The sequence below is a fragment of the Buchnera aphidicola (Kurisakia onigurumii) genome (assembly GCF_039394605.1).
In the GTDB taxonomy this organism is placed as follows: Bacteria; Pseudomonadota; Gammaproteobacteria; order Enterobacterales; family Enterobacteriaceae; genus Buchnera_I; species Buchnera_I aphidicola_B.
Genome location: NZ_CP135033.1, coordinates 461,371 through 509,028, shown reverse-complemented (window position 1 = coordinate 509,028; position 47,658 = coordinate 461,371). Strand labels below are relative to the sequence as shown.

Here is a 47,658-nt window from a genome sequence, read left to right as displayed (position 1 = left end):
GAATAATCCTTTACAAAATTAAAAAAATGCATGAAGTAAAAATATTTAATTTTACATTTTTTCAATGTAAATTATTATTTATTTTTTTTGTTTTTATATATATTTTTTATTTCAATACTTTTTAATATTTTTTTAAAAATATTAATAAAATAAGTTTGTTCTGAAAATAAATAAAATAATGTGTTTATTTACATTTTTTTTAAAAAATTATAATATTAATTATTATTATTTTTTATCTTATTATAAAATATAAATTTTTTATAAAAAATCATTTTTTAATTACAAATAAAAAAAATAATAATAATAGTAAAAAAATAAACAATAAAAAATATTTTTTATTTATTTATGATAAATATATATTTTGTTAAAAAAATTATATTATAATTATTTTAAAATTACAAAAATATTCAAAAAAATTAAAAAATATAATTTTAATAAAATAAAAAAATGAAAAAAATGAAAAAAAAAAAAAAATGTATAATGGTTTTTATCATATTATTTTTTATAATTATAATAATATTTTTTAATAAAAATTATGAAAATACCATAAGTACACAAAATATAATTTTTTATAATAAAATTTATTGTATAAAAAATAATATTTCTTTTAAAAAATTAAAAAATGATGAAAATATTTTTTTTAATAAATTAAAAAAAACATATTTAAAAAAAAAAAATGATAATATCAATACATTTTTTTCTTATTTAAAATTATGTAATTATTACATTGCACATAAAAAATTAAAAAAATCAATTATATTGTTAAAAAATCAGTTAATATATGTTAAAGATAATTTTTTAAAGAATTTATTACTCATTAAGATATCGGAAATACAAATTGAAAATAAAGAATTAAATAATTCTTTAAATACATTAGAAAAAATTTCTGATCAAAATTTTCAAAAATATATTTATAATATAAAAGGAGATATTTTTTTAATTTTAGGTAAACAGGAGAAAGCCATTAAATTTTGGAAAATGAGTTTACAGTTAGAAAAAGAAAAATTGAGTCAAGATATATTAAAAATTAAAATCGCATATTTTTAGTAATTTATTAAAAATTTTATAAAAAATAAATTATAATATTCTCATTATTAATAAATAATATTATTTAATTTTATAAATTTAACGAATAAAAATCAAGAGTATTAATATGAAATTAATTATTTCTTTAATTGGAAGTTCTAATGTAGGTAAATCTACATTGTTTAATAGGATTTTAAACAATAATATTGCTATAGTATCAAATATTAAAAATACTACTAGAGATAGAAATTATGGTACTTGTGTCATTTCCAATCATAAAATTAAATTAATCGATACTCCAGGAATAATATTACAAAATAAAAAATGTAATGTTATTAATAATAAAATATATGAACAAACAAAATTAGCAATTGCAGAATCTGATATTGTATTTTTTATAGTTAATGCAAAAAATAAATTAACTTTTCAAGATATAAAAATTGCGAAAAAATTACGAAAAAGCAGTAAAGAAATATTTTTAATAGTAAATCAAGTAGATAAAGTTGATATAAATTCTATTTCATCTTATTTTTTTAGTTTAGGATTCAATCAAACTCATTTTATTTCTGCCAAGAAAGGTATTGGAATTAAAATTTTGTTAAATATTTGTTTAAAACAAATTCATAAAAATATTGATATAAAAAATAAAAAAAATAAAGAAAATATAGATAATGTAAAAAAAGAAGAAATAACAAAAAATAAAATAACAATTGGAGTTATTGGAAAACCAAATGTTGGTAAATCTACATTTATTAATAAGATTATTAACGAGAATAGACTAATTACTTCTAATATTCCTGAAACAACACGAGATAGTATTCATGTATTATTTCAGTACAAAAAAAAATATTATAGTATTTTTGATACAGCAGGAATTAGAAAAAAAAAAATAAATATGAATAGTATAGAAAAAGTATCTGTACAAAAAACGATTCAAACAGTAAAAAAATGTGAATTAATTTTATTGATTTTTAATTCACAAGAAGAAATATCTAAACAAGATTTAACTATTTTAAGAAAAATAGAAGAATTAGAAAAATCAATTATTATTATAATAAATAAATGGGATTTAGTAGACAAAAAAAACAAAAAAAAAATTCGAAATAATATTATTTCTAAAATTAAATTCATTAAATTTTTTGATATACATTTTATATCCTGTTTAAAAAATTTAAATATTAATAAAATATTTCAATCTATAGAAAAAACTTATCATTCTTTGCAATTAAAATTTAATTCTTCTTTTTTAACAAATATTTTGCATAAAATTATTAAAAAACATAAACCACCTATTCAAAAAGGACAAAGAAGTAAATTAAAATTTGCACATCCTGAAAAAAATAAAAATATATTTAAAAATTCTCAAATAATTGTCATACATGGAAATAAATTAAATTATATTGATAATACATATAAAAAATATTTATTAAATTCTTTTAAAGAATTATTAAATTTAACTGGTGTTCATTTAAAAATAATTTTTCGAGAAACAAAAAATCCTTATGTTAAATAAATAAAAAAATTATTTATTTGAATCAGAATAGTTAATTGAATAATAAGGTATTTCTACTTCAATATTTTCATTACCTACTTTTGCTTGACAAGTTAATCTACTATTTTCTTGTAAGTTCCATGCTTTATCCAATGCATCTTCTTCTTTTTCTTGACATACAGAAATAGTATTAGATCCTTTAATGATATAACAATGACAAGTAGTACATGCACAAGATTTTTCACAAGCGTGTTCAATATATATATTGTTTCTTAATGCTGCATCCAAAATAGATTCTCCTGGAAACGATTGAATTCTTTTTTTTAATATTTTTTTTTTTTTATGTATGATAAATAAAATGTAAACCATATTTTATTATTCCTAAAATTTAATTTTTTATTTTTTTGTTTTTTGAATTAATAACGTATTAAATATTTTTTTTTACAAATATTTGAAAAGTATTAATAAATTTTATATATTTTAACAAAAATATTGATTTTTCCCAATTTTTTTTTTTAATATTTTTTTCTATTTTATTAAACAAAGAATTTTCTAACTTATTGATTTTGTCTAAAAAATTTTTTAGCATGGTATGATTGTTTTTTTTTTTATAGTATTCAAATTTTTCGTATAAATTAAATTGAAATTTTATTATTTCATTATCGCATTTGTTTTTTTTATTATACAAATTGTAATTTATATTTAATGACAATAAATGTTCAATTCTTTTTAATGGATTAATTAATGTTTTATACCCTTTATTAATTTCTATTGATTTTTTTATATATTTTTCATGATTTTTTGTATTTATATGAAAATCAGGATGATATTTTTTCTGAAGTGTATAAAATTTTTGTTTGATTTTTTTTTTTTTTAAATTAAATATTTCGGGTAAATTAAATAAAATAAAGTAATTCATATAGTAATTATTCCAATTAACATATATATTTTTTTTAATTGTATATGATGTGTTAAAATATCAAATTTAACACATCTCTTGCATTTTTTAAAAATAAAAATATTACTTAGATAAATTATTTTTTTTTTTATAATCTTTAATAGCTTCTTTAATAGCATCTTCAGCTAATATTGAACAATGAATTTTTACAGGAGGTAAAGATAATTCTTTAACTATTTCTGTATTTTTTATTTTTAGCGCTTGATTTAAAGATTTTCCTTTAACCCATTCTGTCATTAAGGAACTAGATGCAATAGCAGATCCACAACCGTAAGTTTTAAAACAAGCATCTTCTATTACACCTGTTTTATTAACTTTTATCTGTAATTTCATTACATCTCCACAAGAAGGTGCTCCAACTAAACTAGTACCGATTGTTTGATCAGATTCAGAATTTTGAAACGTACCTACATTTTTAGGATTTTCATAATGTTCTAATACTTTTTTACTGTACGACATGTTATTTTCCTTGTTAATTTTTTATTAATAAAATAATTAAATTATTTATTTTTGATTCCAATTAACAGAATTTAAATCTATTCCTTGTTGATACATTTCCCATAATGGGGAAATATTTCTTAATTTTTTTATTGATTTATGGAGTAATTGGATTGCGTAACGAATTTCTTTTTTTTGAGTAAAACGACCAATAGAAAATCTAATAGAACTATGAGCTAAATCATCTTTGATTCCTAAAGCATGTAATACATAAGAAGGTTCTAAACTAGCTGAGGTACAAGCTGATCCAGAAGATACAGCAAGATCTTTTAATGCCATAATTAAAGATTCTCCTTCTATATAATTAAAACTAATATTTATAATATTTGGTACACATAAATCAAAAGGGCTATTTAAATAAATTTCTTCTATATCTTTTAATTTTTTCCAGAAATATTTTCTTAAAGATATTATTTTTTTATTTTCATTATCCATTTCTTTTTTACATATTTCAAATGCTTTACTCATTCCCATTATTTGATGTACTGCTAATGTTCCTGATCTAAAACCTCTTTCATGCCCTCCTCCATGTATTTGTGGAACTAAACGTATTCTAGGTTTTCTTTTTATATATAAACCTCCTATTCCTTTTGGTCCGTAAATTTTATGTGAAGAAAAGGAAAGTAAATCGATGTGTACTTTTCGTAGATCAAGTTTAATTTTACCTATACTTTGAGTAGCATCAACATGAAAAAATATTTTTTTATTTTTACATATTTTACTAATTGAATTGATGTTTTGAATGATTCCAATTTCATTATTTACATGCATAATAGAAATTAAAATTGTATCGGAACAAATTTTTTTTTCTATTTCTTTTAAATCAATTAATCCATTTTTTAATGGTTTTAAATATGTTATCCTAAAACCTAAACTTTCAAGATATCGACAACTATCTAGAACTGATTTATGTTCTATTAATGTTGTAATAATATGTTTTCCTCTATTTTTATAAAATAAAGCACATCCTTTTATTGCTAGATTATTTGATTCTGTTGCTCCTGAAGTAAATGTAATTTCTCGATAATCCGCATGAAAAAAATCCGCTATTTTTTGTCTTGCATTTTCTACACATTCTTCTGCAATCCAACCAAATTTATGCGAACGAGAAGATGCATTTCCGAATTTATTATTTTTGATTTTTAAATATTTTAACATTTCTTTAACTACGATAGGGTCTGTTGGGGTAGTTGCAGCATAATCCAAATAAATTGGTAGTTTCATTTTTTATTCCATTTAAGAGTATTAAATAAAAGAAAAGAAATAATTAATAAAAAATATTAACAATTTTGATTTTTTGAAAAAATTATTTTTCTTATAAACATTTTAAATATATTTTACTAAATTAAAAAACTAATGTAGTATATTAAAAATAAAAAAATACATGTATTTAAAATTATACATTACTTTTTATTTTTTAAAATTTTATAATTTTAAAAAAATAAAATTTATTAACTCTAAAAAATATAAAATCAAAAATAGGGATGTAGTTCAATTGGTAGAGCATCGGTCTCCAAAACCGAAAGTTGTGGGTTCAAGTCCCTCCATCCCTGAAAATCTTATTAATTCAATAAAATTCTTTATTTTTAAAATCCTAATTATTAAAAATATTTAAATAATAAAATTAAAATTTTTTTATTTGTAACAATCAACCTTTCTGTTATTTTTTCTTAAAATATTTATTAAAAGATATTTTTATAATTTTAAAAAAATATATTGTATAGGATAAATTATACATGCCTAAATTTCGATCTAAAATTACTACAGAAGGAAGAAATATGGCAGGAGCTCGTGCATTATGGAGAGCTACAGGGATGATAGAAAAAGATTTTAAAAAACCAATTATTGCGGTTGTAAATTCTTTTTCAGAATTTGTTCCAGGTCATATACATTTGAATGAAATAGGTAGAATTGTTTGTAAAAAGATAAAAGAATTTGGAGGAGTAGCAAAAGAATTTAATACAATAGCTATTGATGATGGAATTGCAATGGGTCATTCTGGAATGTTGTATTCTCTTCCTTCTCGAGATTTGATTGCAGATTCAGTAGAATATATGGTTAATGCACATTGTGCTGATGCCATGATTTGTATATCTAATTGTGATAAGATAACTCCAGGAATGTTTATGGCTGCATTACGAATAAATATTCCAACTATTTTTGTTTCCGGAGGTCCAATGGAAGCAGGAAAAATATTTTCGGATGAAAAAAATAATAAAATTATTAAATTAGATTTAGTGGATGCGATTTCTAATAGTGCGAATAAAAATATCAGTGATAAATTTGTAAAAAAAATCGAATTATCTTCTTGTCCTACTTGTGGTTCTTGTTCTGGAATGTTTACAGCAAATTCTATGAATTGTTTAATGGAAGCTATAGGTTTAGCTTTACCAGGTAATGGAACAATATTAGCAACGCATAAAATTCGAAAAAAATTAATTGTTGAATCTAGTAAAAAAATTGTTGAACTAACTAAACAATTTTATGAACAGAACGATTATTCAGTTCTTCCAAGATCAATTGCTAATATTCAATCTTTTAAAAACGCTATGTGTGTAGATATAGCAATGGGTGGATCTACAAATACTATTTTACATTTATTAGCTGCTGCACAAGAAGGAAATATTGATTTTAAAATGAGTGATATAGATATTTTATCCAGAAAAATACCGAATATTTGTAAATTATCTCCTAGTACTAATTTATATCATATAGAAGATTTTCATAGAGCAGGAGGTGTTATAGGAATCTTGAATGAATTAAACAAAAAAAAATTAATATTTACTAATGTAAAAAATGTTTTACATAATACTTTATTACAGACTTTACAAGAATATGATATAACTGTAACAGATGATAAAAATATTAAAAAAATGTATCTTGCTGCTCCTAAAGGAGAAAGAACAGTTAAAGCTTTTTCTCAATCTTGTGAATGGAAAAGCTTAGATCTTGATCGGATTAAAGGATGTATTAGATCTTGTAAAAACGCTTATAGTTCTGATGGAGGATTAGCAATTTTATACGGTAATTTAGCTAAAAATGGTTGTGTAGTAAAAACTGCAGGTGTAGATAAAGATATTCTTTTTTTTAGCGGCACTGCAAAGGTATATGAAAGTCAAGAAGAAGCAGTAAAATCAATTTTAAATAAAAAAATTATTTCTGGAGATATTATTGTAATTAGATATGAAGGACCAAAAGGAGGTCCTGGAATGCAAGAAATGTTATATCCTACTACTTATTTAAAATCTGTAGGTTTAGATAAACAATGTGCTCTGATTACAGACGGTCGTTTTTCTGGAGGTACTGCCGGATTATCTATTGGACATATTTCGCCTGAAGCTTCTAGTCGAGGATTAATTGCATTGGTACAAAACGGCGATAATATAATTATTGATATTCCTAATAGAAAAATTACTTTAAATATAAACGAAGAAGAAATAAAAATAAGAATGAAAAATGAAATAAATAAAGGTGTTAATGCTTATAAACCTATTAAAAGAAATAGAAAAGTATCTTATGCTTTAAAAAATTATGCTTTTTTTGCTACTAGTGCTGATAAAGGAGCTGTAAGAGATATAAATAAAGTTGATCTAGTTTTGTAATTTTTAGTACTAATATTTGGTAAAATAAATTTTTTATTTGATAAAAAAATTTTTAATACATATTAAATTTATAAATTAATAAAAAAAATAAAAATATTTTTTAAAAAATGTTTTTGTTAAAAAAATAAATTTAGTTTTTATACGCTTGTAAATTTTAATTTATCCAAAGGTTTAATAGATGAATAATTATTTTAATAAATTAAATTTTAGACAAAAATTAATTCAATTAAGAAAATGTCGATTTATGAAAAAAAGAGAATTTAAAGAATCTAAAAATTTTCTTATCAATAAGAATATTGTAATTATTGGTTGTGGTTCTCAAGGACTAAATCAAGGATTAAATATGAGAGATTCAGGTTTAAATGTAACTTTTGCATTACGAAGATCTTCAATTGCAAAAAAAAATTTATCTTGGAATAATGCTATTAAAAATAATTTTCTTATTGGAACATATAAAGAAGTTATTCCAACAGCGGATTTAGTAATAAATTTAACTCCAGATAAACAGCACTCCAAAGTAATACAAGAAATTATTCCTTTCATGAAAAAAAAATCGGTTTTAGGATATTCTCATGGTTTTAATATTATTGAAATGGGTCAAAAAATTCGAAGTGATATTACAGTTATTATGGTAGCTCCAAAATGCCCAGGAACTGAAGTTCGTGAAGAATATAAAAAAGGATTTGGAGTTCCTACATTAATAGCAGTACATGAAAAAAATGATCCATATTCAATAGGATTATCGGTAGCAAAATCATGGGCTCATTCCATTGGAAGTGATAAAGCAGGAGTACTAGAATCTTCTTTTTCAGCAGAAGTTAAATCTGATTTGATGGGAGAGCAAACTATTTTATGTGGAATGTTACAATCTGCTTCTTTATTATATTATAAAAAATTGATTCAAAATGGAAGAAATTCAAAATATTCTGTAAATATTATTCAAAAAGGATGGGAAATATTAACAGAATCTTTAAAAAAAGGAGGTATAACTTTAATGATGGATAGATTTCATAATGCATCTAAAATAAAAATATGTTCTTTATCTGTACAATTGAAAAAAATTTTGAGACCTCTTTTTGAATATCATATGGATGAAATTTTATCAGGTGAATTTTCTAAAAAAATGATTCAAGATTGGAATAACAATGATCAGAAATTAATTTTTTGGAGAAAAAAAACTAAAAATTCTTTATTTGAGAAAGCTATATATTCTAAAATAGATATTAATGAAGAAGAATATTTTAAAAATGGTATAGTGATGGCAGCAATATTAAAATCAGGAATTGAACTTGCTTTTGAAATAATGACAGAATCAGGAATTTTAGAGGAATCTGCGTATTATGAATCATTACATGAATTACCATTAATTGCCAATACAATAGCAAGAAAAAGATTATATGAAATGAATATTGTAATATCTGATACTGCGGAATATGGAAACTATATTTTTACAGAAAAAGCTATTCCATTATTGAAACCATTTTTTCAAAATTTAAATTTAGATGAATTACAAAAAATTTCTGATTGTGATTATTCTAACATAGATAATAGTACTTTAAAAAATATAAATGAAAATATTAGAAATCATCCTATTGAAATTGTTGGAAAGAAATTACGTTCTTATATGAAGAAGACAAAAAATAATTAACTTTTTTTAACAATTTTTTTATAAAATTTTAAAAATATTGTATATTCATGTAGAAAAATATACAATATTATTTATTTTGTGCAATATATATTACTATTTTTAAATATTTTTCAAAAAAAATTATTATGATGAATAATTTAAATGTACAGCAAAAAAATGTAATAAAAACTATACATCGACCTTGTTTAGTATTAGCTGGAGCTGGATCAGGAAAAACAAAAGTTATTACTGAAAAAATATATTATTTAATAAATAAATGTAACTATAATCCTAGTAAAATTTTAGCTATTACTTTTACTAATAAAGCAGCAAAAGAAATGCAAGATCGTATATGTAATGATTTTATCGTAAATCATTCTATGTCTAAAGTTTTAGTAACTACTTTTCATGCACTTGGTTTAAAAATAATACAATCAGGAATAAATCTTATTGAAAAAAAATCTAATTTTTCTATTATAAATGAAAATGATAAAAAAAAAATTTTAAAAAATATTACAAGATCTGTTTTATTTCAAGATTCTAATTTAATTAATAAACTAATTTTTTTTATATCTAGTTTAAAAAATAACTTATTAGATTATAAAAATGCTTATTTATCGAGAAAATATAATCATCAGAAAGATTTTTTATATTGTTATTCACTGTATGAAAAATATTTAAATAAAATACATTCTTTAGATTTTGATGATTTAGTTTTTTTTACTGTTTTATTATTGAAAAAAAATTTTAATTTTCGAATGTATTGGAAAAATAAAATAAGTTATTTATTAGTAGATGAATATCAGGATACTAATCGTAATCAGTACAAATTAATTACAATGTTGACTCAAAAAAACAATTTTACTTTAGTCGGTGATGATGATCAATCAATTTATTCTTGGAGAGGTTCAGATCCTAAAAATATACATTTAATAAAAAAAGATTTTCCTAAAATAAAAATAATATTTTTAGAAGAAAATTATCGATCTTCTAAGAGAATTTTAAATATTGCAAATACTTTGATTTCTAATAATATGCATTTTTTTAAAAAAAAAATGTTTTCTAATATACATAGTAATTTTTGTGCAAAAATATTTATAGCAGAAAATGAGACTGATGAAGTATTAACAGTAATTAATGAGATTAATTCGCATAAAATAGCGAGTAAAAGTTATTATGGAGAATATGCAATTTTATACAGGAATAATTATCAATCTAAAATATTTGAAAAAATTTTTGTTGAAAAAAAAATACCTTATGTAATTTATGGAAATACTTCTATTTTTAATTTTTATGAAATAAAAATATTAACGTATTATATTAGATTTATTGCAAATTTTTATGATGATGTTGCATTTTTAAAAATTGTCAATGTACCTTCAAGATTAATAGGAAAAACAACTTTATTAAAATTGAAAAATTTTGCTAAAGAAAATAATTGCAGTTTATATAATGCTAGTACGAATGTAAATTTTAAAAAAATTTTGAGTGTAAAAATTTTTGATCGTTTATCTAGATTTTGTACTTGGATAAAAAAAATTTCTACTTATGATGTACATAAAATATTAAAAAAAATTATATTAGAAATAAATTATAAAAATTGGATACAAAAAAATTGTGATAATAAATTTAAATTTGATACAATTTGGAAAAATGTAATATTTTTTGAAAAAATATTTTATGATATATGTAAAAAAGAGATACAAAAAAATAGAAAATGTAATTTATCACATATATTATCAAATATTTTAATTCATGTATCAAATGATTCACTTTCTATTAGTATAGATGAAATAAAAAATAGAGTTACATTAATGACTTTACATGCTTCGAAAGGTTTAGAATTTAATTTTGTTTTTATAGTAGGTATGGAAGAAAATATTCTTCCACATTATATTAGTATACAAAACAATAATATTGAAGAGGAGAGAAGATTAGCATACGTAGGAATTACTAGAGCAAAAAAACAATTATTTTTAACTTATTCTAAAAATCGTACTATTTTTGGACACAATCAATGTTCTTTACCTAGCAGGTTTATTAATGAATTACCAAAAAAAGATATTGTTTTTATTAAAAAAAATGAATACATTAAAAATAATTGTTTTATAAAAAATAAAAAAAATATTAACAAAATAAAAAAACTATTAAATTAGAAAGTATTTAATATTCAAATTTATGAATTAATTTTTGTAAGGAAAAAAAATGAATACAAATATTTATAAGATATCGGATAAAAATTTTTCTGAAAAAATCACAGAAGAAAAAAAGTTAGTATTAGTTGATTTTTGGGCAGATTGGTGCAATCCATGTAAGGTACTAATGCCTATATTAGAAGAAATATCTATAAAATATAAAGAAAAAGTAATATTTTATAAAATTAATATTGATGAAAATCCCAATACGGCACCTAAATATTCTATTAGAGGAATACCTACTTTATTATTATTCCATAAGTCTAATTTAATAGCTACTAAAGTTGGATCAATATCTATTTTTGAGTTAGAAGAGTTTTTAAATCTTCATATAAAAGAACTGTCTATATAATATAAAATATTTTTAATATGTTAAAAATAATAGATTTTATACAATAAATAATATATTATTGTCACATCAATATAAAATTTTTTATTCAAAATAAATATATTATTTTTACATATATTTTTAAATTAACAAAATATTAAAAATTTAAAAAAATTTTTTTATATTTTACTGCATTTAATCGCATTTCAAAAAAAATATTTCAAGTTAAACATGAACCCCACCATTATGAATCTTACCGAGCTTAAAAATACACCAGTTTCTGAACTTATAATTCTTGGCGAACAAATGGGATTGGAAAATTTAGCGCGTATGCGTAAACAAGACATTATTTTTGCAATTTTAAAGCAACATTCTAAAAGCGGAGAAGATATTTTTGGAAATGGAGTTTTAGAAATTTTACAAGATGGATTTGGATTTCTTCGATCAGCAGATAGTTCTTATTTAGCTGGACCTGACGATATTTATGTGTCTCCTAGTCAAATAAGAAGATTTAATTTACGAACAGGAGATACTATATCAGGAAAAATACGTCCTCCAAAAGAAGGGGAGCGATATTTTGCACTTTTAAAAGTTAATAAAGTTAATTATGATAAACCAGAAAATGCTAGAAGCAAAATTCTGTTTGAAAATTTAACTCCATTGCATGCTAATTCAAGACTTAGAATGGAAAGAGGTAATGGATCTACAGAAGATTTAACAGCAAGAGTATTAGATTTAGCTTCTCCTATTGGAAGAGGTCAAAGAGGTTTAATAGTAGCACCTCCTAAAGCAGGAAAAACTATTTTATTACAAAATATTGCTCAAAGTATTGCATACAATCATCCTGACTGTGTTTTAATGGTTCTTTTGATTGATGAAAGACCTGAAGAAGTTACAGAAATGCAAAGATTGGTAAAAGGAGAAGTAGTAGCATCTACATTTGATGAACCTGCTTCTAGACATGTGCAAGTAGCTGAAATGGTTATAGAAAAAGCTAAAAGATTAGTAGAACATAAAAAAGATGTAATAATATTATTAGATTCTATTACTCGATTGGCTAGAGCATATAATACTGTTGTACCTGCTTCAGGAAAAGTACTGACAGGAGGTGTAGATGCAAATGCATTACATCGACCGAAAAGATTTTTTGGAGCTGCGAGAAATGTAGAAGAAGGTGGTAGTTTAACTATTATTGCTACTGCTTTAATTGATACAGGTTCTAAAATGGATGAAGTTATATATGAAGAATTTAAAGGTACTGGAAATATGGAATTACCATTGTCTAGAAAAATTGCAGAAAAAAGAGTTTTTCCAGCAATTGATTATAATAGATCAGGTACAAGAAAAGAAGAATTATTAACTATTCCGGAAGAATTACAAAAAATGTGGATTTTGAGAAAAATTATACATCCTATGACCGAAATAGATGCAATGGAATTTTTAATTAATAAATTAGCTATGACAAAAACAAATGATGAATTTTTTGATATGATGAAAAGAGCCTAATTATTTTTAAAATTTAATTTTTTTAAATATTATAAATATATATTTGATTATTAAAAATTTTATCGTATAATGTAAATAATTATTTAAAAAAAAACAATTTTTTAAATTTTTTAATTACAAAATAATTTTTTTAATTTATAAAAATTTAATAAAATTATATTATAAAAAATAAAAAATGAATCACTAATACGCGCTTGTAGCTCAGTCTGGATAGAGCGATACCCTTCGAAGGTATATGTCTCAGGTTCGAATCCTGACAAGCGCAAAATATTTTTAATTTTGTAATTTTTATTTTTTTAATAATTATATTTTGATATGTACAGATATAATATTATATAATGGTGGTTATAGCTCAGTTGGTAGAGCTCTGGATTGTGATTCCAGTGGTCATGGGTTCAAATCCCATTAACCACCCAAAATTTTTATTAAAACGGCGAATAGCGCAGCTTGGTAGCGCAACTGGTTTGGGACCAGTAGGTCAGAGGTTCAAATCCTCTTTCGCCGAAAAAAGTATAGTATTTTTTTATAAATAAATTCATTATTTGAATATTTCAAAAAATATATTTTTTTCCATCCCAATTTTTTGGCTTTTTCCTTCATGTTTAAACCAATACAAAAAATTTTGCAATTTAATAACCAACTAATTTTATTTTTTTTATAAAATAAATTATATAAATGTATTAGTATATTATTACTAGTAACAATTAATGTATCAATTTTTGAAAAATCTATTTTTTTATTTTTTATTTTTGTATAAGAGTGAAAAACTTGTTGATAGCATTCTAATATACTTACATCACATCCATATTTTTCCAATTTTTTTTGTAATAATGTATTTCCATTATTTCCTTTTAATATCAGTATTTTTTTTTTTTAATATTTTTTTTTAATATTAATATTTTTAATAATTCTTCACTATTTTCTTTTTTTTTAGGATATTTTACTGGATAAGGAACATATTTTTTTAATATTAAGGATGAATGATAACCAATAGTATAAAAATATAATTTTTTAGGAAATTTAATTTTTTTTTCTTGTAATATACTTAATGTATATTTTATAGCTTGTTTAGAAACAAAAATAATTATACTTTTTTGTGGTAAATTTTTTATTATTTTTGGCAAAATATTTATTTCTTTTCCTTTTTTAAATGAAATAATTGGAAAAATATGACTTTTGATACCTTTTTTCAAAAATTTTTTCATTAAAATTTTTGCATCTAAAATAGGTCGAACAATTAAAATATTCATTGTGATTTTTTTTTTGTTTTTAAAAAATTGTCAACTATTTTTTTTGCGCCTTTATTAAGAATTTCTTTTGCTAAATGTTTCCCAATTTTTTTTGCTTCAAAAAAATTTCCTATTTTTTCTCCTTTTATAATATTTTCTCCGTTAGGAGATCCTATTAATCCTCGAAGAAACAATTTATTTTTTTTTAAAATAGCAAAACTTCCTATTGGAAATTGGCAACTAGAACCTATTTTTTTACAAAATGATCTTTCTGCTAATGTACGTAAATAACTTTTTTTATGATTTATTTTTTTTATTAAAAAATTTATTTTATTGTCATCTAATTTAGATTGAATGCCTATTGATCCTTGTCCACAAGATGGTAATAATATTGTAGGACTAATTATTTCATTAATTCGACATTTTAATTTTAATCTTTTTAATCCTGCTACAGCTAAAATGATTGCATCATATTTTCCTTGATCTAATTTTTTTAATCTAGTTTCTATATTACCTCGTATAGGTGTAATTAATAAATCAGGTCTTAAAAATAATAATTGACATTTTCTTCTTGCGCTGGATGTTCCAATAACTGATCCTTGTGGTAATTCCTGCAATGTTTGATATTTATTTGATACAAATGCATCTAAAGGATTTTCTCGCTTACAGATTCCTGATAAGATTAGTTTGGGATGCATTTGTATAGGCATATCTTTAGTGGAATGAATTGCAATATCTGCTTTATTTTGTAGTAAAGCTATTTCTAATTCTTCTACAAATAATCTTTTAGTGTCAATATAATTTTTTTTGAATTTTTTAAAAATTATATCTCCTTTGGTTTGAATCGGAATTAACTGAATTTTTAATTTAGGATTAATACAATATAATTTTTTTTGTACATATTTAGTTTGTGCTAAAGCTAAAGGGCTTTTTCTAGTAATTATTTTTAACATTGTATAAAATATTTTAAAGTTGATTATATATTTTTAATAAAAAATTAATTTTTTAAAAATATTATATTGTGATGATATCTTCTTGTAGTTCTTTTTTAAATATTTTTTTTAATAAAACCCAAATATTTATATTATTTCTAATACAAATCCATTTTTTTTTTTTTAATGCAAAATGATAACCTTGTTTTGTTGTTGCCATCCATATTTGTTGTAAATATTCTTGTTTATTAATAATAATTTTTTTCTCATTAATAAAGATTGTGAAAATATTTTGGTTCATTTCATAATCTAGATTTTTATTTCCTGAATAATCATCTATTATTTTTTCTATTTTTAATGTTATTTCTAAAAATAATTTATTAAAATTATTTTTTTTTATTACACATGTATTGTTCATATTTAATAACTTAATTTTTAATGTAAAATTTTTTAAATAGTATTAGATGAAATATTTTTTAAATTTTAATAAAATATGTAATATAACAAAATATAATATAACACAGGTATAGATAAATAGTATATGAAATATGTTTTATAATGATTTTAATATTAACAATTAATAAGAGATAAAAGATGATTATTAGTAAAAAAACATCTTTGAAAAATAATAAAAAAAAAATATATTTTTCTAAGATGCATGGAACAGGAAATGATTTTGTTGTTATTAACAATATTAAAAATAATAATTTTTTTTCTAATGTAACAATTAAAAATCTTTCTAATAGAAATACAGGAATTGGATTTGATCAATTTTTATTATTGGAAAACTCAAAAATAAAAAATATAGATTTTTTCTATCGTATATTTAATTCAAATGGTAAAGAAGTATATCAATGTGGAAACGGAGTGAGATGTATCGCAAAATTTATTTTTATAGAAAATGTTAGCAGTAAGAAAAAAATTTGTGTTAGTACAAAAAAATCTATTATGTTTTTAGAGTTTTTTGATAAAAATAACATAAAAGTTAATATGGGAATTCCTATTTTTAAAAATGAATTAATACCTTTTCAAATTAATCAAGATAAAAAAAAGTATTTTATTCAATTTAATAACAAAAAAATTCATTTTTATGTTGTATCTATGGGAAATCCTCATTGTGTTATTTTAGTAAAAGATATAAATAGAATTAAAATAGATATTATTGGTAAATTTTTTAACGAAAATATTTATTTTCCAAAAGGAGTAAATGTTAATTTTGTAGAAATAATTGACCGAAATAATATAAAATTACGAGTATATGAAAGAGGTGTAGGAGAAACTTTATCTTGTGGTAGTGGTGCATGTGCTTCTGTAGCAATAGGAATTTTAAATAATTTTTTAAATAAAACAGTAAGAGTGAGTTTAAAAGGAGGAGATTTAAATATATTATGGAATGGTGAACCCTATTCCTTATATATGATTGGTCCAGCTAGTATGGTATATAAAGGATTTTTTTATTTATAAAATTATTTAATTATTATAATAATAATGTTTAATTTTTTCATAAAAAAATAAATAAAAAATTTATTATAATTATTTGGAAGGAATATATTTTGATTCAATTACGAAGAACAAAAGAATATACAGAGAAAAAAGAAAATATTCAGAATAATCAAAAAATTCTTAAATTTTTTTTTACAAAAGTAAAAAATAGTAAATTTATTAATAAAAATACAAAAGAATTTAATAAAGTAATTTTTTCTTTATTCCTAGCAGGGTTTTCTACTTTTTCAATATTATATTGTGTACAACCAATATTGCCTATTTTTTCACAAAAATTTCATTTAAATACAGTAGAAAGTGGATTATCTCTGTCTGTTGCTACTTTTATGATGGCGATTGGTATGTTATTCAGTGGTTTTTTATCTGATTATTTTGGTAGAAAGATTGTTATGTCAGTGTCTTTGATTATTTCTTCGTTATTGACGATATTATGTTTTCAAATGGATAGTTGGATGGAAATCATTTTAATGCGATCTTTGATAGGATTAACTTTAAGTGGTGTAGTTGGGGTTGCTATGTCCTATCTTAGCGAAGAAATTCATCCTAAGGTTCTAGGTTTTACTATGGGTTTGTATATTAGTGGAAACACAATAGGTGGTTTATTTGGACGTGTTTTATCTGGTTTTACAGCTCATTATTTTTCTTGGGAAATTGCTTTTTTTATAGTTGGAATAGTTTCATTTTTTTCTTCGATCACATTTATTTATTTATTACCTAATTCTAAAAATTTTTTTTCTAGTCCAATTAACCAAAATAGATTTTTTAATAATATATTTACACAGTGTCGAGATAGTGTATTGTCAGTTTTGTTTATCATCGGATTTACTATTATGGGTAGTTTTATTACTTTATTTAATTATATTACTTATAGATTAATGACATATCCTTTTCATTTAAATCAGATGACAATAGCTTCAATTTCTTTAATATATTTAACTGGTGTATATACTTCTCCAAAAGCAGGAACTTTAATTAGTAAATATGGAAGAAAAAATATTTTAATTATATCTTTATTATCTATGATTTTTGGAGTATTAATCACGCAATTAAATTTTACTATTTTTATAGTTATAGGATTAATTATTTTTTCTTCAGGATTTTTTGCTGCTCATTCTGTTTCAAGTAGTTGGATTGGTGTTGCAGCTAATAAATCTAGAGGTCAAGCAGCTTCTTTATATTTATTTTTTTATTATTTAGGATCTAGTGTATGTAGTACTTTAGGTGGTTTATTTTGGTATTTAGGTCATTGGTTAGGAATTTCGATATTTATTATTTTTTTATTAATATTAGGAATAAAGTTGATATCGCGTCTTAAAAATACGTACTGATAATATTTTATTATAAAAAAATTTTATTTTTTTAAAATAGGTTGATATATATCAAATCTATGTTTTTTACTAAATATACTATTTTTAGTTTTAATATTTCCTATATAAGATCCGTTTAATGGTCTTTTTACTACTATTTTTTTACAATTAATATTTCTTGCAATAAATATTAATTTATTTGAATCTTGATCTTTATTTTTTATGATTTTATTTAAGAATTGCATATCTTTTTTTGGATTAGATTTTCTTTTTTTTATACAATACATCGGATCTATATAAATTACTTCAGGTTTGACTGTAAAAGATATGTTAGAAATATTGAAGCTAGATTCAAAAAAAAATTTTATTCTTGATTTAACCCATTTTCCAATTTTAGGGTTTTTATATGCTCTATGTAATGCATTATTTAACAGAATAAAAATTATTGGATTTCTTTCTAACATCAGAACATGACAACCTGAAGCAGCTAATATAAAAGAATCTCTACCTAAACCTGCAGTCATGTCTAATACATTAGGATAAGGATTGTTTTTTATTTTTATAGCTTGAATGAGAGATTCTTTTTTTCTATTGTTTATTCTATAAGAAATTTTTTTATTAGTAAAATCAATATAGAAATTTCCCAGTTTTGGATTTTGAGTATCGTATAATTTTATTTTTTTTTTATTTAAAATTAATTTAATATTAGAATTTATATTTATATTAATTCCTAGTTTTATTAAATAATTATAAAATCTACTATTTTCTTTTATATTTTGTATTGATATTTCCATGTTTTAATTTTTTTATTTTTTTTAGAATTATAATATTTTTAAATTATTTTAACATAAATTTTTTGTGTATTTTGTTAAAAAATATAATTTAAAAAAAAATATAAAAATTTCAATAAAAAACTTGACTAATAAAAAAAGTTGAATAAAAATACAAATAAAAGAAATAACGAATTAAGGATTCAATATGATTTCATTAGAAAAATTACAAAAAAATAATACTTCATATTATACAGATAAAGAACAAGATTATATTTTTAATATTCAAAAATCAGAATATCTAATTCCGGATTCTGAAATAAAAAAAAACAAAAAAATTATTACAGAAAAAAGTACTGTCATTACTATTATTCCAGAAGATAAACCTTTTATATATAGAGCTATAAGAAATAATAAATTTGACACTGTAGAAAAAATTGACAAAGATTTTTTAATTAAAAAAAATAAAAAATGTAAAAAGAAAAATGCAATAAATCATGAAACATCTCCTTTACAAGAATATGTATTAATTAATCAGATATCTCATAATTCTAAAAAAAATAAACGTATTCATAAATTTTATTCAAATAATAAATGTATACACCATAAAAAAAATAATCTTCATATAAAACATAATAAAAAAAATTCATTTAATAGTAAATATACAAATAATCAATTAAATATTAAAAAAAATTCTATTAATTCAAAATATAATGACTTTTCAATACAAGAAAAAAAATATGAATCTAATGACAATCATTGGAATTTACCAATTGTATTTAATGAATTTAGAAAAGATAAAAAAATTAATTATACGAATAATTTAAAAAAATTTATCAATATGTTAGAGAAAAGAATTATTTTGTCTTTAAAAATTGATAAATTAAAAAAAAAAATAAAAAATGAATCTATATACAAAGATGAAAAATCAAACTTTTTAACATCTATTTCTATTTCATGTTGTAATTTATTAAATAAAATAATTAGTACTAATCATGAAGAAAATAGTAAAAAAATATATCCTATATTAAAATTATTAAAATCATCTTTAGTTCCTATTAATATTTTGCAAGAAATAAAAAATTCTTTTGATTCAATATATAAAGAAGATAAAAAAAATAAATTTTATTTGTTTGATCAAGTTGATTCAGTAAAAAATAATAAATTTTATTATAAAAAACATAAAAGATTAGATCTGAGAAGAGAATTTATAAAAAATATAAATAAAAACATTAAAAAGTATAATTTTCAAAAAAATAAATCAAATCAATTAAATAAAAAAATTTATTGGAAGTGTTTAGATACTATTAATTCTAGTTCTGAATTTTTTGATTTTCAAAAAATATATCAAAAATCTTTTAAGAAATTAAAAAAAACAAAAGCATTTAAGCATGAATTTTTAAATAATTTTAATAATTCATATTATAGCATTAACGGAAAAGATTTAACTTCTGATTCTATACCTAAATTTGTAAAAGAATTCAAAAATACTGTTAAAGATCCAGAATTACAACAATTAATTTCTTTATATGCTAATGAAGATGTATTAAATCCAGCATATTTAAAATTATTACAAGATAATCAGAAATTATTAAAATATACTCCTACTACTCCTAATTTTCATTATAAAATAAAAATTTTAGATCCTAACACTATTAAAATAATTGCAGTAAATACAGGTTTATTAGAAAAAAATCCTTCAAGTTTAGATAAAAATGATTCTAATACTAAAATGTTTTGTATAAAAAGTGTATTAACAGTTTCAAAAACAGGTACACCAAATTTTCATTATTCTTATGCTATGAACCAATAAAATTTTTTTATTATATTTAATAAAATTTAAAAACTATTCAATATACATATATTTTAAAAAATAAAAATATAAAACATAAAAACTATAAAGATTTAATCTTTATAGTTTTTATTTCTTAAATAAAAAATAAATTTAAAAAATATAATTAATTTTTTTATATAAAAATATTTTTTTAAAAACTTTTATAAATTGAAAATGAAAATTTTTTTACATAAATCCAAAATAATTAATAAAATTCGATTGTTTTTTCATGAAAAAAATATTCTTGAAGTAGATACTCCTAGTTTATCTAGAAATACAGTTACAGATTCCAATTTATTTCCATTTAAAACATTTTTTAAATTAGAAAATGATACTGATAAAAAATTACCTTTATGGTTAGTTACAAGTCCAGAATATCATATGAAACGATTACTTTCTAAAGGTATAGGACCCATATATCAAATTTGTCATAGTTTTAGGAATTCGGAATATGGAAAAAATCATAATCATGAATTTTTAATGTTAGAGTGGTATTTACCTTTTTATGATATGTTTGAACTTATGTATGAAGTTAACATTTTTTTACAAGAAATACTTAATTGTCGTAAAGCAGAAATTATTTCGTATAAAAAAATATTTATAAAATATCTTAATATAAATCCATTTGATCCTGATTTAAAACGTATTATAAAAGTTTCTAAAAAATTAGGTATACATTCTTCTATTCTAAAAGAAAAAGATTTTAAATCTATTTTTGATTCTTTATTTTTTTTAGGTATTGAACCGTATATTGGAAAATCTAATCCTATAATGGTTTATCATTTTCCATATTGGCACTCTTCTTTGGCTAAATTAAATTTTAATGATTTTCGGCTTTCTGATAGATTTGAAGTATATTTTAAAGGTTTAGAATTGGGTAATGGTTTTTGTGAACTAATAGATTATTATGAACAAAAAGAAAGATTTAAACAGGATATTATAGATAGGAAGAAAAAAAAATTATCTACAGTAAAAATTGATTATCGATTTTTAAACGTTTTAAAAAATAAATTACCTCCTTGTTCTGGTATTGCAATAGGGTTAGATAGATTAATTATGATAATTTTAGGTTTAAAAAATATAAGAGATGTAATTTATTTTAATTTTAATAATTGTTGATTAAATATTTAATATATATTTTATGAAAATATATTACCAATAATGTTCAATTGTAATATTCCCTGGTTCTCTACGTAGATTTTTTTTTAAAAAATATTTTTCTACTAATATTTTATTAGTTTGTTTAACCATATTAGGATTTCCACATAGCATTATATGAGTATTGTCTTTATTAATAAATACTCCTATTTTTTTTTCTATTATTTTTTCTTGTAATAAAAATGGAATTCTGCCATACAAAGTATTAATTTTTTTTTCTCTACTTAAAATTATTTGAATATATAATTTTCCTTTATATTTTTTTTTTAGTTTATTTAGTAATTTAAGATAATTTAAATCTTTATAATATCGAACTGCATATATTAAAATTATTTTTTTAAATTTTTTATTAATATTTTTTTTATATTGTAATATAGATAAATATGGTCCAATAGCAGTACCTGTAGCAATCATCCAAATATTTTCACATGTTGGAATTTCTTCGATTGTGAAAAAACCAAAAGAATTTTTGTATATTTGTAATATATCATTTTTTTTTAGTTGATATAATTTAGTAGTTAATTTTCCATTTGGTATCAAAACAATATAAAATTCAATATTTTTATTATTAGGAGGGTTAACATATGAATATGCTCTTTGTATGGTTTCCTTAGAATCATCATATTTCATAACGATTCTGTTAAATTGACCAGGAATAAAATTATTTATAGAAGATTTTAATCTTATACTAAATAATTTTTCGCTCCATTTTTTTATTTTTGTTATTTTAGCATTAATTAATTTATTCATATTCAGTAACCTGTTTTTAAATTTTTTATACAACAAGTTTCCTGTCTCAGATTCATTCTGAGAAGGATACCTATTGTTTAAATAGAATAATATAGAGCATATTATAAAATAAATCTACTGAGATCTTCATTAGATACTAATTTATCTAGATGTTGTGATACATAATTGGAATTAATTTTTATAGTTTCACCATTTTTTTCATTAGCATGAAAAGATATATCTTCCATTAAATATTCTAAAACAGTATATAATCTACGAGCACCTATATTTTCCATAGATTCATTTACTTGCCAAGCAGCTTTTGCAATTTTTCTTATTCCTTTTTTTGTAAAATTAATTATTACTCCTTCTGTATGCATTAAAGCTGTATATTGTAAAGTTAAAGATGATTTAGGTTCTGTTAAAATTTTTTCAAAGTCATTTACAGTTAAAGCTTTTAATTCTACTCTGACAGGTAGTCTACCTTGTAGTTCTGGTATTAAATCAGAAGGTTTGGATATTTGAAAAGCACCAGAAGCAATAAATAAAATATGATCAGTTTTAACTATTCCATGTTTAGTAGATACTGTACATCCTTCTACTAAAGGAAGCAAATCTCTTTGAACACCTTCTCTAGAAATGTCAGAACCTGAATTATTATGACCACTTCTTTTACATATTTTATCTATTTCGTCAATAAAAACAATTCCATTTTGTTCTACTTGATGTATCGCTTCTCTTTTTATTTCTTCGAAATTAATCATTTTAGCAGATTCTTCTTCTATTAATAATTTCATTGCATCTTTTATTTTTAATTTTCTTGTATTTTTCTTTGTACCTCCTAAATTTTGAAATAAGGATTGTAATTGATTAGTTAATTCTTCCATACCAGGTGGAGCCATTATTTCTACACCTAAAGGAGAACTAGACACATTAATTTTGATTTCTTTATCGTCTAATTTTCCTTCTCGTAATTTTTTTCTAAATACTTCAATTGTTGTCTTTGGTCTTTCATTTTTTTGTTCTGTTTTTTTCCAATCTTTGTTTAGAGAAGGTACTAATAAGTCTAAAATTTTATCTTCAGCTATTTCAGAAGCACGTTTTTTATTATTTTTAATTTTTTTTATTTTAATTATTTTTACAGCTATATCTGTTAAATCTCTAATTATAGAATCTACTTCTTTTCCTACATAACCTACTTCAGTAAATTTTGTAGCTTCTATTTTTATAAAAGGTGCTTTTGCTAATTTTGCTAATCTTTTGGCTATTTCAGTTTTTCCTACACCTGTTGGTCCAATCATTAATATATTTTTGGGTATAACTTCGCAACGTAATTCTTTATTTAATTGCATACGACGCCATCTATTTCTTAAAGCAATAGCAACAGCTTTTTTTGCTTTTTTTTGACCAATAATAAATTTGTTTAGTTCTTTAACTATTTCACGAGGAGACATATCATACATCTGAATAACCCTTACTTTTTTGAATGTATTTCTGTAATAGTGAAATTATGATTTGTATATATGCAAATATCTGCAGCTATATTTAATGATTTAGTGACAATTTCTTTTGCATTAAGATTGGTATTGTCTAATAATGCATAAGCAGATGATTGTGCATAAGAACCTCCTGAACCTATAGCTATTACATCTCTTTCTGGTTGAATGACATCACCTGTTCCTGTTATAATAAGTGAATTTTCACAATCAGCTACTGCTAATAAAGCTTCTAGTTTTCTTAATATTTTATCGCTTCTCCAGTCTTTAGCAAGTTCTATAGCAGACCGTTTTAATTGACCTTGATACATATCTAATTTTTTTTCAAATAGTTCAAATAAAGTAAAAGCATCTGCTGTTCCTCCAGCAAATCCTACTATTACTTGATTTTTATATAATGATCTTATTTTTTTTACATTACTTTTTATGATTGTATTTCCTAAAGTAGCTTGTCCATCTCCACCAATTACAACTTTATTTTTTAATCTAACACTGAGTATTGTTGTCACAATGTTGTCTCTTTTTTTATTTTTTTTTTTTAAATTGTCAAAAAAAAAAAAAATATATTTTAATGAGTTTATTGTATTTAATATTTTTAAATATTTATATTTTTGTATAATTATTTTTAATTAGAAAAATATTCTAAATAATTTTTTTTTTTGAGATAGGAATGTTATATAAAATATATTATTTAAAATGTACATGTATAAATAATATTGGTACTATAATTAGTATAGTATAGATTTTATTTTTTATTTATTCAAAATTATATTTTGAAATATATATTTTAAATTATAAAAAATATTAAAATATATTTATGTAATACTAAATTATAAATAATAATAACATATTAGGAAAAATTTATGAAAAAAAATATTCATCCTGAGTATAACAAAATTATTGCTATATGCTCTTGTGGAAATAAATTGAATTTGTTTTCTACAATAAAAAAAAATATTTCATTAGATGTGTGTTCTAATTGTCATCCTTTTTATACAGGAAAACAAAGAACAACAGATATTGGAGGAAGAATTGAAAAATTTAATAAAAAATTTAAACATATTTTAACAAAATAAATTTTTTATATATATTTTTATGAGATATTATTTTTTATATTTTTAATCATTGTATTTTTTAAAATAATTTTGTTATAGCGGGAAACGAGATTTGAACTCGTGACCCCAACCTTGGCAAGGTTGTACTCTACCAACTGAGCTATTCCCGCAAAAAATTTTTTATAAAAAAACTATATTAACATAAAATAAATCATATTCAAGATATATACTAATAAAAGTTTATTTATTTCATATTTTTAAAGAAATTTTTTTTATAAAACATTAATTCTTTGATAGATAAATAAATATCATCTATAGCTGAATGAGAAATATTTTTCTTTATTTTTTTTATAATTTCTTTTTTTTCTGGATACCAACGTAGTATTAATTCTTTTAATGTACTAACATCAATATTTCTATAGTGAAAATGAGATTCTAGTTTTGGCATATATTTTAATAAAAATCTTCTATCTTGACTTATTGTATTCCCACACATAGGAGATTCATTTTTTATTGTCCATTTTTTTAAAAAATTAATAGTTTTTTTTTCAGCTATTTTTTCATTATATTTGCTTTCTTTAATTTTTTTTATTAATCCATTTTTAGTATGAGTAAAAAAATTCCATGAGTCCATTGATTCAATAACATATTTTTTTTGAAAAATTGGAATTACAGGTCCTTGCGCAATAATTTTTAAATCAATATTTGTTATTACAGTAGCAATTTCTATAATAAAATTTTTTTCTGGTTTTAACCCTGTCATTTCTAAATCAATCCATATTAGATTTTTATTAATTTTTTTATTTTTTTTCATTTTTTATATATATATAGTTGATATAACTTTTTTTTAAAATTATAATTTCAATTAATACAAAATATGTTTTTTAAAAAAATAATTTTTTATATTAAATTTTAATATTTATTGTTAAATTTATAAAAATAAAAATTATATAAAATATTTATTTAATTATTAAATTACGAGATTAAATATGAAATATATAGATCCTATTAGTACTCATTCTTGGAAAAATTTGTGTATTCATTTTAAAGATATGAAAAATGTTCATATAAAAGATTTATTTTTTCAAGATTCTGAAAGATGTAAAAAATTTTTAATTAATTTCAATAATATAATTTATTTAGATTATTCTAAAAATAGAATTACAGATACTACATTGCAATATTTATTTCAATTAGCTAAAGAATTATTTTTAAAAACAGAAATTAAAAATATGTTTAGTGGAAAAAAAATAAATAAAACTGAAAATCAATCTGTTTTACATATTGCATTAAGAAATAGAAATAATAGTCCTATTTATGTAAATAATAAAAATGTTATGCATGATATTAATATAGTTTTATCGAAAATGAAAAATTTTTCTGAATCTGTTATTAATGGAAATTTAAGAGGATTTTCTAAAAAAAAAATTACTGATGTTGTTAATATTGGAATTGGAGGATCCGATTTAGGTCCTTATATGGTTACTGAGTCTTTAAAACTATATAAAAATCATTTAAAGGTACATTTTGTTTCGAATTTAGATGGAAAGCATTTGTTAGATGTATTAAAAATTGTCAATCCCGATACTACTATTTTTTTAATAGTATCGAAAACTTTTAATACAGAAGAAACTATTTTAAATTATTTAAATGCAAAAGAATGGTTTCTAAAAAAAAATAAAATAAAAAATAAAGAATTGTTAAATTTTCATTTTTTTGCTGTATCAGAAAATACAAAAAAAGTGAATTCATTAGGAATACCTAATGAAAATATTTTTAAATTTTGGAAGTGGGTAGGAGGTCGGTATTCTTTATGGTCTGCAGCAGGTTTATCTATTGCTTTATCTATAGGTTTTGATAATTTTTTAAAATTATTAGATGGTGCTCATGATATGGATAATCATTTTTTACATACTAAAATTGAGAAAAATATTCCTATAATATTAGCATTAATTAGTTTTTGGTATTCGAATTTTTTTTTATCAGAAACTGAATGTATACTTCCTTATGATCAAAATTTACATCGATTTCCAGCGTATTTACAACAAGCAAATATGGAATCAAATGGAAAATCAATAAATCGTTTAGGAAGAAAAATTAGTTGTCAATCTAGCCCTATTATTTGGGGAGAACCAGGAACTAATGGGCAGCATGCTTTTTATCAGTTATTACATCAAGGTACAAAATTAATTCCATGTGATTTTATTATTCCTATATTTGATGATAAATCTCCTTATAATAATCATGTTAGATTAGTATCACATTTCATTGCTCAAACACAAGCTTTGGCGTTTGGAAATTCTTCCAAAGAAGTTTATCAAGAATTGCATGATCTTGGTTATAATAAAAAAGAAATTAATTTTATTCTTCCTTTTAAGTTATTTTCAGGAAATAATCCTACTAATTCTATTGTTCTTAAAAAAATAACTCCTAGTATTTTAGGTTCTTTAATATGTTTATATGAACATAAAATTTTTGTACAAGGAATATTATCAAATATTTTTAGTTTTGATCAATGGGGTGTAGAATTAGGAAAAAATTTATCAAAAAAAATTTATGCTAATTTAAATAATAATAAAAAAATTAAAGAATATGATTCTTCTACTAATTATTTAGTTAATTTATATAAAAAAAATATTTATAATAATTAATTGTACTGAATATATGAAATATTTAATTAAAAAATTTTTTTTAATGTTGTATATTTTTTTTATATAAATAATAAACTATATATTTATATATGATATAGAATTTGTTCTTTGAAAGAAAATTTTTATATTAAATTAAAAAAAATAAAAAGTTATTTTTTATAGTGTAATTAAATAGTATATTATTTTTTTTAAAATTATATTTAATATTTTAAAATATATCAATAATTACGATTTTAATTTTTTATAAATATAACATTTTTTACAAAATACGTTATTGTAATAAAAATTTATTATTTTTATTTGTATTTTAATTAAATAAATATATTGTAGTATTAATATGAAATTTAAAATTATATTTCATATTTATTAAATTCTTATATTATTTATTTAGTAATTTAAATATAAATAATATTTTTTATATTCAATAATTTTTATATATCAACATTAATCAAAAATATATATGCAAAATAAAAATAAACCATTTGTTATATTTTTAATTGGTCCTACAGCTGCAGGAAAAACAGATTTTTTATTTAGTATTTATAAATATTTATCTATAGACGTTATTAGTGTAGATTCAGCATTAATATATAAAAATATGGATATTGGAACAGCAAAACCAACTCATCATCAATTAGAAATTATTCCACATAAATTAATTAATATAAAAGATCCTTCAGAAAATTATTCTATTTTTGAATTTAAAAAAGATGTCATGATAGAAATTAATTCAATTATTAAGTCTGGAAGAATTCCTTTTTTAGTTGGAGGAACAATGTTGTATTATCATATTTTAATATATGGTTTGCATTTTTTACCTTCTAAAAGTGAATCTTTTCGTAAAAAAATTTATAACTTTATTAAAAAAAATAACAGAAGTAATATTATTCATTCTTTTTTAAAAAAAGTAGATCCTATTTCTGCGGATAATATTCATGTTAATGATCATATTAGATTAGTAAGATGTTTAGAAATATATTTTTTAACAGGAAATCCAGCAAGTATTTTAAAGAAAAAAAAGTGTATTTTTCCTTATCGAATTATTCAATTCGGTTTAGTAACAATGAATCGAGAATTATCTTACAGAAATATAACAAATCGATTTGAACAAATGTTAAAATTAGGTTTTGAAGAAGAAGTATTTAAATTGTTTCAAAGAAAAGATTTAGGAATACATCTTCCTTCTATTCGTTCTGTAGGATATTTTCAAATGTGGAAATATTTAAATGGTGAAATAAATTATTTTGAAATGAAAAATCAAGCAATTTATGCTACATGCCATTTGTTTAAAAAACAAATGACTTGGTTACGAAATTGGAAAAATATTAATTTTTTATCTTCTGAAAACAAAAATTTATCTGTTAAGACTATTTTAACTATTTTATATAAATTAAATAAAAATTTGAATTAATATTTTTATCATATTTTTAAATAGTAAATATTTTAAATTTTTACTATTAAAATTATATTCATGTAACAAAAATTATATAATAAAAATATTTTTTTAATAAAATATTTGTTATATTTTTAAAATTAAATCAAAAATTATTCTTTTTTTTAGATAAAAAAATATATTTTATGAATGAATTAGATGATAAATTATATTTATAAAATTTTTATATTTATGAATTTAAATATAAAATTTATAAGAAATATTTACAAAATAATAATATATGTGGTTTTAACATAAATTAAAAATTTAATATGTATTACAGAACATAACAATAATTTATTATTTTTAATTTTTTTATTTTTATTTTGATAAAATTATAAAATAATTACTTTTAGAACGTTATATATTTTGTAAAAATATATATATTTAATGTATTAATTTAATTTTTTTTTGAATAATATATTCAATATAAACTATTTTTTTTAAAAATTATTTTTAATTGAATATTGTAATATTATTACATATTTATTATTAATATAAATCTTTAATAGAAGAGACTGTAAAAAAAATGATTAATAATATAGCAATAGTGGGAATGCAGTGGGGAGATGAAGGAAAAGGAAAAATAGTTGATTTATTGTCTAAGAAATCTAATTATATAGTTAGATATCAAGGAGGAAATAATGCTGGTCATACTATTGTAATTGATAAAAAAAAAACAATTTTACATTTAATTCCATCAGGTATTTTACATGATAAAACAATATGTATTATTGGAGATGGTGTAGTAGTATCTCCAGAGTTTTTAATAGAAGAAATAAAAAATATTAATAAAAGTAATATATCAATAAAAAATAGACTTTTTTTGTCTCATAATTGTACAATTATATTGCCTTATCATATATTTATTGATCGTGCTAGAGAAAAATTTCAGGGAAAAAGTTCTATTGGAACAACAGAAAAGGGAATTGGTCCTGCATATGAAGATCAAGTAGCTAGAAGAGGTTTACGCATTGGAGATTTAAAATATCCAAATTATTTTTCTAAAAAATTAAAAGAAATTTCTATTTATTATAACAGTCAACTAATCAATTTATATAATCAAGAAGCAATTGATTATAATTTTATTTTGGAAAATATATTAAAATATAAAAAACAAATTTTAGAAATTACTGCTGATACATCTTCAATTTTAATAAATGCAAAAAAGAAAAATAAAAAAATTATTTTTGAAGGAGCTCAAGGATCATTGTTAGATATTCATCATGGAACATATCCTTATGTCACTTCTTCTAATACGACTGTTAGTGGTATATTTTCTGGTACTGGATTAGGTCCTTTTAAATTAGATTATGTTCTAGGAATAACAAAAGCGTATTCTACGAGAGTAGGATCTGGTCCTTTTCCCACTGAATTATTTAATGATATTGGAAATCATTTTTTTAAAAAAGGAAATGAAATTGGTTCTACTACGGGAAGAAGGAGAAGAACCGGATGGATGGATTTAGTATTATTATCTCAATCAATTCAGATTAATTCAGTTAATGGATTATGTTTAACAAAAATAGATATATTAGATGAGTTAGAAGAGATAAAAGTTTGTATTGGATATCAAAGTATAGATAATAAAAAAATTACTAATATTCCTTGTTCTATATGTGCTTGGGAAAAATTAGTACCTATATATAAAACGTTATCTGGATGGAAAAGTAGCACTTTGGGAATAAATAAATTTCAACATTTACCCGAAGAAGCAAAAAATTTTGTTTATTTTATTGAAAAATTTACAAAAATTTCTATAGATATTATTTCCACTGGACCAGATCGAAATCATACAATAATTTTACGAAATATATTTTAATATTTTTTATACATGAATTTAATTATGAAAAAAGTAAAAATTTTAAAAAATTTATTATATTAATAAAAATTAAATATATTTTATTATTTGGAATTTTCTTATGAATCACAGTTCAGACAAGTTTTTAAAAATATATAAAGGTTGTAATATAAATTCATTAATCAGAAAAAATATTTTATTATGGTTTTTTGAAAAAAATATTCCTATAACTAAAAAAAAACTATCTGACTTAATTGGAATTAAAGGAATACGACAAAATAATAAATTTAATTTACAATTAAAAAAAATGATTTTAAAAAAAGAATTAAGAATATCAAAAAAATTATATTTTTTTAATTTTAATTTTAACTCTTTTATTATAGGACAAGTAATAGGAAATTCTAATAGATATGGGTTTTTAAAAAAAAAAAATAGTGAAGATTTGTTTTGGATATCAGAAAAGGAAATGAATTTTTGTATTCATAAAGATATTGTTTTATCTTATATTATAAAAAAAAAAAAGAAAAAAGAAGTGAAGTTATTATTTTAAAAGTATTAAATTTTAATTCTGATTCTATTATTAGTACTTACTATTGTGATAAAAAAATACCATATGTTATTCCAATAGAATCTAATTTATGTTTTACAATTTTTATAAAAGATATAAAAAATTTTATTTGTCACCATAAAAATATTGTTTTAGTAAAATTATATCGAAATAAATTTACTAATGTAAAAAAAATTAAAGGCAAAATAATTCGTTTATTAGGTAATACAATGAATTCTAAAGTAGTTCATGATATTACTTTACTTCGGAATTCTATTCCTTATAAATGGAATAAAAAAATATATAAGCAAGTTAATGGAATAAAAAAAAAAAAAAATATTTTTCATAAAAAAAATAGGTATGATTTTAGACATATTCCTTTTGTTACCATCGATGATAAAGACGCATATGATTTTGATGATGCAGTTTATTGTGAAAAAAATTCTGATAACAGTTGGTTTATATTCGTTGCAATATCAGATGTAAGTCATTTTGTTAAAACTGGAACTCCTATAGATATAGAAGCTAAAAAAAGAGGTATGTCTTTATATTTACCATTACAAGTTATATCTATGCTTCCTGATAAGTTATCCACTGATATTTGTTCTCTTAAACCTAATACTGATAGGTTTGCATTGGTCTGTAAAATTCATTTATCTAAATCTGGTGATTTATTAAATTATAAATATTTTAAAAGTATAATATGTTCTAAAGAACGATTAACTTATTCTCAAATTTTAAAAATTTGGAATAAAAATAAAAAATTAAATTTTATATCTAAAAATTTTTTTTATTCTAAAAAAAATTTTTTTGACTTATATTTAGTTTTAAAAAAATCAAGTTTATTAAAGAATAAAATTCCCTTTGAAAATCATGATTCTAAGATAATTACAAATAAAAATTTAAATGTTATAAACATTATAAATAAAAATAGAAATATAATACATGAATTTATAGAATTATGTATGATTTTAACAAATTATACAGCATCTGATTTATTGTTAAAAAACAAAGAAATAGGAATTTTTAGGGTTCATAATCATCCAAAAAAAGATCGTATTATAGAAATAAATTTTATTTTAAAAAAATTAAATCTTCCTTTATTGAATACAGTTAGTATAAATTCTTCTGAATATGTATTTTTATTGAAAAATATTGCTAAAAAATATAATTATAATTTTATACAAAATATATTACTACGTTCTATGAAAAAAGCTGTATATAATCCAATTAATAAAGGTCATTTTGGATTATCATTAAAAAAATATACACATTTTACATCTCCTATCAGAAGATATTCAGATTTATTCATACATAGAATAATAAAAGATATTATTAAAAAAAATGAAAATAATTATAATTATTATGATATAAAAAAAATGTGTGATCATTTATCTTCTGTTGAAAAAAATATTGATTATACAGAAAGATGGATATCTGATTGGATGAAAAAAAGTTTTTTGAAGAATTATATAGGATGCATTTTTTTTGGATTTATTTCTAATATAAATAAATATAGTTATTATATCAAACTAAATTATTTTTTTATTGAAGGAATAATTCGTACTTCGAAAAAAAATCAAACATTTTTTTGTGATATAAATAATAAAAAAATATTTTTTAAAAAAGGATCTGTATATTTTTTAGGAGATTATATAACTGTTAAAATAAAATCAATAAATTTACAAGATAACGAAATAGAATTATCTATGGTATAATTTTTTAAAATTTTAAAAATATAAAAATTACTATTTTATATTTTTGATGATAATATGAAAATATTTTATATTTTTTTATAAAAAAGTTTATTTTATTTAAATTTTTAATAATTATTTAAATTAATTTTTCAAAAAAGGTTTGTATTATGAAACATTACGAAATTGTATTAATTATTCATCCAGATTATAGTGAAAAATTGGTTGAATTAAAAAAAGAAATCACTGATTTTATTATTTTAAAACAAGGAAAGATTCATCGAGTAGAAGATTGGGGTAGAAGACAATTAGCTTATCCTATTAAAAAAATATACAAAGCTTATTATATTTTAATGAATATTGAAATTCTTACTTCAGAAATCAATTATTTAGAAAACAAATTTCGTTTTAATGATATGATAATTAGAAATTTAATTCTTACAACAAAAAATGCTGTAACAGATATATCTCCTATTTTAAAATCTATAGATGATTCTAAAAATAGTAATGTTGAATTAAAAAAATAAAATTTTTTATATTTTAGTATTTTTACTATATCAAATATATTTATATTAAATTTAAAATATTAATTAATTTAATAAGGATAAAAATTGCAATGATTCGATATTTTAGAAGAAGAAAATTTTGTAGATTTACTACAGAAAAAATAAAAGAAATAGATTACAAAGATATAAATATTTTAAAAAATTATATCACTGAGAGTGGAAAAATTGTTCCAAGTCGTATTACTGGAACTAAATCTAGATATCAGCGTCAGTTGGCAAAAGCGATTAAAATATCTCGTTATTTATCTTTGTTACCATATACAGATCAACATAAATAATTTTTTAATAAAAATATATGTAAAAAGGGTATTTTGTATGAAAATTATTCTTATTTCAACAGTACAAAAAATAGGAAGTAAAGGAGATTGTGTAAATGTTAAATCTGGATATGCTCGAAATTTTTTAATTCCTAAAGGAAAAGCTATTTTAGCTACAAAAGAAAATATAAATTTTTTTCATGAAAAGCAAAAAATACATGAAAAAAAATTGAACAAAAAAATATCATTATCCAAAGAAAAAATTAATCAAATAAAAAAAATACAACCAATTATAATTTATGCTAAATCAGGAGAAGAGGGAAAATTATTTGGTTCTATAGGTATTCGAGACATTTATAAATCTGTTTTAAAATTAGGTATTCAGGTAGAAAAAAATAATTTTAAATTAAGAAAAGGTAAGCTAAGAACTATTGGTGAACACAATATTATATTTCAACCTCATACCGATCTATTTTGTAATGTAATTATAAAAATAGTTGCAGAAAAATCTTAATTATTTATTTATTCATAATAAAATAGTTATTATTATTTTTTTTATTATTTAATAATAAACTTATTTTTAATAAATATACTATACAATTTTATATAGGTAGAATAGAATGTAAGCTCTTAAAATTTTTTGCGTAATTATATATTAATTATATAAATAAAAGAGTTATTTTATAATGATAGAAGAATTATTAAATATATCAAAACAAGCTGGACAATCTATATTAAAAATATATAAAAAACATTTATTTTTTAACAATAAAATAACTATAAAAAATAAAATAGATAATTCTCCTGTTACTAATGCTGATATATTATCACACAACATTATTTATAATAATCTTGTGAAATTGTATCCAGATATTCCTGTAATATCAGAAGAATCTAATATGAATAGTTTATTAAATGTTAAAAAAAAAAATTTGTATTGGTTAGTTGATCCTTTGGATGGTACGAAAGAATTTATTAACAAAAATAATGAATTTACTGTTAATATTAGTTTAATAAAAAATGGTAATCCTATAATTGGTGTAATTTATGTTCCATTTTTTAATGTTTTCTATTATTCATATAAAAATGAATCATGGATAATTAATTCAAATAATTGTAGAAAAAAAATTTTTGTAAAAAAAAAAAAAATTGCAACAGTATTAACTAGCAGAACACACACTGACAAAAAAATAAATAAATACTTAGAATCTATACCATATGATAAAATTATTAAAATTGGTTCATCTTTAAAATTTTGTCATTTAGCTGAAGGAAAAGCACAATTATATCCTCGATTTGGAAATATCCATACTTGGGATATTGCCGCAGGTCATTCTATATTATTAGGCGCAAAAGGATATTTACATTCTTTGTCTGATGATAAAAAATCAATTAATTATTCTCTAACAGGGAATAAATCTGATTTTTTAATTAAAACAGGATTTATTGCAAGTTCCTTTTAATGATACTAATAATTAAAATATTAATTTAAATTATGAAAAAAAAAATAGATGTAAAAATAATAGATCCTAGAATAGGAAAAGAGTTTCCTTTTTTGAAATATGAAACTACAGGATCTTCTGCTTTGGATTTAAGAGCATGTTGTAAAAAAATGGAAATATTGAAATATAAAGAAACTATATTAATACCGACAGGAGTATCTATTTATATTTCTGATCCTTTGATCACTGGAATGGTATTTCCTAGATCAGGTTTAAGTCATAAATATGGAATTATATTATCAAATTCAATTGGATTGATTGATTCTGATTATCAAGGAGAATTAATGCTGTCTATTTATAACAGAAATAAAAATTTTTCTTTTTTTATTAAACCAGGAATGAGAATAGCTCAAATATCTTTTTTTAATATTATTAGACCAGTTTTTAATATTGTGTCGGATTTTAAAGATTCTAATAGTGAGAGAGGAATTTGTGGTTTTGGCCATACTGGATATTTATAAATTTTTATATTTAATATAATTTTTTGAATATTTTAATATTTAAAAAAAAATAAAAAATTTATTTTGGCCCTTGCTGGATTTGAACCAGCGACCTAGCGATTATGAGTCGCGTGCTCTAACCACTGAGCTAAAGGGCCGAATTAAAATAATTATAAATCAATTTTAATATATTATCTACATAAAAATTAATTTTTTTAATTTTTTTAAAAATTATTAAAAAAAATATTTTTTTTTTGACAAATATAATAATACGTAGTAACATTAAATATATTCCTCTGTAGTTCAGTTGGTAGAACGGCGGACTGTTAATCCGTATGTCACTGGTTCGATCCCAGTCGGAGGAGATAAAAATTTTTAAACATATATTTTATGTATATATAATATTAATGAATAAAATTATAAATAAAAAAAAATATTTTTTGTTTTATGATTATGAAACATTTGGAACAAATTTTAATTTAGATAAACCCAGTCAATTTTCTTGTGTTAGAACTGATCAAAATTTTAATATTATAAAAAAATATAATACCTATTATTGTTTCCCTCCAAATGATTATTTACCTAATATAGATGCAATATTATTAAATAAAATAACACCTCAAATAACTTTTAAAAAAGGTATCAATGAATTTTATTTTTCTAAAAAAATATATTCTATATTTAATAAAAAAAATACTTGTATATTAGGATTTAATAATATTCAATTTGATGATGAGTTTACTAGAAATATTTTTTATAGAAATTTACTTGATCCTTATTCTTGGAGTTACAGAAATAATAACTCTAAGTGGGATGTATTGAATTTAGTTCGGGCTTGTTTTGTTTTAAGACCTGAGGGTATTGTTTGGCCTATAGATAAATTTGGTTTTGTTAGTTTAAAATTAGAAAATTTAGCACATTGTAATAAAATAAATGATTTTATTGCCCATGATTCACTATCTGATGTTTTTGCTACTATTAAAATAGCTAATTTAATTAGTTTAAAACAACCAAAATTATTTAATTTTTTTTTTAAAAATAGATTAAAAAATAACATAATAAATTTTATAAATTATTATAAAAATTTTCCAATATTGTATATTTCTAGTTTTTTTGGAAAAAAAAATAATTATTTTAGTGTTATTAAAATAATTTTTCAGCATCCTAATGAATCAAATATATGGATCGCTTTTGATTTGAGTTATGATATAAAAAATTTTTTATCAAAAATAAAAAAAATAAATTTTGAACAAGATGATATAAAAACACTGTTATCTTACGGTTTAGTTTTATTATACATTAATAAATGTCCTATTTTATCACCTATAAATGTATTAAGAAAACAAGATTTAATACGATTAAATATAAATATTGACTTATATTTATATTATAATTCTTGTTTAAATAATTACTTATTTTTTTTAAAAAATATTTTAAAAAATTATTTTTCTGATTATATTTTTAAAAAAAAAAATATAAATAGTCATGTTGATTCACAAATTTACGAAAATTTTTTTAATTTTTCTGATTTAAAAAAAGCAAAAATAATTCATACGCTTAATCCAAAATATTTTTCATCAATAAAACCTAAATTTTTAGATTCTCGTATGGAAAAATTATTTTTTAACATACGGGCAAGAAATTTTTTTAATACTCTGACTTTACAAGAAAAAAATATATGGATTGATAATTTAAAATGTATTTTTAATAAAAAATATATACTTAATTATTATAAAAAATATTTATTATTAAAAAAAAAAAATTTATTGAATAAAAAAAATATGAAAATATTACATTTTATTTATTTATACTTTTGTAAAACAATTAAATATACATTAAATTTTTAGTTATTTATTTTTTTTAAAAAAAAATATTTTCATTTTTTTTATTATTTTTTTTTGATCTTCTTCTAATAACATATTTAATTTTAATTCATTAATAAGTTTTGTTTGAATTAATATCCATTTTTTCCATGCTTTTTCAGATATTTCATTATAAATTTTTTTTCCTAATTTTCCTGGATAAATTTTTAATTTTTGACCTTCTAGTTCTTTTTTAAAAAAAGAACAAAAAATTATTCTTTTTTTCATTTTTTATTTTTCTCTAATATATTTATTTATATTTAATAATATTTTTTTAATTGGACTTGGAACAGCTATTTTATCATTTTTTAATAAGTTAAACCAAATATAATTGTTTGATAATTTATTTAAATTATAGATATTTTTTTTTTTACATAAAACAATTATAGGTATAATTAGCATGTTGAAATTACTTAATTTATGTATAATTTTTTTTAATTTTTTTATTTTTTTTATTTGTATTTTTTTTTCAATTAACCATTTTTTAATATTTTTGATGGATAAAAATGAAGGAAAACAAAATAATTGATTCCAGATTTTATTTTTTTTTCTTTTTTCTAAAAATACGTAGTTTTTATTTTGTAAAATAATCATAAAATATTTTTTTAATACAATATTTTTTTTATAATTATTTGATTTTTTTATATAAATAATTTTTTTTTTATAACTTATGCAAAAATTTTTTAATGGACAAATAATACATTTTGGATTTATTGGAGTACAAATTAATGATCCAATATCCATTATACCTTGGTTAAATTTATTTGTTTGTTGTATAGGTGTTATTTTTTCAATTACTTTCCATAAATATTTTTTATAATTATTATTTGTATTAATATTTTTAATATAGTAAAATCTTTTTAAAACTCTTTCAATATTAGAATCTAATATTGAGACAAATGAATTAATTGAAAAAGATAAAATAGCACCCGCTGTTGTTTTACCAATTCCTGGTAGTTTAATTAAATCTTTTATTGTATTAGGTAATTTTCCTGAATGTTTTTTTTTAATTATTTTTACTGATTTATATATATTATGAGCTCTTGAGTAATATCCTAAACCAGACCAGTAATATAATATTTGATTTAAATTAGATTTTTCTAGTTTTTTAAAAGATGGAAATTTTTTAATAAATTTATTATAAAATGGTATTACTGTAGAAACTTTTGTTCTTTGTAGCATAATTTCTGATATCCATATTTTATATATTTTATTTGTTTTTTTCCAAGGTAATTCTTTTCTTCCATAAAAATGGAACCAATTAATTATTAATTGAGCTATAGGAGTTTGTATAATCATAATTTTTATTATTATTTAAAATTTTTTAATAATATTATATGTTTTATTTAGAATTTATTCATAATAAATAAATTAATTTAAGGTCATATGAATAAAAATATAGAAATATTTACAAAAAAATATAATAAAAAAGGAACTTTTATCAGAGAAATTCGTAGTTTTGTATTACGACGAAAAAAAAATAATAAATTTTATATAGAATTATTTAAAATTTATTGGTATTTTTGCGGAATAGATTTTTTATATAAAAATATTTTTTTTCAATCTTATTTTAAAAATACGAATCCTGTAATATTAGATATTGGATTTGGATACGGTAACTCTTTGTTAAAAACAGCTATAAAAAATTCTAAAAAAAATTATTTAGGAGTAGAAGTATATTTTCCAGGAATTTTTTATTCTGTACAGAAAATATTTTTTTTAAAATTAAAAAATATAAAAATTATATATCGTGATGTTACTGAAGTTATAAAATATATGATTCCAAACAATACAATATATAAAATACAAATTTTTTTTCCTGATCCTTGGAAAAAGAGAAAACATAATAAAAGAAGGTTATTACAATATTCTTTTTTAAAAAAATTATCTAAAAAAGTTCAATCAGGAGGATTTTTACATATTACCACTGACGATGAATCTTATTCAACATTTATATTGAAAAATTCAAAAAATATTTCTTGTTTATATGATGTTTCTAAAAATGAATTTATAAAAAATAAAATAATTGATCGACCAATTACTAAATTTGAAAAAAAAAGTATTTCTCAAGGTAGAAAAATATTTGATTTGTTATTTATTAAGAAATAAAAATTAATTTAACAAAAAATTTCTAATAATGAATTTAAGAATAATTCTCCTTTTTTAGTAATTTTCCAATATTTATTATCTTCTGTTAAATAACCTTTTTGAATACATTTAAATATATTTTCTTGTATAAATTTTTTATTTATACCTGTAAAATTATACAAATCTTTTTTTAACAAAGGTCTTTTTAATCTCAATTTATTCATAAAAAATTCTAATATTATTTCTTTTGTATCTAAAACGTATTTTTTTTGTAAAAAATTATCATTAATATAATCTCGAATATGTTTGTGTTTTATAGTTCTAATTATTGAATTATTGATTTTATCAGTAATTTTTCCATGCGCTCCACACCCTATTCCTATATAATCTCCAAAATTCCAATAATTTACATTGTGTTTACATTGATATTTTTTTTTACAATACGAAGATATTTCATATTGTATATATCCATTTTTTTTTAGTATTTTATTTCCTTGTCTTATTATTTTTAATTTATTTTTTTCTGAAAGAATATTTAATTTTTTATAGTAAAAAGGAGTATTTGGTTCAATAGTTAATTCATACCAAGAAATATGTGTTGGTTGGAAACTAATAGCTTTTTTTAGGTCTAATATTGCTTCTTCTATTGATTGGTCAGGTAAACTATGCATAATGTCAATATTAAAATTATATATTTTTTTTTTGTTTTTAAATGTATTTAATAATTGAATAATATCTTTTTCCAAATAATTTCTATTTAATTTTTTAATATAATTGTTATTAAATGTTTGTATTCCCAAAGAAATTCTATTGATTCCAATTTTTTGGTATTGTAATATTTTTTTTTTTTCTTTTTCAGAAGGATAAGATTCTATTGTAATTTCAATTTTATAATTAATTAATAATATTGTTTTAATTTTTTTAATTAATTTTTTTAAATTATTTATTGTAAATAAACTAGGAGTGCCTCCTCCTATAAAAATACTATGTATTTTTCTATTTTTAATTAAAGGTAATTCTTGTTTTAAATCTTGTATGAGTAAATCAATATATTTTTTTTCTTCTATTTTTGTTTTAATTGTATAAGAATTAAAATCACAAAAAGGACATTTTTTAGTACACCATGGTATATGTATGTATAAACTAATAGGAATCATATATTTTAATATATCGTAATCATAAGTAATATTTATTGATTTTTAGTATTATTTAAATTTATATTTATAATTTTTTTATAGAAAAAAACCAACTTTCTAATATAATTATTGCAGATAATGCATCAATTTTTTTTTTTTTTAAGTTTTTTTTACCACCTTGATCAAATAAAATAGACTTGGCTTCTTTTGTAGAAAGTTCTTCGTTATGTAATTGTACAGGTATTTTAAACTTTTTATTTATATCGTATGCAAATTTTTTTACTTTTTTATTAATTTTTTTTAATTTTTTATTTTTTTCTATAGGTAATCCTACGATAATTATATCGGGATTCCATTCTTGTAAAAATTTTTTTATAATTATCCAATTAGGAATTCCGTTTTTACAGTATATTGATTTTGAAGTATTAGAAGTACACGTTATATTTTGTCCTACTGCAACACCTATATTTTTTATTCCAAAATCAAAAGCAACAATAATCATTTTTTTTATTTTCTTCTTTTTTTAATTATATATATTTTTTTTTCAATCATATTAATTATTTTTTTTGTAATAGGTATTTTCGTTTCTTTTTCTATTTCAATTATACATGTAGGACTAGTAATATTTATTTCTGTTAAAAAATTTCCGATTATATCTATACCTACGAATAATAAACCTCTTTTTTTTAGTGTTTTAGAGATTTGTTCAACAATATATAAATCATTTTTAGTAATTGGTTGTACTTTTCCTATTCCTCCTGAAGCTAAATTTCCTCTTACTTCTCCTTTTAGAGGTATTCTTGCCAAACAATAAGAAATTGGTTTTCCATTAATTATCAGAATTCGTTTATCTCCATGTTTTATATCTGAAATATAATTTTGTGCTATACAATATCTATTTTCTTTTTTTGTCATTGTTTCAATTATTACGGATATATTTGGATCTCCTTTGGATATTTTAAATATGGAATGTCCTCCCATAGCATCTAAAGGTTTTACTATAATTTCATTATTTTCTTCAATAAATTTTTTTATTTCTTTTTTATTTTTAGAAATTAATGTATTTGGAATTATATTTTTAAAATTACAAGTAAATATTTTTTCATTACAGTTTCTTAAACTTTTAGGTTTATTTATGATTAATACTCCTGTTTTTTCTACAAATTCTAATATGTAAGTACAATAAATAAATTCCATATCAAAAGGAGGATCTTTTCTCATTAAAATTACATCTAAATCAGATAAATTAATTATTTTTTCTTCAATAAAATTAAACCATTTCTTTAAATTATAATTTACTTGGAGTATTTTAGATATTCCATATGCTTTTTTATTTTTCCAAAATATATCTTTTACTTCCATATAAAAAATTTTAAAACCTCTCTTTTGAGATTCTATTAACATTGCAAAAGTTGAATCTTTTTGAACATTGATAGAACTAATTGGATCCATTATTACACCAAGTTTTATATTCATATTTTTATTTTTTCCAGAATTATACATTTAATGATATAAACATTTTATTGTAAATATTTTAAATTATTATTGCAATTTTTTATTTGTAAGATTTTTTTAACGTATTATTTTTGTTATAATATGGGTCTGCATAATTATCAAATCTAGACCAATGTCCATTAAAAGTTAATTTTACTGTTCCTACAGGTCCATTTCTTTGTTTTCCAATTATTATTTCAGCAATTCCTTTGAGATCAGTATCTTCATGATACACTTCGTCGCGATAAATAAACATGATTAGATCTGCATCTTGTTCTAATGAACCAGATTCTCGTAGATCAGAATTTACTGGTCTTTTATCAGATCTTTGTTCTAAAGATCTATTTAATTGAGATAATGCTATAATTGGAACTTGAAGTTCTTTTGATAATGCTTTTAATGTTCTAGAAATTTCAGCAATCTCTAATGCTCTATTTTCAGAAAATGAAGGAACTCTCATTAATTGTAAATAATCAATCATGATTACACTTAACCCTTTATTTTCACGATAAATTCTTCTTGCTCTAGATCGTACTTCGCTAGGTGTTAAAGCAGATGAATCATCTATATAAATGTTCTTTTTTTTTATTAAAATATTAATTGTACTTGAGATACGAGACCAATCTTCGTCATTTAAATTACCTGTTCGTATATTTGCTTGGTTGACTCTTGAAAGAGAAGCTAACATACGCATCATGATTTGTTCAGCGGGCATTTCTAAACTAAATATTAATACAGGTTTTTCATATATCATAGATATATTTTCACATAAATTCATAGCAAAAGTAGTTTTTCCCATAGAAGGTCTAGCTGCTATAATAATCAATTCTGAAGGTTGTAATCCTGACGTTTTTTTATTTAGATCTTGATATCCAGTATTTATTCCAGTAATTCCATTTAATGGAGTATCAAACAGTTTTTCAATTCTAGTAACTGTACTTTCAAGTATTTGAATAATATTTTTAGGTCCAGAATTGTTTCTAAATCTTTTTTCAGCTATTTTAAAAACACTAGATTCAGCATAATCTAATAATTCTTCACTTTTTCTACCTTTAGTGTCATAACCTGATTCTGCAATTTTGTTTGCTACAGATATCATTTCTCTAACTATTGACCTTTCTCTAACAATATCTGCATAAGCAGATATATTAGCTGTACTAGGAGTATTTTTAGATAATTCTGCTAAATAAGAAAAAAAACCTACATTTTTTAATTGTCCTTTTTGTTCTAAAGATTCTGCTAAGGTAATTAAATCAATAGGTTGACCTATTTCTAATAAATATTGCATTTCTTTAAATATAATTTGATGTGGTTTGCTAAAAAAATCTTCATAAACAATTCGTTCGGAAATGGAATCCCATTTATCGTTATCTAACATTAACCCACCTAATACTGATTGCTCCGCTTCTAATGAATGAGGAGGGATTTGCAATCGATGAGTTTGGCGATCATATATTTTATTTATTTTTTTTTTATTTTCCATTTTGATTATGATGTACCAAAATTTAGATATAAATGTATTTATATTATTTTAAAAAAAATAATAAGATATGTTTTTACAAAAAATTAATTACAGTATTTAAAATTTTATTTAATTTTTTTTTTTCAATTTTATTTTTTTGAATGCATTTATTTATTTTTTGTTTCCAAATAGAAGATTTATTAGTTTTATATAATAATCCTGCTAGTGGTCTAAGAATTTTCCTTATAGGGAAATTATTTGATAATTGTTCATTAATATATTCATTGATAAGAGTAGTGATATTATTTTTTTTTTTTTTGTTTTTTTTTATAAATAATATTGTCAATGTTATTTAATAGTAATGGATTTTTATAAATCATCCTTCCGATCATGACTCCATCTACTTTTTTTAAATGTTGAATAGATTTTTTTATAGAATTGATTTCTCCATTAATGATTATTGTTGTATTAGGAAAATCTTTTTTTATTTTATAAACATAATCATATTTTAAAGGTGGTATAGTACGGTTATTTTTTGGAGAAAATCCATTTAATATAGCTATTCTTGCATGAATAAAAAAAATTTTACAAGATGTTTTTTCTGTAATTTCATAAATAAAATTTTTTAAGAATGCATATTCATTATTGTTTTCTATTCCTATTCTTGTTTTGATACTTATTTTTATAGATACGGAATCTTCTATGGATTTTATCAAATCTAGTACTGTATTAATATTTTTCATTAAGTATATTCCGAAATTTCCTTTTTCAGAAGATTTAGAAGGACATCCTATATTTAAATTGATTTCTTTATAATTTTTATCATATATTATTTTAGAACATTTTGATAAATCTAACGAATTGTTTCCAGCTAATTGCACAATTACAGGATCATGATTTTCTTTATTATATGGAAGTATATAATGATGTTTATTAATCAATTGATTAAAAAGAATCATCTCTGTAAATAAAACTGATTTTTTAGTAAATTTTCTATATAAAACACGACAAGATTCATCAGTATATCTTAACATAGGAGCTACACAGAATTGATATTGTTTTTTTTTTTTATCCATTATTTTTATTCTTAATTATATTAAATATGATATTTTTTACTATATAAAATTTTATTTTATTTGTTAATTATTTTATTTTTTATGATTTTGTCATATTAGTATAATGTAAAGAATTTAAAGCTCAAATAAAAAAAATATTAAAAATATATTTTATTTATTAAAAACATTTAAATATCTTAAAATGTATATTTTAATTAAGTTAAAAATATCATTATTAATATGATAATATATATAAAATAAAAAATATTTATTAGAGGTAATTTACAATGGCGAGCAGAGGAGTTAATAAAGCTATTTTGATAGGACATTTAGGACAAGATCCTGAAGTACGATATATGCCTAATGGAGGTGCTGTAGCAAATATTAACTTAGCAACTTCAGATGTTTGGAGAGATAAAAATACTGGAGAGATGAAAGAAAAAACAGAATGGCATAGAATTGTATTATTTGGAAAATTAGCTGAAATTGCTGGAGAATATTTAAAAAAAGGATCACAAGTATATATCGAGGGATCTATTCAAACAAGAAAATGGCAAGATCAAAATGGAACAGAACGATATACTACGGAAATTATTGTAAATATTGGAGGTACGATGCAAATGTTGGGTACTCGTAATTCTAATTCTTCTAATTATTCTTCTTCTATACCAGTAAATAAAAAAGATAACAAAAATATAATATCTGATAGAAATTATAAAAAAAATATTATTAATAATAATGATTTAAAAAAAATTGATAAATATAAAAAAGATTCTATTCAATCTTCTGATAATAATACTTCAATAAATTTTGATGATGATATTCCTTTTTAAATATTAATTGTAAAAAAATAAAAAAATTATTTTTGTAAAGCCCCATTTTTTAGGGTTTTACAATTTTTTTATATACAGATAATAATTAAAATATTATTTAATATTTTTTATAAAAATTAAAATATGAGAACATATTTCTTCATAATTAAATAATATTAATGTATGTGCTGCTTTTTGTATATTAACACAATTAATATTTTTATTTTCTTTTAATATAAAATATGTTTTATTTGGTATAATAGAATCATATTCTCCTAATATATATAAAATAGGTATGGAAGTATAATAATTAAATTTTCTGAAATCTTCTTCTAAAATTATTTTTAATCCTATTTTTATCGATTTATTTTTCGGTTGACTATGATTTAATAATTTTTTTTTTAAAAAATTATTTTTTTTATATAACATTTGAATTTCTAAAAAATTTTTTATTGTTTTAAAATAATTATTTTTCATGTTTTTATAAATATTATAAAAAATTTTTTTTGAATTACCTGGCCAAGATATTTTTTTGATAAAACATGGAGAAGAAGCAATATTAATTATTCCCAATATTTTTTTAGGAAATTTATTTGCTATTTTATTTACTATTAATCCTCCTAAAGACCAGCCTATCCAAATTGAATTATTTGGACAATTGTATTTTAGAATTCTAATAATATCTTCAATATTATTGACTGTAATATTTAAATTGATTCCATATCCTGGCAAATCTATTAAATATATTTTAAAATATTTATATAAATTTTGAATAATATATATCCATACATTTGAATCAAAAGCCCATCCATGAATTAATATTAAATTGATTTTTCCATTTCCTATTATTTTTAAACGAAATTTTTTCATTTTTATTTTAAAAAAAATATTTGTTTTTGTACGGTACATATTTATTTAATAAATGATATAATCAATATATTCTTAAATAATATTATACATAAAATTTATGTATTTATATAACAATTATTTTTATTGAAAAAAATGCCTATATTTATATCTGAAAATGCAAAAATTTATTTTAAAAATTTATTAAAAAAAGAAAAGAAAAATACTAATTTGCGTATTTTTATTATCAATCCTGGAACTATTAAAGCAGAATGTGGAGTTTCGTATTGTCATTCTAGTGAAATTGAAAAAAATGATATTACAATTAATTATGGAGATTTTCTTTGTTATGTTAATAAGTATGAATTAAAATATTTTAAAAAATCAAAAATTGATATTTCTAAAAAAAATTCTTTAAATTATAAATTAATTTTACATGCTCCTTATGCTAAAAAAAGTTTAGAAAATAAATTTTTTTCAAATATAGAAAAAAAAGTTGATAATTATTTTACAAAAAAAATAAATCCTAATTTGTCTGCCCATGGAGGTCAAATAAAACTAATTAAAATTAATGAAAAAGGTTATGCTTTAGTAGAATTTAGTGGAGGATGTAATGGTTGTTCTATGATTTCAGTAACTTTAAAGGAAGGTATTGAAAAAAATTTTTTAAAAAAATTTTCAGATTTAAAAGGAATTAAAGATATTACCAATCATAAAATAGGATCACATTCTTTTTTTAAATAATTAATAATGCAATATGAATATATT

At 20.4% G+C, this 47,658-nt stretch carries 47 protein-coding genes and 7 tRNA genes; 31 read left to right on the top strand and 23 right to left on the bottom strand.

The features are described from left to right. Positions 1-456: 456 nt before the first annotated feature. The gene (locus RJU59_RS02410) at positions 457-1,047 is read left to right on the top strand and encodes a tetratricopeptide repeat protein (RefSeq protein ID WP_343155150.1); all 591 of its coding nucleotides are present in this window, start codon (positions 457-459) and stop codon (positions 1,045-1,047) included. 106 nt (positions 1,048-1,153) lie between these two features. Then, the gene (gene der, locus RJU59_RS02405; protein ID WP_343155149.1) at positions 1,154-2,539 is read left to right on the top strand and encodes a ribosome biogenesis GTPase Der; all 1,386 of its coding nucleotides are present in this window, start codon (positions 1,154-1,156) and stop codon (positions 2,537-2,539) included. A gap of 9 nt (positions 2,540-2,548) precedes the next feature. Here der and RJU59_RS02400 read toward each other — a convergent pair whose 3' ends face one another. The 4 genes from RJU59_RS02400 to RJU59_RS02385 form a co-directional block, all read right to left on the bottom strand. Further along, positions 2,549-2,887 (bottom strand): 2Fe-2S iron-sulfur cluster-binding protein, encoded by a 339-nt coding sequence (locus RJU59_RS02400; protein ID WP_343128605.1) that lies wholly within the window; start codon positions 2,885-2,887, stop codon positions 2,549-2,551. A 58-nt stretch (positions 2,888-2,945) separates the two neighbouring features. After that, positions 2,946-3,437 carry a Fe-S protein assembly co-chaperone HscB gene (gene hscB, locus RJU59_RS02395; RefSeq protein ID WP_343155148.1) on the bottom strand — a complete coding sequence of 164 codons (492 nt, stop codon included), beginning with the start codon at positions 3,435-3,437 and terminating at the stop codon, positions 2,946-2,948. Between the two features lie 102 nt (positions 3,438-3,539). Next, positions 3,540-3,935, bottom strand: a complete 396-nt coding sequence (gene iscU, locus RJU59_RS02390) for a Fe-S cluster assembly scaffold IscU (RefSeq protein WP_343128603.1) — start codon at positions 3,933-3,935, stop codon at positions 3,540-3,542. A 45-nt stretch (positions 3,936-3,980) separates the two neighbouring features. Next, complete coding sequence (locus RJU59_RS02385) at positions 3,981-5,198, bottom strand: IscS subfamily cysteine desulfurase (RefSeq protein WP_343155147.1); 1,218 nt, start codon at positions 5,196-5,198, stop codon at positions 3,981-3,983. 256 nt (positions 5,199-5,454) lie between these two features. Here RJU59_RS02385 and RJU59_RS02380 point away from each other — a divergent pair. From RJU59_RS02380 to RJU59_RS02340, 9 genes are all read left to right on the top strand, one after another. Next, positions 5,455-5,527 (top strand) — tRNA-Trp (locus RJU59_RS02380). A gap of 183 nt (positions 5,528-5,710) precedes the next feature. Beyond that, positions 5,711-7,576, top strand: a complete 1,866-nt coding sequence (ilvD, locus tag RJU59_RS02375) for a dihydroxy-acid dehydratase (RefSeq protein ID WP_343155146.1) — start codon at positions 5,711-5,713, stop codon at positions 7,574-7,576. A gap of 178 nt (positions 7,577-7,754) precedes the next feature. Next, positions 7,755-9,224: a ketol-acid reductoisomerase gene (ilvC, locus tag RJU59_RS02370; RefSeq protein WP_343155145.1), complete on the top strand. Its 1,470-nt coding sequence runs from the start codon at positions 7,755-7,757 to the stop codon at positions 9,222-9,224. Positions 9,225-9,352: 128 nt separating this feature from the next. After that, entirely contained in the window at positions 9,353-11,359 is a 2,007-nt protein-coding gene (locus RJU59_RS02365; protein ID WP_343155144.1) for a UvrD-helicase domain-containing protein, read from the top strand. A gap of 49 nt (positions 11,360-11,408) precedes the next feature. Further along, positions 11,409-11,750, top strand: coding sequence for a thioredoxin (gene trxA / locus RJU59_RS02360; RefSeq protein WP_343128598.1), 342 nt, complete (start codon positions 11,409-11,411; stop codon positions 11,748-11,750). A 222-nt stretch (positions 11,751-11,972) separates the two neighbouring features. After that, positions 11,973-13,232: a transcription termination factor Rho gene (gene rho / locus RJU59_RS02355; RefSeq protein WP_343128597.1), complete on the top strand. Its 1,260-nt coding sequence runs from the start codon at positions 11,973-11,975 to the stop codon at positions 13,230-13,232. A 190-nt stretch (positions 13,233-13,422) separates the two neighbouring features. Then, positions 13,423-13,497: transfer RNA gene (locus tag RJU59_RS02350), tRNA-Arg, on the top strand. Positions 13,498-13,573: 76 nt separating this feature from the next. Further along, positions 13,574-13,646: transfer RNA gene (locus RJU59_RS02345), tRNA-His, on the top strand. 17 nt (positions 13,647-13,663) lie between these two features. Further along, positions 13,664-13,737 (top strand) — tRNA-Pro (locus RJU59_RS02340). Here the strand turns inward: RJU59_RS02340 and RJU59_RS02470 are convergent. The 4 genes from RJU59_RS02470 to cyaY are packed head-to-tail and all read right to left on the bottom strand — an operon-like array spanning position 13,719 to position 15,811. Then, on the bottom strand, positions 13,719-14,048 hold the full coding sequence (locus RJU59_RS02470) for a uroporphyrinogen-III synthase (RefSeq protein ID WP_428994237.1): 330 nt from the start codon (positions 14,046-14,048) through the stop codon (positions 13,719-13,721). The genes RJU59_RS02340 and RJU59_RS02470 overlap by 19 nt on opposite strands. A 41-nt stretch (positions 14,049-14,089) precedes the next feature. Continuing rightward, positions 14,090-14,482 carry a uroporphyrinogen-III synthase gene (locus RJU59_RS02335; RefSeq protein WP_343128596.1) on the bottom strand — a complete coding sequence of 131 codons (393 nt, stop codon included), beginning with the start codon at positions 14,480-14,482 and terminating at the stop codon, positions 14,090-14,092. Continuing rightward, entirely contained in the window at positions 14,479-15,426 is a 948-nt protein-coding gene (hemC, locus tag RJU59_RS02330; protein ID WP_343155333.1) for a hydroxymethylbilane synthase, read from the bottom strand. The genes RJU59_RS02335 and hemC overlap by 4 nt, the downstream gene beginning before the upstream one ends. A gap of 49 nt (positions 15,427-15,475) precedes the next feature. Next, positions 15,476-15,811 (bottom strand): iron donor protein CyaY, encoded by a 336-nt coding sequence (gene cyaY / locus RJU59_RS02325; protein ID WP_343128595.1) that lies wholly within the window; start codon positions 15,809-15,811, stop codon positions 15,476-15,478. A gap of 176 nt (positions 15,812-15,987) precedes the next feature. Between cyaY and dapF the strand changes: the two genes are divergently transcribed. Then, positions 15,988-16,857 carry a diaminopimelate epimerase gene (gene dapF, locus RJU59_RS02320; protein ID WP_343155143.1) on the top strand — a complete coding sequence of 290 codons (870 nt, stop codon included), beginning with the start codon at positions 15,988-15,990 and terminating at the stop codon, positions 16,855-16,857. Between the two features lie 89 nt (positions 16,858-16,946). Beyond that, positions 16,947-18,224, top strand: a complete 1,278-nt coding sequence (locus RJU59_RS02315; RefSeq protein ID WP_343155142.1) for an MFS transporter — start codon at positions 16,947-16,949, stop codon at positions 18,222-18,224. 23 nt (positions 18,225-18,247) lie between these two features. Here RJU59_RS02315 and RJU59_RS02310 read toward each other — a convergent pair whose 3' ends face one another. After that, the gene (locus RJU59_RS02310; protein WP_343155141.1) at positions 18,248-18,997 is read right to left on the bottom strand and encodes a class I SAM-dependent methyltransferase; all 750 of its coding nucleotides are present in this window, start codon (positions 18,995-18,997) and stop codon (positions 18,248-18,250) included. 184 nt (positions 18,998-19,181) lie between these two features. Here RJU59_RS02310 and RJU59_RS02305 point away from each other — a divergent pair, with 184 nt between their 5' ends. Next, the gene (locus RJU59_RS02305) at positions 19,182-20,786 is read left to right on the top strand and encodes a hypothetical protein (RefSeq protein WP_343155140.1); all 1,605 of its coding nucleotides are present in this window, start codon (positions 19,182-19,184) and stop codon (positions 20,784-20,786) included. Positions 20,787-20,981: 195 nt separating this feature from the next. Further along, on the top strand, positions 20,982-21,926 hold the full coding sequence (gene epmA / locus RJU59_RS02300) for an elongation factor P--(R)-beta-lysine ligase (RefSeq protein ID WP_343155139.1): 945 nt from the start codon (positions 20,982-20,984) through the stop codon (positions 21,924-21,926). A gap of 33 nt (positions 21,927-21,959) precedes the next feature. Here the strand turns inward: epmA and RJU59_RS02295 are convergent, their stop codons facing one another. The 3 genes from RJU59_RS02295 to hslV form a co-directional block, all read right to left on the bottom strand. Then, positions 21,960-22,715, bottom strand: coding sequence for an FAD-binding oxidoreductase (locus tag RJU59_RS02295; RefSeq protein WP_343155138.1), 756 nt, complete (start codon positions 22,713-22,715; stop codon positions 21,960-21,962). Between the two features lie 101 nt (positions 22,716-22,816). Continuing rightward, positions 22,817-24,157, bottom strand: coding sequence for an HslU--HslV peptidase ATPase subunit (gene hslU, locus RJU59_RS02290; RefSeq protein ID WP_343128588.1), 1,341 nt, complete (start codon positions 24,155-24,157; stop codon positions 22,817-22,819). 11 nt (positions 24,158-24,168) lie between these two features. Continuing rightward, entirely contained in the window at positions 24,169-24,699 is a 531-nt protein-coding gene (gene hslV, locus RJU59_RS02285) for an ATP-dependent protease subunit HslV (RefSeq protein WP_343128587.1), read from the bottom strand. Between the two features lie 354 nt (positions 24,700-25,053). Between hslV and rpmE the strand changes: the two genes are divergently transcribed. Next, positions 25,054-25,266, top strand: a complete 213-nt coding sequence (gene rpmE / locus RJU59_RS02280) for a 50S ribosomal protein L31 (protein ID WP_343128586.1) — start codon at positions 25,054-25,056, stop codon at positions 25,264-25,266. A gap of 76 nt (positions 25,267-25,342) precedes the next feature. On the opposite strand, the gene RJU59_RS02275 is transcribed toward rpmE, so the two are convergent. Both RJU59_RS02275 and orn read right to left on the bottom strand, forming a co-directional pair. Further along, positions 25,343-25,415: transfer RNA gene (locus RJU59_RS02275), tRNA-Gly, on the bottom strand. A 74-nt stretch (positions 25,416-25,489) separates the two neighbouring features. Further along, positions 25,490-26,059, bottom strand: a complete 570-nt coding sequence (gene orn / locus RJU59_RS02270) for an oligoribonuclease (RefSeq protein WP_343155137.1) — start codon at positions 26,057-26,059, stop codon at positions 25,490-25,492. Between the two features lie 175 nt (positions 26,060-26,234). Here orn and pgi point away from each other — a divergent pair, with 175 nt between their 5' ends. The 10 genes from pgi (at position 26,235) to dut (ending at position 36,156) form a co-directional block, all read left to right on the top strand. After that, a complete protein-coding gene (pgi, locus tag RJU59_RS02265; protein WP_343155136.1) occupies positions 26,235-27,896 on the top strand; it encodes a glucose-6-phosphate isomerase in 1,662 nt (553 codons plus the stop codon). A 496-nt stretch (positions 27,897-28,392) separates the two neighbouring features. Beyond that, on the top strand, positions 28,393-29,307 hold the full coding sequence (gene miaA / locus RJU59_RS02260) for a tRNA (adenosine(37)-N6)-dimethylallyltransferase MiaA (protein WP_428994335.1): 915 nt from the start codon (positions 28,393-28,395) through the stop codon (positions 29,305-29,307). A 550-nt stretch (positions 29,308-29,857) separates the two neighbouring features. Further along, the gene (locus tag RJU59_RS02255) at positions 29,858-31,150 is read left to right on the top strand and encodes an adenylosuccinate synthase (protein WP_343155134.1); all 1,293 of its coding nucleotides are present in this window, start codon (positions 29,858-29,860) and stop codon (positions 31,148-31,150) included. A 100-nt stretch (positions 31,151-31,250) separates the two neighbouring features. Continuing rightward, complete coding sequence (locus tag RJU59_RS02250) at positions 31,251-31,679, top strand: hypothetical protein (RefSeq protein WP_343155133.1); 429 nt, start codon at positions 31,251-31,253, stop codon at positions 31,677-31,679. Beyond that, positions 31,628-33,394, top strand: a complete 1,767-nt coding sequence (locus RJU59_RS02245; protein WP_343155331.1) for a VacB/RNase II family 3'-5' exoribonuclease — start codon at positions 31,628-31,630, stop codon at positions 33,392-33,394. Before RJU59_RS02250 ends, RJU59_RS02245 begins: the two co-directional genes overlap by 52 nt. Before the next feature lie 146 nt (positions 33,395-33,540). Further along, entirely contained in the window at positions 33,541-33,897 is a 357-nt protein-coding gene (gene rpsF / locus RJU59_RS02240) for a 30S ribosomal protein S6 (RefSeq protein ID WP_343155132.1), read from the top strand. 89 nt (positions 33,898-33,986) lie between these two features. Continuing rightward, positions 33,987-34,214, top strand: coding sequence for a 30S ribosomal protein S18 (rpsR, locus tag RJU59_RS02235; protein WP_343128579.1), 228 nt, complete (start codon positions 33,987-33,989; stop codon positions 34,212-34,214). Positions 34,215-34,251: 37 nt separating this feature from the next. Then, complete coding sequence (gene rplI, locus RJU59_RS02230; protein WP_343155131.1) at positions 34,252-34,707, top strand: 50S ribosomal protein L9; 456 nt, start codon at positions 34,252-34,254, stop codon at positions 34,705-34,707. 172 nt (positions 34,708-34,879) lie between these two features. Further along, complete coding sequence (gene cysQ / locus RJU59_RS02225; protein WP_343155130.1) at positions 34,880-35,656, top strand: 3'(2'),5'-bisphosphate nucleotidase CysQ; 777 nt, start codon at positions 34,880-34,882, stop codon at positions 35,654-35,656. 32 nt (positions 35,657-35,688) lie between these two features. Then, on the top strand, positions 35,689-36,156 hold the full coding sequence (gene dut, locus RJU59_RS02220) for a dUTP diphosphatase (protein WP_343128576.1): 468 nt from the start codon (positions 35,689-35,691) through the stop codon (positions 36,154-36,156). 64 nt (positions 36,157-36,220) lie between these two features. Here the strand turns inward: dut and RJU59_RS02215 are convergent. Continuing rightward, positions 36,221-36,293: transfer RNA gene (locus tag RJU59_RS02215), tRNA-Ile, on the bottom strand. A gap of 134 nt (positions 36,294-36,427) precedes the next feature. On the opposite strand from RJU59_RS02215, the gene RJU59_RS02210 reads away from it, so the two are divergent. Further along, positions 36,428-36,500: transfer RNA gene (locus RJU59_RS02210), tRNA-Asn, on the top strand. 42 nt (positions 36,501-36,542) lie between these two features. Next, positions 36,543-37,982, top strand: a complete 1,440-nt coding sequence (sbcB, locus tag RJU59_RS02205) for an exodeoxyribonuclease I (RefSeq protein ID WP_343155129.1) — start codon at positions 36,543-36,545, stop codon at positions 37,980-37,982. Here the strand turns inward: sbcB and RJU59_RS02200 are convergent, their stop codons facing one another. Further along, positions 37,983-38,225, bottom strand: coding sequence for an oxidative damage protection protein (locus RJU59_RS02200; protein WP_343128574.1), 243 nt, complete (start codon positions 38,223-38,225; stop codon positions 37,983-37,985). A gap of 3 nt (positions 38,226-38,228) precedes the next feature. After that, entirely contained in the window at positions 38,229-39,296 is a 1,068-nt protein-coding gene (gene mutY, locus RJU59_RS02195) for an A/G-specific adenine glycosylase (RefSeq protein ID WP_343155128.1), read from the bottom strand. Positions 39,297-39,383: 87 nt separating this feature from the next. Between mutY and trmB the strand changes: the two genes are divergently transcribed. After that, on the top strand, positions 39,384-40,106 hold the full coding sequence (gene trmB, locus RJU59_RS02190) for a tRNA (guanosine(46)-N7)-methyltransferase TrmB (RefSeq protein ID WP_343155127.1): 723 nt from the start codon (positions 39,384-39,386) through the stop codon (positions 40,104-40,106). Positions 40,107-40,114: 8 nt separating this feature from the next. On the opposite strand, the gene hemW is transcribed toward trmB, so the two are convergent. The 5 genes from hemW to dusA form a co-directional block, all read right to left on the bottom strand. After that, a complete protein-coding gene (gene hemW / locus RJU59_RS02185; RefSeq protein WP_343155126.1) occupies positions 40,115-41,242 on the bottom strand; it encodes a radical SAM family heme chaperone HemW in 1,128 nt (375 codons plus the stop codon). 64 nt (positions 41,243-41,306) lie between these two features. After that, positions 41,307-41,723 (bottom strand): Holliday junction resolvase RuvX, encoded by a 417-nt coding sequence (ruvX, locus tag RJU59_RS02180; RefSeq protein WP_343128570.1) that lies wholly within the window; start codon positions 41,721-41,723, stop codon positions 41,307-41,309. Positions 41,724-41,728: 5 nt separating this feature from the next. Further along, a complete protein-coding gene (gene gshB / locus RJU59_RS02175; protein ID WP_343155125.1) occupies positions 41,729-42,697 on the bottom strand; it encodes a glutathione synthase in 969 nt (322 codons plus the stop codon). Between the two features lie 79 nt (positions 42,698-42,776). Continuing rightward, positions 42,777-44,198 carry a replicative DNA helicase gene (gene dnaB, locus RJU59_RS02170; RefSeq protein WP_343128568.1) on the bottom strand — a complete coding sequence of 474 codons (1,422 nt, stop codon included), beginning with the start codon at positions 44,196-44,198 and terminating at the stop codon, positions 42,777-42,779. A gap of 281 nt (positions 44,199-44,479) precedes the next feature. Next, positions 44,480-45,253, bottom strand: coding sequence for a tRNA dihydrouridine(20/20a) synthase DusA (gene dusA, locus RJU59_RS02165; RefSeq protein WP_343155124.1), 774 nt, complete (start codon positions 45,251-45,253; stop codon positions 44,480-44,482). Between the two features lie 266 nt (positions 45,254-45,519). Between dusA and ssb the strand changes: the two genes are divergently transcribed. After that, the gene (gene ssb / locus RJU59_RS02160) at positions 45,520-46,065 is read left to right on the top strand and encodes a single-stranded DNA-binding protein (RefSeq protein ID WP_343155123.1); all 546 of its coding nucleotides are present in this window, start codon (positions 45,520-45,522) and stop codon (positions 46,063-46,065) included. Positions 46,066-46,158: 93 nt separating this feature from the next. On the opposite strand, the gene RJU59_RS02155 is transcribed toward ssb, so the two are convergent. Then, positions 46,159-46,914 carry an alpha/beta fold hydrolase gene (locus tag RJU59_RS02155; RefSeq protein ID WP_343155122.1) on the bottom strand — a complete coding sequence of 252 codons (756 nt, stop codon included), beginning with the start codon at positions 46,912-46,914 and terminating at the stop codon, positions 46,159-46,161. 132 nt (positions 46,915-47,046) lie between these two features. On the opposite strand from RJU59_RS02155, the gene RJU59_RS02150 reads away from it, so the two are divergent. Continuing rightward, the gene (locus RJU59_RS02150) at positions 47,047-47,634 is read left to right on the top strand and encodes a NifU family protein (protein WP_343155121.1); all 588 of its coding nucleotides are present in this window, start codon (positions 47,047-47,049) and stop codon (positions 47,632-47,634) included. Positions 47,635-47,658: the final 24 nt, after the last annotated feature.

Bases quoted from the DNA above. Each gene is read 5' to 3' on its own strand.
- RJU59_RS02410 (WP_343155150.1), top strand. From the start codon at position 457: ATGAAAAAAAAAAAAAAATGTATAATGGTTTTTATCATATTATTTTTT.
- der (WP_343155149.1), top strand. From the start codon at position 1,154: ATGAAATTAATTATTTCTTTAATTGGAAGTTCTAATGTAGGTAAATCT.
- RJU59_RS02400 (WP_343128605.1), bottom strand. From the start codon at position 2,887: ATGGTTTACATTTTATTTATCATACATAAAAAAAAAAAAATATTAAAA.
- hscB (WP_343155148.1), bottom strand. From the start codon at position 3,437: ATGAATTACTTTATTTTATTTAATTTACCCGAAATATTTAATTTAAAA.
- iscU (WP_343128603.1), bottom strand. From the start codon at position 3,935: ATGTCGTACAGTAAAAAAGTATTAGAACATTATGAAAATCCTAAAAAT.
- RJU59_RS02385 (WP_343155147.1), bottom strand. From the start codon at position 5,198: ATGAAACTACCAATTTATTTGGATTATGCTGCAACTACCCCAACAGAC.
- ilvD (WP_343155146.1), top strand. From the start codon at position 5,711: ATGCCTAAATTTCGATCTAAAATTACTACAGAAGGAAGAAATATGGCA.
- ilvC (WP_343155145.1), top strand. From the start codon at position 7,755: ATGAATAATTATTTTAATAAATTAAATTTTAGACAAAAATTAATTCAA.
- RJU59_RS02365 (WP_343155144.1), top strand. From the start codon at position 9,353: ATGAATAATTTAAATGTACAGCAAAAAAATGTAATAAAAACTATACAT.
- trxA (WP_343128598.1), top strand. From the start codon at position 11,409: ATGAATACAAATATTTATAAGATATCGGATAAAAATTTTTCTGAAAAA.
- rho (WP_343128597.1), top strand. From the start codon at position 11,973: ATGAATCTTACCGAGCTTAAAAATACACCAGTTTCTGAACTTATAATT.
- RJU59_RS02335 (WP_343128596.1), bottom strand. From the start codon at position 14,482: ATGAATATTTTAATTGTTCGACCTATTTTAGATGCAAAAATTTTAATG.
- cyaY (WP_343128595.1), bottom strand. From the start codon at position 15,811: ATGAACAATACATGTGTAATAAAAAAAAATAATTTTAATAAATTATTT.
- dapF (WP_343155143.1), top strand. From the start codon at position 15,988: ATGATTATTAGTAAAAAAACATCTTTGAAAAATAATAAAAAAAAAATA.
- RJU59_RS02310 (WP_343155141.1), bottom strand. From the start codon at position 18,997: ATGGAAATATCAATACAAAATATAAAAGAAAATAGTAGATTTTATAAT.
- RJU59_RS02305 (WP_343155140.1), top strand. From the start codon at position 19,182: ATGATTTCATTAGAAAAATTACAAAAAAATAATACTTCATATTATACA.
- epmA (WP_343155139.1), top strand. From the start codon at position 20,982: ATGAAAATTTTTTTACATAAATCCAAAATAATTAATAAAATTCGATTG.
- RJU59_RS02295 (WP_343155138.1), bottom strand. From the start codon at position 22,715: ATGAATAAATTAATTAATGCTAAAATAACAAAAATAAAAAAATGGAGC.
- hslU (WP_343128588.1), bottom strand. From the start codon at position 24,157: ATGTATGATATGTCTCCTCGTGAAATAGTTAAAGAACTAAACAAATTT.
- rpmE (WP_343128586.1), top strand. From the start codon at position 25,054: ATGAAAAAAAATATTCATCCTGAGTATAACAAAATTATTGCTATATGC.
- orn (WP_343155137.1), bottom strand. From the start codon at position 26,059: ATGAAAAAAAATAAAAAAATTAATAAAAATCTAATATGGATTGATTTA.
- pgi (WP_343155136.1), top strand. From the start codon at position 26,235: ATGAAATATATAGATCCTATTAGTACTCATTCTTGGAAAAATTTGTGT.
- RJU59_RS02255 (WP_343155134.1), top strand. From the start codon at position 29,858: ATGATTAATAATATAGCAATAGTGGGAATGCAGTGGGGAGATGAAGGA.
- RJU59_RS02250 (WP_343155133.1), top strand. From the start codon at position 31,251: ATGAATCACAGTTCAGACAAGTTTTTAAAAATATATAAAGGTTGTAAT.
- rpsF (WP_343155132.1), top strand. From the start codon at position 33,541: ATGAAACATTACGAAATTGTATTAATTATTCATCCAGATTATAGTGAA.
- rpsR (WP_343128579.1), top strand. From the start codon at position 33,987: ATGATTCGATATTTTAGAAGAAGAAAATTTTGTAGATTTACTACAGAA.
- rplI (WP_343155131.1), top strand. From the start codon at position 34,252: ATGAAAATTATTCTTATTTCAACAGTACAAAAAATAGGAAGTAAAGGA.
- cysQ (WP_343155130.1), top strand. From the start codon at position 34,880: ATGATAGAAGAATTATTAAATATATCAAAACAAGCTGGACAATCTATA.
- dut (WP_343128576.1), top strand. From the start codon at position 35,689: ATGAAAAAAAAAATAGATGTAAAAATAATAGATCCTAGAATAGGAAAA.
- sbcB (WP_343155129.1), top strand. From the start codon at position 36,543: ATGAATAAAATTATAAATAAAAAAAAATATTTTTTGTTTTATGATTAT.
- RJU59_RS02200 (WP_343128574.1), bottom strand. From the start codon at position 38,225: ATGAAAAAAAGAATAATTTTTTGTTCTTTTTTTAAAAAAGAACTAGAA.
- mutY (WP_343155128.1), bottom strand. From the start codon at position 39,296: ATGATTATACAAACTCCTATAGCTCAATTAATAATTAATTGGTTCCAT.
- trmB (WP_343155127.1), top strand. From the start codon at position 39,384: ATGAATAAAAATATAGAAATATTTACAAAAAAATATAATAAAAAAGGA.
- hemW (WP_343155126.1), bottom strand. From the start codon at position 41,242: ATGATTCCTATTAGTTTATACATACATATACCATGGTGTACTAAAAAA.
- ruvX (WP_343128570.1), bottom strand. From the start codon at position 41,723: ATGATTATTGTTGCTTTTGATTTTGGAATAAAAAATATAGGTGTTGCA.
- gshB (WP_343155125.1), bottom strand. From the start codon at position 42,697: ATGAATATAAAACTTGGTGTAATAATGGATCCAATTAGTTCTATCAAT.
- dnaB (WP_343128568.1), bottom strand. From the start codon at position 44,198: ATGGAAAATAAAAAAAAAATAAATAAAATATATGATCGCCAAACTCAT.
- dusA (WP_343155124.1), bottom strand. From the start codon at position 45,253: ATGGATAAAAAAAAAAAACAATATCAATTCTGTGTAGCTCCTATGTTA.
- ssb (WP_343155123.1), top strand. From the start codon at position 45,520: ATGGCGAGCAGAGGAGTTAATAAAGCTATTTTGATAGGACATTTAGGA.
- RJU59_RS02155 (WP_343155122.1), bottom strand. From the start codon at position 46,914: ATGAAAAAATTTCGTTTAAAAATAATAGGAAATGGAAAAATCAATTTA.
- RJU59_RS02150 (WP_343155121.1), top strand. From the start codon at position 47,047: ATGCCTATATTTATATCTGAAAATGCAAAAATTTATTTTAAAAATTTA.